Genomic DNA, 55980 nt, shown 5'->3' with positions numbered 1-55980 from the left:
GGCTGACCAGTGTCGGTTCCTTCACCACCAGCTTCACGCGCGTGTACGGGCTGTCGCCCACCGCCTACCGGGCCGCGCATCCGCCGGCTGCTGACTTCGCGCTGGTGCCGGGGTGTGTGCGGCGGGAGTACGGGCGGCGGAGGAACCGGACGTTTCGAGAAGACGGCGCGGAGGCCGGGCCCCTAGCGTGAGTTCATGATCTCGTTCAACAGCACCCAGATCTGGGTCCACGATCAGGACGTGGCCCTGGAGTTCTACACCAAGACGCTCGGCATGGTCGTGCGAGCCGATGTCTCGTTGCCGGAGATGGGCGGTTTCCGGTGGTTGAGTGTCGGGCCCGCGCATCAGCCGGACATCAGCATCGTGCTCATGAAGATCCCGGGCGAGCCGGTGATGGACGACGCCACCAAGGCCAAGGTCGAGGAGCTGATGGGCAAGGGGCTGGCCGGCTTCCTGTTCCTCACCACCGATGACGTCGACGCCACCTACGCCGAGCTCACGGCCAAGGGGGTGGAGTTCGTCGACAAGCCGACGGATGAGCCCTATGGCCGTGACTCCTCGTTCCGGGACCCGTCCGGGAACCACATCCGGCTGATGAAGCCCTACTCGATGGGGTGAACTTTGATCGCGACAGAGTGAACCCCGTCGACGGCGGCGAGGCTCACCGCGCGCTGCCGAGCCCCCGGTCCGCCTCTGCGCCGGCCAGCATCAGCGTGACCTCTTCGAGGCGGACGAAGCGTCCGTCGGGGGCGCGCTCGGCGAAGACGTAGACCTCGTGAGAGGTCGTCGAACCGTCGACCTTCACGACGTGGATCGTGTGGCGCTCGGCGTAGACGGGTTCCTCGGCGACCTCCTCGTGGACGTGGATCACGCCGTCGGCGACCACCGTGCGCAGGTGGGCGATGTGGGACGTGAACTCGGCCCGGTCGGCCCACACGCCGTCGGTGCGCTGGCGGTAGTCCGGGGCGAAGTGCCGGTCGATCGCCGTGGCGAGCGGCAGCTCCGGGGTGAGGAGCAGGTCGGTCAGGGCGGAGGCGATGGTCGTGGCCATGGTGGGCTCCCAGGAGAAGTGAGTTTGCGTGCGTCTTGCACGCATCTTGTCGGAGCGACCGTAGCAGATGCGTGCGCCGTGCACGCTATTCTGGGTCCATGACCTCCCTCACCGGCGGCGACGTCGCCGAAGCGATCGGCCTGCTCATCCAACGGAGCACCCGGACCGGCCTCTACGCGGCGCTGGTCGCCGACATCGCAGAAGGCCTCGACGAGAACGCGTACCCGGTCCTCAGCGGCCTGGCCAGGACCGGTCCGTGCAACGCCGCCGACCTGGCCGCCGTGGTCGGCATCGACCGCTCGGGGGTGAGCCGGCACGCGAGCCGGCTCGAAGCGGCCGGGCTGCTGCGCAGGCAGCCGGATCCGGCGGACAGACGCGCGGTGCTGCTCGTCCTCACCGAGGCCGGGGTCGCGGCGGTGGCGGAGATGCGGCGGCGGTTCGCCGAGCGGATCGAGGCGTGTCTGGCGACGTGGCCGCCGGGGGAGGCCGAGGCCTTCGCCCGCGGCCTGCGGCGCTTCGTCGAGGAAGGGCCGTTCTAGAAAAGCGAGAAGGGCGTCCGAGGGGGGACGCCCTTCTCGCTCAGGAACCTCTGGCGGGATCTGCTGCTACTGCCCGGTCGTCGACCCGACCCCCGCGTACAACGCCTCCACGTCCTCGGCGTTCTCCAGCATCACCACGTTGCGCTTCAGCTTCATCGACGGCGTCACCTGTCCGCCCTCGACGCTCCACTCCGAGCCCAGCACCGTGAACTTCTTGATCGCCTCGGCGTGGCTGACGGCGCGGTTGGCGTCGTCGACGGCCTTCTGGATCTCGGCGCGGACGTCCGGGTCGGCGGCGGCCTCGGCGATCGTCCAGTTCGCCGGCTTGCCGTGGGCCTCGGCCCAGATCGGGAGGCCCTCGGGGTCGAGGGTGACCAGGGCGGCGATGAAGGGCTGCTTGTCGCCGACCACCATCGACAGGTTCACCAGGGGGTGGGCGTTGATGCGGTCCTCCAGGACGGCCGGCGCCACGTTCTTGCCGCCCGCGGTGACCAGGATCTCCTTCTTGCGGCCGGTGATGGACAGGTAGCCGTCCTTGTCCAGCGAGCCCAGGTCGCCGGTGGCGAACCAGCCGTCCTTGACCGCGTCGGCGGTGGCGCCGTCGTTGTTGTAGTAGCCGGAGAACACCATCGGGCCCTTGACCAGGATCTCGCCGTCGTCGGCGATCTTCACCGAGGCCCCGGGCACCGGGACGCCGACGGTGCCGGGGCGGGGGGCGCCGATCGGGTTCAGGGTGATCGCCGCGCAGGTCTCGGTCAGGCCGTAGCCCTCCTGGACCGCCAGGCCGATGCCGTGGAAGAAGTGCACCAGCCGGGTGCCCAGCGGCGCGCCGCCGGAGACCGCGAGGGTGGCGTTGCCGCCCAGGGCGGCGCGCAGCTTGCCGTAGACCAGCTTGTCGAAGACCGCGTGCTTGACCTTCAGGCCCAGCGGGACCTTGCCCGCGTAGTCGGCGCGGGACCAGGCGATCGCGGTGGCCGCGGCCTTGTCGAAGATGGCGCCCTTGCCCTCGGCGTGCGCCTTCTGCGACGCGCCGTTGTAGACCTTCTCGAACACCCGCGGCACGGACAGGATGAAGGTCGGCTTGAAGGAGCCGAGCTCCTCCACGATCTTCTTGGTGTCCGAGCAGTGCCCGAGCTTGACCCGTGCGGTCAGCGCCGCGGTCTGGATCACCCGGGCCAGCACGTGCGCCAGCGGCAGGAACAGCAGCGTCGAGCCGGAGCTGTTGAACGCGGCCTCGGCCATGCGCGTCACGTTGTGGCACTCGGCCAGGAACTGGCCGTGGGTCAGCACGCAGCCCTTGGGCCGGCCGGTGGTGCCCGAGGTGTAGATCAGCGAGGCCGGCGACTCCGGCGTGGCGGCGGTGCGGCGCCGGTCCAGCTCCTCGTCGGTGATCTCGCCGCCGGCCGCGCTCAGCTGCTCGACGGCGCCGGTCCCGCTGTCCGGCGCGATGATCCAGACGTCCCGCACCGCCGGGGCGCCCCCGAGCCCGGAGTCGGTGGCGCCGGTGCGCGCGGTCTGCACGGTGGCGGCGTTGACCGAGGTCTCGGCGAACACCGCGATCGCGCCGGAGTCGGACAGGATCCACTCCACCTGCTCGGCGGAGGAGGTCTCGTAGATCGGCACCACGACGGCGCCGGCCTCGAACAGCGCGAAGTCCAGGAGCGTCCACTCGTACCGGGTCCGGGACATCAGCGCCACGCGGTCGCCGGGCGCCACCCCGGCCGCGGCGATGCCCTTGGCCAGGGCGCGCACCTCGGCCAGGAAGGCCTTGGCGGTCACGTCGTGCCAGGTGCCGCCGGCCTTGCGGCCCAGCAGCGCGGCGTCGGGAGTCTTCTCGGCCGCGTCGTGGACGACGTCGGTAAGGTTTCCGGCGGCACCGACTTCGTAGAGCGGCGGGACGCTGAACTCACGCACGTTGGTCTTGACTCCTCGTCTTCGAGGCCGGGGACGGCGCGGCGACCGAACGCCACCAGGCCGGGGTGCCCTGACGCTACTGCTTATTACCAACCAGTAGGTAGTACTTGATGCTGTTTTGTAACCTGCGCGACTCCTGGCCATGCCAAGGGAGTTTCGAGACCATCATGCCCTGTCGGGACCCTCGGCCGGTCGTCGGCCGTGGCCTACGCGATAGCCTTGGCCGCAACCACCGACGGCGAGGAGGCGGGCCATGTCCGAGCGCACGAAGTCCAGCATCGACATCGCGGCTCCGCCGGAGGCCGTGCTCGGGGTGATCACCGACTTCGAGGCCTATCCGCAGTGGACCGGCGAGGTGAAGGACGCGCGCATCGACGAGCGCGACGACGCCGGCCGCGCCACCCGCGTCTGGTTCCGGATGGACGCCGGGGCGCTGCGCGACGAGCACACTCTGGCATACGAGTACCCGAGCGGGACCGAGGTCCACTGGACCCTCGTCTCCTCGAACATGATGCGCGCGCTCGACGGCTCCTATGTGGTCGAGGCGACCGACTCCGGCAGCCACGTCACCTACCAGCTCGCCGTGGACGTGAAGCTGCCGATGGTCGGCCTGCTCAAGCGCAAGGTCGAGAAGCTGATCATCGACCGCGCCCTGTCCGGTCTGAAGAAGCGTGTCGAGGCGATCGCGGCGTGACCCGTCTGCTCTTCCTGACCGGCCCGGGCGGCGCCGGCACCACGACGCTGGCCGCGGCCACGGCGCTGCGCGCGGCCGCGGCCGGGCACCGGGTGCTGCTGCTCGGCGTGGCCGACGCCGGGGAGCTGGCGCAGGTGCTCGGGGCGTCCGGGGTGTCGGGCGACGGCAACGTGCTCGACATCGATGACCTCGACGCATTCGACGAGGCCGACGATTCGGGTGGTTCCGGCGGTTCAGGCGGTTCGGGCCGTTCCGGCCGCGCGCGCCGCGCCGGCCGGCACGGCTTCCTGGCCAACCTCACCGTCCGCCGCTTCGATCCGGCGGCCGCCACCGAGAACGCCCTCGTCGACCTGGCCAAGCTGCTCTCCGGGCCGCTGGCCGCCGCCGGCCTGTCCACCCCGGACGCCACCGAGCTCGGCCCGGTCCCGGGCCTGCCGGACATCCTCGCGCTGCGGGAGATCGCCGGCGCGGTCGCGTCGGCCGAATGGGACACCGTCGTGGTCGACGGGCCGCCGCTGAAGGCCGCGCTGGCGATGCTGGCCTGGCCGGAGACCGCCGCGGCCGCCCTGCGCCGCCTGAAGCCGGTCGAGGGCCAGGCCGCCCGCGCGCTGCGCCCGCTGCTGGCCGGGCTGGTCGGCCTGCCGTCGCCGTTCGCCATGGTCACGCAGTGGACCGAGGAGGCGACCGCGCAGATCGGCCAGGTGCGGATGGCGCTGGCCCATCCCGGCAGCGTGGTGCGGATCGTCGGCTCGCCCGCGGCCGCCGCCCAGCCGCTGCTCCAGGCCGCGCCGACCCTGCTCGCGCTGCACGGTCTGCGCGCCGACACCGAGACGCTGGCCGACGTCCCGCGCGCGCCGGCCGAGCCGCTGGGCGTCACCGCCCTGTCGGCCCTCGGCACCGCCGTCCACGGCGACGCCGACCCCACCCCCGGGCTCGCCGACCCGCCGGAGCCCGCGGTCGTCGCGGACGGCGACGACTACCGCTACGACCTGCCGCTGCCCGGCGTCGAACGGGACCAGCTGGGGCTGGTCCGCTCCGGCGACGAGCTGGTCGTGACCGTCGACGTCCCCGGCGTCACCGCGCACCGCCGCGCGTTCCCGCTGCCGGCCGCGCTGCGCCGCTGCCGCATCGCCTCGGCCCGGATCGCCGACGGCGTGCTGCGGGTCGGCTTCCAACCGGACGAGGACCTGTGGCCCGAGCGGTTCCTGACGGACGATAGTGAAGACGCACAAACCGGCGACAGTTGACGGGAGGGACGCGAGCCGTGAGTGACGCGACTGGCAGGACGGGTGAGCCCGAGGAACAGGACATCCCCTTCGCGGACGAGCCGAGGTCCGCGAACGGCGGCGAGGGTGAGGGCGAGGCCACGGACCGTGCCGAGCCTTCCAAGGACCGGACACCGCCCGGCTCCGGCTCGACAGGGCCCACCACCGTGCGCGAGGATCTCGGGACGCTCGCCGAGGAGGCGCGCAAGCTCTGGTCGACCATAGAGGCGCGCGTCGTCGCGCCGGCCGTCGAGTCGTACCCTGAGGTGGCGCGCCACCTGGGCGCGGCGGGCCGCGAGGTCGCCAAGGCGTTCCGGTCGGCCGTGCGCGGCTCGGAACAGAACTGGCGGGACGGAGGCGCCGGGCACAAGTCCGATGGGGCGCGGCAGCAGGAGAAGATCACCGTCGAGCGGGTGGACCGGATCGATCCGCCCGAACAGAAGAACAGGGACTAATGACTCTCACCATCGGCGTAGACATCGGCGGCACCAAGATCCTGGCCGGCGTGGTCGACGAGAAGGGGAAGATCCTCGACTCGGTCAAGGTCTCCACCCCGGAGGACTCCGACCAGACCGCCGACGCCATCGCCGAGGCGGTCCGCAAGGTCCGCGGGGACCACGAGATCGGCGCGGTCGGGCTGGGTGCCGCCGGCTTCATCGACGCCGACCGCGCCACCGTGCTGTTCGCCCCCAACGTGTCCTGGGTGAACGAGCCGCTCAAGACCCGCATCGAGGAGCGCGTCGGCCTGCCGGTCGTGGTGGAGAACGACGCCAACGCCGCGGCCTGGGGCGAGGCCAAGTTCGGCGCCGCGGCCGGCCACGACGACGTGATCGTGCTGACCGTCGGCACCGGCATCGGCGGCGGCCTGATCCTCGGCGGCGCGCTGTACCGGGGCCGGTTCGGCATCGGCGGCGAGCCCGGCCACTACCGCGTCGTGCCCGACGGCCGGCCCTGCGGCTGCGGCAACCGCGGCTGCTTCGAGCAGTACGCCTCCGGCAGCGCCCTGGTCCGCGCCGCCCGGGAGCGCGCCGCCGCGGCCCCCGGCAAGGCCAAGGACCTCCTCGCCCTGGGCGACGGCTCGGTCGAGGGCATCCAGGGCTCGCACATCACCGAGGCCGCCCGCGCCGGCGACACGATCGCGCTGGCCGCGTTCCACGAGATCGCCGACTGGCTGGGCCAGGGGATGTCGGACATGGCGGCGCTGCTCGACCCGAGCGCGTTCGTGCTCGCCGGCGGCGTCTCCGAGGCCGGCGACCTGCTCCGGGCCCCGGCCGCCGAGGCCTACCGCCGCAAGCTGGCCGGCGCCGGCCACCGCCCGTACGCGCAGGTGCTCACCGCGACCCTGGGCCCCGACGCCGGCCTCATCGGCGCCGCGGACCTCGCGCGGCTCTAGCTGTACTGCCCAGGCCAGGAGGTCTTCGCTTCCACATCCAGCAGGCCGGAAGCGATCACCGCTTTCCCCCATGGCGATCACCGCTTACCGTGGTGATCGCCATGGCGGAGACAGTGCGAATCCTCAGTTACAACGTGCGTTCCCTGCGGGACGACCGTGCGGCCCTCGCGCGCGTGGTGCGCGCCTGCGCCCCCGACGTGGTCTGCGTCCAGGAGTCCCCACGCTTCTTCGGCTGGCGGCGCGCGGCGCGGGCGATGGCCGCGGCCTTCGGCCTGGACGTGGTGATCGGCGGAGCCGACGCCTCCGGGAACCTGCTGCTGGCCGGTGGACGCGTGCGGATCACGGCGAAGGAGACGCTGTATCTGCGGCACCGCAGGGGTCTGCATCTGCGCGGCATGGCGATGGCGGCCGTCACGGTCGGCCAGAGCGCCTTCACCGTGGCCTCCACACACTTGAGCTTGGACGACGCGCAGCGCCGTGACCAGGCCGGGGAGGTGCTCGAGCGGCTCGACGCGTTCGCGGAGCGGGAGCGGACGCCGACGCGGGTGCTGTGCGGGGACTTCAACAGCCGTCCCGACAGCTCCGAATGGGTGACGCTGACCTCGCGGCTGGCCGATGCCTGGCAGGCGGCACCCGAGGGGGAGGAGTACACGTCCACTGCGAAGGACCCGTATCAACGGTTGGACGCGGTGTTCGTCTCGCGGGACGCGACGGTGATGCGGGCCGGAGTGCCGACGGACCTGGCCCGTCAGGCCGACATGGCGATCGCGAGCGACCACCGGCCGGTGCTGGCCGTGGTGACGATCTGAGGAACCTCAGTGGCGGGGTCTCAGCGGGGTCTCAGACGACCGCGCCGTTGTCCGGATCGTCGTACTCGTCCCGGTCCGGTTTCATCCGCATGACCAGCGTGATGATGCCGCCGAACACCCCGATGATCGCCAGCCAGCCCAGGTACTCCGGGGTCTGCCAGCCGAGCAGCGTGTGCAGGACCAGGAAGACGACGCCGCCGATCAGCATGGTCCACGACGCCAGTGTCGCGGCGCTGGCCTGCGGCAGCTCCGGGTCCGGCGGCTCGTAGTGCTCGACGTAGTCCAGCGGGTCGGCGGTGGTCTCGTCGGTGGGCTCGACGATGCTGCCTTCCCACTCCGGCCGGGGATCCAGGACGGGGTAGCGGATGATCTTGTGCGGCCGGCTCGGGCCCGGGACCGCGCCGCTCCCGGCCTCCGGGCGGCCTCCCTGCGGGTCGGGAGCCGACTCGCCGTGGAACGCGGCGACCAGCTTCTCGAACTCGACGCGCTCGCGGGCGATGCGCTCGTCCTCGGTCTCGGCGACCACGGTCTCGGTCTCGGTGGCCGGCTCGGCGCCGACGGCCGCGTCCGGGCCGGGCTCGGCGGCGCCCTCGGCGTGGTCGGGGAGCTCGGCGTGCTCGGCCGGCAGGTCCGACTCCACCGACTCCACCGGCTCCTCGGGCAGGCCGGGGCCGGGCTGTTCGTTGGCGGTGCTCACGTCAATTCCCCAACCCGGCGACCCGGCGGATGAATTCCACGGACCCCTCGTAGATCCGCTCCGCGTCGTGATCGAGCGTCGCCACGTGCGAACTCTTCTCCAGGACGTGCTCGGCCACGTCCGTGGACGAGATCCGGGCCAGGATCAGGGCGCTGTTCGACGGGTGCACCACCGGGTCGGTGACCGAGCGGTACAGCAGCGTCGGCTGCGTGACCTTGGGCAGGTCGGCCTGCACCGTGCGCCAGCCGCCGGCGAAGGAGTCCAGGGCCTTGAGCGGCACCCGGTCGTACGCCAGTTCGCTGACGCCCTCCTTGTTGATCGCGTTCCCGATCCCCGCCACGCTGGGCACCAGGTGCTTGAGCACCGGCAGCAGTCTGATCGACGCCTTGTCCGGCTTCACCGAGGGGTTGACCAGCACGATCCCGGCGATCTCGGCGCCGTGCCGCTCGGCCAGCCGCAGGGTGAGCGTGCCGCCCATCGACAGGCCCATCACGAACACCCGGTCGTAGGCGGCCTTGAGCTCGTGGAACGCCCGGTCCACCTCGGCGTACCAGTCGTCCCAGGTGGTCACCTGCATGTCGCGCCAGTCCGTGCCGTGGCCGGGCAGCCGGGGCAGCCGGACGCCGAAACCGGCCGCCGCCAGGTGGTCGGCCCAGGGCCGCAGCGACTGCGGGGAGCCGGTGAAACCGTGGCAGAGCAGCACGCCGACGCGGGGCTCGGCCGCGGACGCGTCGTGGGCGAAGGGTTCGGCACCGGGGAGCACGGGCGCGGTCATGGTCACCATCGTTCCACGGCGGGCGGGGGGAGTACAGCGACGCCGCAAGCAGTAGGGTTCGCTACGGAAACCCAAAGGTAACGCCGTGCGTTGACGGAATGAAGTCACCGTGCGCCCACGTCCCACTCACCGAGAGGCAGACGGTTGTTCTACGGCTTGCTCAAGGTCGTGTTCCTCGGACCGCTGCTGCGGGTGCTGTTCCGGCCCTGGGCCAAGGGTCTGGAGCACATCCCGGCCGAGGGCCCGGTCATCCTGGCCAGCAACCACCTGTCGTTCTCCGACTCCTTCTTCATGCCGCTGATGGTGCCCCGGCCGGTCTACTTCCTGGCGAAGTCCGACTACTTCACCGGCAAGGGGATCAAGGGACGGCTGACCGCGGCCTTCTTCCGCGGGGTGCGCTCGGTGCCGATCGACCGCTCCAGCGGCCAGGCCGCCGACCCGGCGCTGAAGACCGCGCTGCGCATACTGAACGAGGGCAAGGCGCTGGGGCTGTACCCGGAGGGCACCCGTTCGGCCGACGGCCGGCTGTACAAGGGCCGCACCGGCATCGCGCGGATCGCCCTGGAGTCCGGCGTGCCGGTGGTCCCGTGCGCCATGGTCGGCACCTTCGAGATCCAGCCGTCCGGCCAGGTGGTGCCGAAGATCAAGCGGGTCGGCGTGAAGTTCGGCGAGCCGCTGGACTTCTCCCGCTACCGCGAGGTCCCCGGCGCCGCCGACGACCGCTACATCCTGCGCTCCATCACCGACGAGATCATGTACGCGCTCATGGACCTGTCCGGCCAGGAGTACGTCGACATGTACGCCACCGACGCCAAGAAGCTCATCGCCGCCGAGAAGGCCGCCGAGCGCGCCGCGCAGCGGGCCGAGGCCAAGCGCACCGCCGCCGAGGAGCGCCGCGCCGAGATCGAGGAGAAGCGGCAGCAGGAGTCCGACGAGGACGCTCAGCGGAAATGAGCGGATCGGGGGGTCCGGCGGGGGAGCAGGGGGCGCAGGGGGTGGCGTCAGCGTCGCGGCCGCCTCAGCGCAGGACTCAGCCGCAGCTCCAGGCTGCGCAGCCGCAGCCGCAGCCGCAGCCGCAGCCGCAGCCGCAGCCGCAGCCTCAGCCGGAGCCTCTGCCGCAGCCGCAGGTCCAGCCCCTGCCGCAGCTGGAGCCCCTGCCGCAGCCGCCGCCCCAGCCCCAGCAGCGTGGCGCCGTCGACACCGCTCTGTGGCGCGCCCTCGGCGCTTTCCGCGCCCTCGCCCTGGGCTACGCCGTAGCCCGCTTCGCCGCCTCCTACGGCCGCTACGCCCACATAGGTGCGGCGGTCGCGATCCTGCTCAGCATGGGCGCCTGGACCGCGTGGACGACCATCGTCTACCACCGCACCTCCACGACCCGCCGGGCGCTGCTGGCCTTCATCGTCACCGACCTCGCGGTCGGGGCGGCCAGTGTGCTCAGCACCGTCCTGGTCGACACTCCCGAGCGCGTGCACCAGGGCGCGATGACCCTGCCCACGGTCTGGTCCGCGGCCCCGGTGATCGCCGCGGCGATCACCCTGGGCTGGCGCGGCGGCCTGGCCGGCGCCGCCTTCATCGGCACCGCCGACCTCGCCGAGCGCGGCGCGCTGACCCAGGACGCGTTCCACAACATCGTGCTGATGGGCCTGCTCGGCACCGCCATCGGCTACGTCACCGAGCTCGGCCGCAACGCCGAGCTGACCCTGGTCCGGGCCCAGCGCCTGGAGGCCGCCACCCGCGAGCGGCAGCGCCTGGCCCGCGACATCCACGACGGCGTGCTGCAGGTCCTGGCGCTGGTCCAGCGGCGCGGGGCGGAGATCGGCGGCGCCGGGGCGGACCTGGGCCGGATGGCCGGGGAGCAGGAGCGCGCGCTGCGCTCGCTGGTCAACTCCTGGCACGAGGTGGAGGACGGCGGCGGCGACCCGGTGGACCTGGACCTGTCGGCGCTGCTGGGCCGGCTGGCCGGGCCGCGGGTGACGCTGTCCGGCCCCGGTGAGCCGGTGACGCTGCCCGGCCCGGTGGCCCGGGAGGTGGCCGCGGCGGTGGCGGCCGCCCTGGACAACGTCCGGGTGCACGGCGGCCCCGGCACCGACGGTCTCGGGGCGCGCGCCTGGATCCTGGTCGAGGACGACGTCGACGGCGTCGTGGTCACCGTCCGGGACGACGGCCCCGGCATCCCCGAGGGCCGCCTGGAGGAGGCCCGCCGCGCCGGGCGCCTCGGCGTCGCACACTCCATCGAGAGCCGGCTGCGCGACGTCGGCGGCCGCGTCGACGTGGTCTCCGTCCCAGGCCAGGGCGCTGAGATCGAGATGCGGGTGCCGCGGGTGCCGCCGCCGCGGACCGGGGCGTCCTCGGTGTCCGCGCTGCGCAAGGCCCTGCGATGAGCCGGCGCGCGCGCCGTGCGCGGGGCGCACCGGACCGGCCGCGCGCCGACCACCGGCCGGAACGGGGCGTGCGGTGAGTGGGCGCGGCTTTGTAGAGTCGAGTCCCGTGAACACTCAGGTCCGGGTCATGGTCGCCGACGACCACCCCATGTGGCGGGACGCGGTGGCCCGCGACCTCGCCGAGGCCGGGTACGACGTGGTGGCCACGGCGGGGGACGGCGAGGAGGCGGTGCGGCGCGGCACGGCCGCGCGCCCGCAGGTCGTCGTGCTGGACATGCAGATGCCGCGGCTGTCCGGGGCGGAGGTGACGGCCCGGCTGGTGGCCGCCGACCCGGACGTCAAGGTGCTGGTGCTCTCGGCCTCCGGCGAGCAGCACGACGTGCTGCAGGCGGTGAAGGCCGGCGCCATCGGCTACCTGGTGAAGTCGGCCAGCCGTGAGGAACTGCTGGCCGCCGTGGAGCGGATCGCGATCGGCGACCCGGTGTTCACGCCGGGCCTGGCCGGACTGGTGCTCGGGGAGTTCCGGAAGCTGGCGATGCTGCCGCCGGGGACCGGCGCCGGAACCGCCGCCGACACACCCCGGCTCACGGAGCGCGAGACCGAGGTGCTGCGCCTGGTGGCCAAGGGCTTGTCCTACAAGCAGATCGCCGACCGGCTGGTGCTGTCGCACCGGACGGTGCAGAACCATGTCCAGAACACACTGAACAAGCTCCAGTTGCACAACCGCGTCGAGCTCGTACGCTACGCGATCGCCCAGGGGCTGGACGAGGACGACGAGGAATGACCCCGGACGACCCGGCTTTGAACGACCCGGCGGCTCGGCTGACCACCGGCGGCGCCGACCCGGAACTGGCCGCCGTGCTCGACGCCGGCCTGGATGAGTACAACTTCGCCGCGACCGGCACCACCAAGGAGGACCAGGACCGGTTCTCGGTGAAGGTCGTGGACGACGCCGGTGAGATCATCGGCGGATTGACCGCGTGGACCTGGGCCGGACTGTGCGGGATCAGCATGCTGTGGGTGCGGCCCGACGCTCGCGCGGACGGCTGGGGCTCGAAGATCCTGCTCGCCGCCGAGCAGGAGGCGCGCCGCCGCGGCTGCGACCGTGTCGCGGTGTCCTCGTTCACGTTCCAGGCACCGGGGTTCTACCAGCGGCACGGCTACGTCGAGACCGGCCGCACGCTGGGGATCCCCGGCGGCGCGGAGGACGTCCACCTGTTCAAGCGGCTCGACGGGTAACTTTCTGCCCCGTGGCTGAACTGAACTTCCTCGCCCTGCTGCGCTCCGAACTGGACGCCTACGCCGCACTCCTCGACGGCCTGACGCCGGAGGACCTGAAGCGCCCGGTGCCCACCTGCGCGCCGTGGAACCTGTACGAGCTGACTGACCACCTCGGCAACGGCAACCTGTGGGTCACCACCGCGGTGCGCGCGGGGCACGGCCGCAACGACCAGGAGCGGACCGCCCCGCACGATCCGGCGTCGCTGCACACCTGGTTCCAGAGCACGGCCGGAGAGATCCTGTCCGTGCTGGACGTGCACCCGGAGACCGAGGCGTGGACCTTCAGCAGCCTGATGCCCCGCACCGTCGGCTTCTGGCAGCGACGGCGCGCGCACGAGACGCGCATGCACCGCTGGGACGCCGAACACGCGCTGGGCGAGGCGGAACCGTTCGCCCCGGACCTGGCCGCCGACGCGGTGAGCGAGGTGTTCGAGCTGTTCGCACCCCGGATGGTCCAGCGGGGGATCGCGACGGAACCGACGGCGGCGTTCCGGGTGCGGGCCGTCGACCTCGGGCTGACCTGGACGTACGGCCCCGGCACGCCGGTCGCGGAGCTCGCGGGCACGGCGTCGGACCTGGCGCTGCGGTTGTGGAACCGGCTCGGGGCGGATGATCCGGCGCTGGTGTGGAGCGGTGATCGGGCTGTGGGGGAGCGGTTGCTGGCGGCGCCGCTCGTGCCCTGATCCGGCAGCAGCGGGATCCCTCAGTGCGAGGGCGGTCCGTGCCGTTGTTTCGTCAGCAGCCTGACCGGGGCGTGGATGTGTGCGGCGCAGCCACAGTGTGGCCGGTGTCGGTTCGGGTTCCCTCGGTCGCGGCGGCAGGCTTGTCCAAACACGCCGGGCCGGGGGTGTCAAGGAGGGGCGTTTCCGCAGGTTGCGGACCTGCTGCAAGGTTCCCTCCTTGACACCTCCGGACCGGTGTGTTTCCGCTTGCGGTGACGACGCGGGCGAGGGGGCACGGACCGTGGCGACCCGACAACAAACCGCCGCCCGGTCGAAAACCCGGCCCACAGCGCTGAGCCGCCGGGTTCCCGAGGGAAGCGGGTCGGGCCCGCCGCCATGGGTTTGACTTTCTCGTCGAGGCCTTCGACACCTCGCGAAGGCTTCGCCAGGCTCTACCGCAGCCACTGAACAAAGGTGCCGTGGGGCCGGCACGTGTGGGTGGGAACATGAGGTACCAAACCGTGGCGGGCCCGACCCGCTTCCCTCGGGAACCAGCCCGGCTTCGCGCTGTGGGTCGCTTTTGGCAACGGCCGTTGCGGATACTTCTGGTCGCCACGGTCCGTGCCCCCTCGCCCGCGTCGTCACCGCAAGCGGAAACACACCGATCCGGAGGTGTCAAGGAGGGAACCTTGCAGCAGGTCCGCAACCTGCGGAAACGCCCCTCCTTGACACCCCCGGCCCGGCGTGTTTGGACAAGCCTGCCGCCGCGACCGAGGGAACCCGAACCGAACACCGGCCACACTGTGGCTGCGCCGCACACATCCTCGCTGCGGTCCCGCACCCCCGGATCGGGATACCGCGGCGGCGCTGTGTCAGGGCAGGAACTTCACGTCCGGGAACGCCGGCGACGGTCCGTCCAGCAGATGGCTGCGGCGCCCGCGCAGATGCAGATCGAAGAAAGCACGCGGATACGCCTGCTGCATGTGCACCCCCTCGGCCGGGTCGAGCGTCCCGACGTAGCTCTCCACGTCCTGCTGACTCATGCCGAGGATCCTCGCGACCTGCGGGATCAGCGACTCGGCGTCGCTGTAGCACGAGTGGGCGGCGCCGTCGGCCTGGACGTTGAGCCGCCAGCCCTTCAGGTGCGACCAGAACAGGGCGACGTCCGGGTCGTCCGCGCGGGTGAAGACCGCGGTCATGTCCATGAACGGCCTGTTCAGGTCGGTCGTGATCTGCGGGGCCATCGGGCCGTCGAAGCTCAGGCCGGCGCGGACCCGGTCGTCGGTGAGCATGGTGTAGGCGGTGGCGGTGCCGCCCTTGGACCAGCCGAACATGCCGATGCGGCGTGGGTCGAGGGCGTGGGCGAGGCCGTCGGGGAGCTGTCGGCCGTCGGCGTCCGGGTTGCGGCCGGCCGCCAGGTCCTCGATGGCGTCCAGGACCGAGCGGGCGTCGGCCGCGAAGTCCTTCGGGGTCATCGGGACCGTGAAGGACGGTGAGAGGACTCGGCCGTCCGGGAACGCGACCCAGGCGTCGTAGGTGTGGTCGATGGTGACGACGGCGTAGCCGTGGCTCGCGAGCTCCTGCGCCACGACGGTGTTGTCGGAGCGGTGGCTGTGGGCGCCGTGCGAGTACACGACCACGGGCAGGCGGCGCTCCGTGCGCAGGACCGGCGCGCCGGTGTGGCCGGAGGTCAGCGGCGGTTGGAAGACGCCGGGGTCGAAGCCCTGGTCGGTGACATAAGGGCCCCAGGAAGCGGGAGGCATCCACGGCGCGAGCTGGTACCGCGCCGTCTCGCGGGCCGGGTACCAGACGCTCGTCATCAGCTCGCGGAAGTGGCCGGGGCCGGCCACCGGGTCGGGGCGGGACTTGTCGACGATGCGCAGGTCGACGACGCCGACGCGGTATGGGCCGGTGGGGGCGGGGAGGGTGAGCTTCGCTGATGCCACTGATGTCGCTGACGCCATTGATGCCGACGCCGCCGCCGCTGACGCACGCGTCGCCACGCCGACGACCGGGACGGTCGCGCCGAGGGCCACGGCGCCGCCGAGGACGCGGCGCCGGGTCGGACGGGGATACGGTGAAGGTGAAGTGGTCATGATCGGACGCTTTCACGCGGGCCCGGGCCGCACATCAGGCTGCTGATGGCAATGCGCGTCCCGGCATGCACCCCGGGGATTACGCCCGGCGGTGACAACACGGGTGCTGACCAGGGGCGTTTGAAGATCACCTGATGTGATCGCCGTGTCTCGTCTGGTGATCGGCGTCTTCTGGTTACCGCCTCGTAGCCGTTACGGTGATCGGAGTCCGTGAGGTGACGGAGATCACATGCGAACATCAGGAGTGTGGCCATGCGTATCGGAGTGCTGACCGGCGGCGGCGACTGCCCGGGCCTGAACGCGGTGATCCGCGCCGCGGTCCGTAAAGGCGTGCAGTACTACGGTTTCGAGTTCGTGGGCTTCCGGGACGGCTGGAAGGGGCCGTTGGAGCGGATGACCAAACCGCTGGACGTGGCGGCGGTGCGCGGGATCCTGCCGCGTGGCGGCACCATCCTGGGGTCGTCCCGGACCAACCCGCTGAAGGTCGAGGGCGGCATCGAGCGGATCAAGGAGAACCTGGCGGCCGAAGGCGTGGACGCGCTGATCGCGATCGGCGGCGAGGACACCCTCGGCGTGGCGACCGCGCTGGGCGGCCACGGGGTGCGGGTGGTGGGTGTGCCGAAGACCATCGACAACGACCTGAACGCCACCGACTACACCTTCGGCTTCGACACCGCGGTCCATGTCGCCACCGAGGCCATCGACCGTCTCCACACCACCGCCGAGTCCCACTCCCGCGCCCTCATCGTCGAGGTCATGGGCCGTCACGCGGGCTGGATCGCCCTGCACTCCGGTCTGGCCGGCGGCGCCAACGTGATCCTCATCCCCGAGGTGACCTTCGACATCGAGGAGGTCTGCGGCTGGATCGAGTCCCGCTTCGACCGCGGCTACGCCCCCATCGTCGTCGTCGCCGAAGGGGCGCACCCCAAGGACGGCCAGATGGAGGTGCAGACCGGCGAACTCGACGCCTTCGGCCACGTCCGCCTCGGCGGCATCGGGGAGCGCCTCGCCGCCGAGATCGAGCGCCGCACGAAGAAGGAGGCCCGCACCACCGTCCTGGGTCACACCCAGCGCGGCGGCACCCCCTCGCCCTTCGACCGCTGGCTCGCCACCCGCTTCGGCCTGCACGCCATCGACGCCGTCCACGACCAGGACTGGGGCAAGATGGTCGCCCTCCGCGGCACGGACATCATCCGCGTGCCGCTGGCCGACGCCACGGCGACGCTGAAGACGGTGCCGATGGCGATGTACGAGGAGGCGAAGGTTTTCTTCGGCTGAGCCGAGGACTACTCTCCCCACCCACGGACCGGATCCGTCTCCGGTCCGTGGGACGAGGGGGTCGGCCATGGCTCAGCGCACGAAGATGTCCGCGGTCCGCTGGACCCCGCCCGCGAACCCCCAGCCGGTCCGTCCCCGCGGTGACGTGCGGACGCTGCCCGAGCTGCGGCGGATCGAGCTGCCGGGGGCCGGGCCGGAGCACATCGCGGTCGATGCGTGGGGGACGCTCTTCACGGGGTTGGCCGACGGCCGGATCGTGCGGGTCACGCCCGAGGGGGAGGTGCGGACGGTCACCAACACGGGTGGGCGGCCGCTGGGGATGGAGCTGCACGGGAACGACCGCCTGCTGGTGTGCGACGCGCTGCGCGGGCTGTTGGAGGTGCAGCTCGCGAAGGGGACGGTCGCGGTCCTCGCGGCGAAGGTCGACGACGAGCCGCTGATCTTCTGCAGCAATGTCGCGGTGGGGGCCGACGACGTCGTCTACTTCACCCAGTCCTCGCGGCGTTACAACCTCGACGAGTACCGTGGCGACCTGCTGGAGCACTCCTCGACCGGGCGCCTGCTGCGGCTGCGTGACGGAGTCGTCGAGACGGTGGCCGACGGCTTCGCCTTCGCCAACGGTCTGGTGCTGGTCGACGACGACGACGGTGCCGCGGCCATCGTGGCCGAGACCGGCGGCTACTGTCTGACCAGGGTCGCGCTGAACGGCCCCGGCGCCGGGGCCAAAACGCCCTTCGGCGCGCCGCTCGCCGGGTTCCCCGACAACCTCACCCACGACGCCCGGGGCCTGATCTGGGTGGCACTGCCGAATCCGCGTGACCCCCTGCTGGACTGGCTCCTGCCCCGGAACCCGCGCCTGCGTCACGCTGTGTGGGCCACGCCCGAGAAGCTCCAGCCCGGAGAGAAGGACCTCTCGTGGATGGTCGCCGTCGACGACAGCGGCACCGTCGTGCGTGAGCTGCGCGGCTGGGATGTCGACTACCGGATGGTGACCTGCGTCCGCCGCCGTGGCAACACGCTCTATCTGGGGAGCCTCACCGAGCGTGCCATCGCCGTGGTGGAGCTCGACACCGAGGCGTGAAGAACGTGTGATCATCCTTCCGCCTCCGCGTCGGGGAGTACGGACTGTGTCCTACCGTCTCCCCGTGGACAGTGACCAACGGCTCCACCGCATCCGCCTCTGGCTGGCCCTCTTCGTCACCGGTCTCGTCCTCAGCGGAGTCACCGCTTTCCCGCTGGAGACCGAGACCGGCTGGCTCAGCACCTGGCTGCACCACCTCCCGGCGCCCTCCGGCCTCACCGGCTGGATCGATCGCTGCCACGAGGCCCTGAAGCAGACGAACGCCGCCTACCCCTTCCTCGCCTACGGCACCGACTGGCTCGCCTTCGGCCACCTCACCATCGCCGTCGCCTTCTACGGACCGTGGCGGGACCCGGTGCGCAACAAGTGGGTGATCCAGTTCGGGATGATCGCCTGTGCCGGAGTCATCCCGCTGGCCCTCATCTGCGGCCCGATCCGCGGGATCCCGTTCTGGTGGTCGGTGGTCGACATGTCGTTCGGCGTGTTCGGCGTGCTGCCCCTGATCCCGGTGTGGCGGCACACCACCGCGCTGGAAAGAGCGCTGGAAGGAGCGCTGGAAAGAGCGCTGGAGAGATCGACTACTCCCGCCGGAGTACCCGCTGCCGCGGCACAGCCTCCGCCGGACGGATGCCCCCGGGCCGTGATCTGATCTAGCGTTCAGCCATGACCGATCAGCCGACGCCGTCCACGCGGTCCTCCCTGCCGTGGACGGCTTGGCTGTGGATGGAGCGCTCCACGGTCGCGGTGCCGCTGGCGCTGCTGCTCTTCGACGTCGCCGGGACGATCGGCGCCTACAGCGGCGGGAACTGGCACGGCGACAACAACGTCGGGATCCGGCCGCTGGACTGGTTCGCGTGGGTCCTCGTCGCCGCGGGGCCGATCGCGCTGCACCATCGGTGGCGCGCGCCGCGGACCACCCTTTTCGTGTCCCTGTCCAGCACTCTCGTCTACCTGCTCATGGGCTACGCCTACGGCCCGATCTACCTCAACGCCCTGTTCGCGGTGGTGCTCATCGGCGGCGCCGGCTACCGGCGCGAGGTGTGGACGGGCTCGGTGCTGTTCGCGATCGGGATGCTGTGGGTGCCCACGCATTCCCAGAAGGGCCAGACCCGCACCAGCGCCATCGACGTGCTGTCCACCATCGGCTGGTTGCTGGCGCTGCTGATCCTCGCCGAACTGTTCCGGGTGCTGCGTCAGCGCGCGCTGGAGTCGGCCCGGGCGCGGGAGCAGGAGGTGCGGGCCCGGGAGCAGGAGGCCCGGCGGCAGGCCAGCGAGGAGCGGCTGGAGATCGCCCGGGAGCTGCATGACGTGCTCGCGCACTCGATCTCGCTGATCGCGGTGCAGGCCAACGTGGCGCTGGAGGTCATGGACCGGCGCCCGGAGCAGGCCCGGATCGCGCTGTCGGCGATCAAGGACGCCAGCCGCTCGGCGCTGGGCGAGGTGCGCTCGGTGCTGACCGTGCTGCGCGGCGACCGGGCCGCTCCGCGCGACCCGGCACCGGACCTGGGGCGGCTGGGGCACCTGGTGGAGATGGCCGAGGCGGCCGGGCTGAGGGTGGCGCTGAGCGTCGTCGGCGACCTGGAGGCCGCGCCGCTCGCGGTCAGCCAGGCCGGGTACCGGATCGTGCAGGAGTCGCTGACCAACGTGGTCCGGCACGCCGGGGCGGCCCGGGCCTGGATCCTCGTCGAGAGCGCGGCCGGCCTGCGGCTGCGGATCACCGACGACGGCCGCGGCGCCCCGCTCGGCGTGGGCGTCGGCGCCGACGGCACCGGCCACGGCACCGGCAACGGCCTGCCCGGCATGCGGGAGCGGGCCGCGGCGCTGGGCGGCTCGCTCACCGCCCGCCCGGTGCCGGGCGCCGGGTTCCGGGTCGACGCGTTCATCCCCTATCCCGAGGAGACGTCATGATCAGGGTCCTGCTGGCCGACGACCAGGCGCTGGTGCGGGCCGGCTTCCGCGCGCTCCTGGAGGTCCAGGACGGCATCGAGGTGGCCGGCGAGGCCACCGACGGCGACCAGGCCTGCCGGCTGGCCGCCGAGCTGAAGCCGGACGTGATCCTGATGGACATCCGCATGCCCGGCACCGACGGCCTGGAGGCCACCCGCCGGATCACCGCCGACGAGCGGTTGTCCGGCGTGCGGATCCTCATCCTCACCACCTTCGAGCTCGACGAGTACGTCTTCGAGGCGATCCGGGCCGGCGCCAGCGGCTTCCTGCTGAAGGACACCGAGCCCGCGGACCTGCTGCGCGGCCTGCGCGCGGTGGCCGCCGGGGAGGCGCTGCTGGCGCCGAGCGTGACCCGCCGCCTGATCGAGGAGTTCGCGGTGCGCAGCAAGCGCACCGGCCCGAACCCGGCCGCCGAGCAGATCAAGGCCCTGACCGACCGCGAACGCGAGGTGCTGGCGCTGGTGGCGGCCGGGCTGAGCAACGAGGAGATCGCCGACCGGCTGGTGCTCAGCCCGCTCACGGCCAAGACGCACGTCAGCCGGAGCATGGTCAAGCTCGGCGTGCGGGACCGGGCGCAGCTGGTGGTGCTGGCGTACGAGTCGGGGCTGGCGCGGCCGGGATGGCTGGACTGATCACGCACCGCCCGGCCACCAGATCCGTTCGCCGAGGTCCAGAGCCAGAGCGGGCACGAGGACCGACCGGACCACGAGCGTGTCGAGCAGCACCCCGAACGCCACCGTGAAGCCGATCTCGACCAGCGCGACCAGCGGCAGCGTGGCCAGCACGGCGAACGTCGCGGCCAGCACGACGCCCGCCGACGTGATGACGCCGCCGGTGACGGTCAGGCCGCGCACCGTGCCCTCCCGGGTGCCGAGGCGTCGCGCCTCCTCCTGGATCCGCGTCACCAGGAAGATGTTGTAGTCGATGCCCAGCGCCACCAGGAACACGAACGCGAACAGCGGATAGCCGACGTCGGTCCCGCGGAACCCGAAGCCGTACCGGAACACCAGCCAGCTCGCGCCGAGGGCCGCCCCGAACGACAGGACCACCGTCGCCACCAGCAGCAGCGGCGCGAGCAGCGATCGCAGCAGCCCGACCAGGACCAGCAGCACGACGCCGAGCACCGCCGGGATGACGGCGTCGCGGTCGTGGCGCGAGGCGTCGGCGATGTCGAGGCCGACGGCGGCCAGCCCGCCGACGCGGGCACCGGCGCCGGGGACCGCGGCCAGCGCGGCGCGGAGGCGTTCGACAGCATGCTGCGAGGCCGGATCCTCCGGCGCGCCGGGGAGCGGGAGGTCGAAGCGGGCGTACCGGCCGACGATGCGAGGGGCGGCCACGCTGCCGCCGAAGTGCCCGGCGAGGACGTCCTCCATCGCGGGCGCGGCGGCGGCTTTCCCGATCACCACCGCGACGTCGCCGGGTTCGGTGGGGAAGTGCCGCGTGAGGACGTCCTGGGCGCGCAGCGAGTCCGGCTTGGCCGGGAACTGGCCGGCGGCGCTGAGCCCCGACGACCGCAGTCCCGTCAGACCCGCCGCCATCGCGACCAGCAGCAACGTCGTCGCGATCCACGTGGCGCGCGGACGCGCGGCTACGGCGCGCGCGACCGTCCCCCACAGCGACTTCCTCGCCTCCGGCTCCCCGCAGAAGTGCGGCATCTGCGGCCAGAAGATCGCGCGGGGGAGTGCCACGAGCAGCGAGGGCAGCAGCGTCACCATCGCCGCGAACGCCCCGAGCACGCCCAGCGCCGCCACCGGACCGAGCCCGCGATCCGAGTTCAGCACCGAGAGCAGCAGGCACAGCAGACTCACCGCCACGGTTCCGGCGCTGGCCACGATCGCCGGTCCGGCCTTGCCCAACGCCACGGCCATCGCGTCGTGCTTGTCGCGGAACCGGCCCAGCTCCTCGCGGTAGCGCGAGACGAGCAGCAGCGCGTAGTCCACCCCGGCCCCGACCGCCAGCACCAGCATGATGCTCTGACTCAGGCCGTTGACGGTCAGTCCGGCATGGCGTGCCAGCAGGAACGCCGCCTCCTGCGCCACCGTGAGTCCCGCGACCGCCGCCACCAGCGGCACCAGCCACAGCACCGGCGACCGGTAGGTCGCCAGCAACAACACCATCACCACGCCGAGTGCCAGCCACAGCAGCGGGCCGTCGATCGTGTCGAAGACGCTGTAGGAGTCGGCGGACCGGCCGGCCGGTCCGCCGACGTGGGCGACCAGGCCGAGATCGGTGAGATCCGCCACGTCGGCGTCCGCGCCGGCGTGGGTGCCAGTGCCGGTGCCGACACGGTCCGGAGCAGTAGCAGCAGTCGCACCAGTCGCACCGGTCGCAGCAGCCGCGGCAGCCGCGGCAGCACCCCGAGGCCCAGCCGCGACCACCGCCTCCCGCAGCCGCTTCACCCCCGCGACCAGGTGCGGATCGTTCCCGTCGAATCCCACCTCGAACCGCGCCGCCCGCCCGTCGGCCGCGAAGCGCACCGGTTCCGGCGCCTCCGCCGCGCCCAGCCGCCCGGCCCGCTCCTCCACCGCCGCCCGCTGCACCGCCGTCAGCACACCCCCGCCGACCTGCTCGAACGCCACAACTGCGGGCATCAGGTCGGCGTCGCCGTATAGTTTCGCCAGCCGGTACGCCTGCGTCGACTGCGCGTCGCGCGGCAAATAGGACAAGGTGTCGTCGTGGCGCGCCTTCGCCAGGCGCCCCGACGCCCCCGCGCACACCAGGAAGAGCACCAGCCACACGGCCAGCACCAGCCACTTCGTCCGGCGTCCGGCCGGGACGCGGGCCAGGCGCCCGCCGCGGTCCTGCGGCTCGGACGGCTCGGTCCCACGCTCTGGACGTGTTCGCGGAAGGCCGCAAAGGTTCGCGTACCCTGGCTCAATGAGCGAAGCTGTCAGGAATCCGGCCGGGACCGGATCCGTCGAGGACACGTGGTCCGCGCTCCCCGCGGGCCAGCAGCCGGAGTGGCCGGACGCCGACGCGTTGTCCGCCGTGGTCTCCGAGCTCCGCTCGTATCCTCCGCTGGTCTTCGCCGGAGAGGCGGATCTGCTCAAGGAGCGGATCGCGGCCGTGGCCCGGGGCGAGGCCTTCCTGCTCACCGGCGGCGACTGCGCCGAGACGTTCGCGGGCGTCACCGCCGACGCGATCCGCGCGAAACTCAAGACTCTGCTCCAGATGGCCGTGGTCCTCACCTACGCCGCCTCGGTGCCGGTGGTGAAGGTCGGGCGCATCGCCGGACAGTACTCGAAGCCCCGGTCCAAATCGACCGAAACGCGCGACGGGGTCACCCTTCCGGCCTACCGGGGCGATTCGGTCAACGGCTTCGACTTCACGCCCGAGGCCCGCATCCCGGACCCGCGCCGGCTGCTGCGCATGTACCAGGCCAGCGCCTCCACGCTGAACCTGGTGCGCGCGTTCACCACCGGCGGATACGCCGACATGCGCCAGGTGCACGCCTGGAACCAGGACTTCGTGGCCGGGTCGCCCTCCGGCGAGCGCTACGAGCTGCTGGCCAAGGAGATCGACCGGGCCCTGCAGTTCATGCGCGCGTGCGGCACCGACCCCGAGGAGTTCCGCACCGTCGAGTTCTACGCCGCGCACGAGGGCCTGGTCCTGCCGTACGAGTCGGCGCTGACCCGCGTGGACTCGCGCACCGGCCAGCCCTACGCCACCAGCGGCCACTACGTCTGGATCGGCGAGCGCACCCGCGACCTGGACGGCGCCCACGTCGAGTACTTCAGCAGGATCCGGAACCCGATCGGGATCAAGCTGGGCCCCTCGACCACGCCCGACGACGCCCTGGCCTACCTGGCCCGCCTCGACCCGGAGCGCGAGCCCGGCCGGCTGTCGTTCATCGTGCGGATGGGCGCCGGCATGGTCCGGGAGAAGCTGCCGGCCCTGGTGGAGAAGGTCCGCGGCGAGGGCCACGAGGTGGCGTGGATCTGCGACCCGATGCACGGCAACACCTTCGAGGCGCCGTCCGGCCACAAGACCCGCCGCTTCGACGACGTGCTCGACGAGGTCAAGGGCTTCTTCGAGGTGCACCACGGCCTCGGCTCGCACCCCGGCGGCATCCACGTCGAGCTCACCGGCGAGGACGTCACCGAGTGCGTCGGCGGCGGCGAGGAGATCGCCTTCGGCGACCTGCACGACCGGTACGAGACGCTGTGCGACCCCCGGCTGAACCGCAGCCAGTCGCTGGACCTGGCGTTCTTGGTCGCGGAGATGCTGCGTAACCGCTGACCCGCGGTTCTGTTTCCGATCCCGGCTCCGGCTCCGGCTCAGACCCCGGCTCCGACTCAGACCCCGGCTCCGACTCCGACCCCGGCGTGATGACTTCACGCCGGGGTCTCCCGTCCCAGGACCGCCGCACCTGGAGCGCTATCTTCTCCAGCATGGCGACCTACCCGGACTCCCCGATCGATCTGCGCAGCGACACCGTCACCAAGCCCTCCGCCGGAATGCGGAGGGCGATGGCGGAAGCCGAGGTCGGCGACGACCAGTACGGCGAGGACCCCACGGTCCGCCGCCTGGAGGAGACCGTCGCCGGCCTGTTCGGCTTCGAGGACGCGGTGTTCACGCCCACGGGCATCATGGCCAACCACATCGGGATCCGGATGCTGGTGGGCCCCGGCGAGGAGCTCATCTGCGACGCCGACGCGCACATCGTCGCGCACGAGAACGGCGGGCTGGCCGCGCACGCCGGCATCCAGACCCGCACCCTGCCCTCGACGCGCGGGCTGATGGACGTGGCCGAGCTCGCGGCGCTGGTACGCGTCGGCGACCGCTACACGGTTGGTACCCGCGCGCTGGAGGTCGAGAACACGCACAATCGCGGGGGCGGCGCCGTGTATCCGATCGAGGTGTTGCGGGCCATCAGGGCCCTGGCGGACGGTTTCGGCATCGGTCTGCACCTGGACGGGGCCCGCATCTGGAACGCGCACGTCGCGACCGGCGTCCCGCTCGCCGAGTACGGTGCCGTCGCGGACACCATGGCGGTGTGCATGTCCAAGGGGCTGGGTGCGCCGGCCGGCTCGCTGGTGCTGCTGCCGCCCGGGCGGGCGGAGGAGGCGCGCGGGCTGCGCCGCCGGCTCGGCGGGTCCATGCGGCAGTCCGGGATCCTCGCCGCCGGCGCGCTGTTCGGGCTCACGAACAACCTCGGCCGGCTCTCGCAGGACCATGAGAACGCGCGCCGGATCGCAACGGCGTTGAGGTCCGCCGGGGCCGCCGTCCGCGAGCCGGAGACCAACATCGTCCTCGTCGACGTGGACGACGCCCCGGCCGTGGCCGCGGCCTGTGCCGCCGAGGGCGTGAAGATCTCGCCGTTCGGGCCGAAACTGCTGCGGATCGTGACGCATCTGGACGTGTCGGCGCAGGACTGTGACACCGCCGCCGACGTGGTTTCCACCGCCTTGATGCAATCCCCTGAGAGGGACTAGGGTCAGCCCCGGCTAGGCCGGTGTCTGAACGAGCAAGGTGGGGAGAAGCCCGATGGGCTGGATGAGCAAGCTGTTCGGTTCCGACGAGGAGGAGATAGGCCCGGAGGAGAAGCACCGCCGGGCTGCCGAGGCGAAGAAGGAAGAGGAGGCGGAGCACCACCGCCCGGCGGCGAAGAAGACCGCCGCGAAGAAGACGGTGCCCTCGCAGTCCCGTGCCTCGCACTCGCACGACGACGACGAACCGAAGCGCACCAGCTCCCCGCTGCACCCCACGAAGTCGGCCGCGACCGGCAACACGCTGGCGCACGACCAGATGATGACGGTGCACATCCTCACCCACGTGCCCGAGCACGCGCCGCGGGAGGACGACCCGCACTACCACCTGTTCGAGCAGGCCAAGGCGCGCCTGAAGCGGCAGGGCATGTGGAAGTGCATCATCAACGACGACCTCTGCGAGGGCGATCCCGAACTGCACCACACGCACGTGGAGTTCTCGCAGATCAACCAGGTCGACGAGAAGAAGATCGAGCAGGCGCTCGGGCTGCACTTCGAGACCGACGAGGACTTCCAGAAGTGGGCCGAGTCGCCCGGCAACCTGGAAGTGCTGTGCGCGAACCACCACCGCGCGCACTACGGGATCCACGTCATCCCCGGCCCGCTGTGGGAGGCGCTGCGCTTCCACAAGACGGGCACCGGTCCGGCCGCCGAGTTCGTCCCGGCCGACCAGGTCGACGACGTGAAGAACGACGATGACGACGACAAGAAGCCCGCGAGCCGGGCGAAGGCGTCGAAGTAGGGTCTTCGGATCTTGATACGTGCCGCCCGGCCGCCTTTCGCGCGGCCGGGCGGCACGCCGTCGTCGGCGTGTCCTGGACCGCTGAAAACCAGTCGCTTGGGGGACGCGGGCGCTGCTATCCGTTGACGCCCATGACTACCTCTGGTGCACCCCCGAAGCTCGGTACCGGCTCCACGCTCGACTTCCACGGCCCGATGTCGCCTGCCCGCGCCTCCCGCCTGGTCGCCGGTCTCGCGGCCCGCGAACCCGCGACCGTCGTGGACTACGGCTGCGGCTGGGGCGAACTCCTGCTCCGCCTCCTGGCGGCCGTTCCCGAGGCTCACGGCACCGGCATCGACATCCACGGCCCCGACATCGCCCGTGCCCGGGCCGCCGCGGCCGACCGCGGCCTGACCGGCCGCGCCACCTTCATCGAGGGCCCGGCCAGGGATCACGCCCGACCCGCGGACGTGGTCCTGAGCCTCGGCGCGTACCACGCCTTCGGCACCATCCCCGAAGCCCTGGCCGAGCTGCGCACGCTCGTGAACCCCGGCGGCCGCCTGCTTTTCGGTGCCGAGATCTGGGACCGCACCCCCACGGAGGCCGAACTGGCCGCGATGTGGCCGGGCACGACGGCCGACGAGTGCTTGTACCTGCCCGACCTGGTCGAAGTCGCCACCGCCGCCGGCCTGCGCCCGCTGCGGATCGAGACCTCCACCCGCGCCGAATGGGAGGAATTCGAGTCGGGTTACGCGGCCGACACCGAGGAGTGGCTGCTCGCCAACCCCGGCCACCCCGACGCCCCCGAGACCCGGGAGAAGCTGGACGCGCACCTGGGGATCTGGCTGCGGGGACTGCACCAGGTGTTCTCGTACGCGTTCCTGACGCTCGGGGTGCCGGGGTAGTTCAGGAGTCCTGCGGGCGACGCGCGTACGCGGTGAACATGGCCCCGAAGAACCTGACGCTGGAGTCGACCCGCTGGAACGCCTCGTCCCAGCGGGCGATGTCCTCGGGAGTGGCCAGCCCCTCGGCGACCAGGGCGTCGCGGGCGGCCCAGGCGGGGCCGCGCATGCCGGGCGGCGGGGTGACGACGTCGACGCGGCCCTGGAAGTGGACGAGCTCGAGCCCGGCCGCGATGAGCAGCTCGTCCAGGCGGGTGCCGACCCGGAGATCGTTGCCCCGGCGGCGGTGCATCTCCTCGTAGCGCTCCGTCATCCCGGTCAGCACCGGGTCGAGGCCGCGGAAGCGGGTCATGGCGATGTCGACGTCGGCGAGGAAGACCGAGCCGCCGGGCCGGGCGAGGGAGCCGAGATGATCGACGATCGCCTGCTCGGAGCCGCCGTTGTGAGCCAGGACGTGCCGGAGCATCACGAGGTCGAACGTCCCGGCGGGCAGCCCGGTGGCGTCGGCGTCGCCGAGGCCGGCCGTCACGGCGGCGCCCGCCCGATCGGCGAGCGCCCGAGCCACGGCCAGCGCCTCGGGGTCGCGGTCGACGGCCCAGACCCCGCCGCCGGGCGCGGCCAGAGCCGCGAGCCGCACCGAGACCGCGCCCGGACCGCACCCGACGTCGGCGATCCGGGCCCCGGGTACGGCGCCGGCGGCGATCCACAGGTCGCGTTCGGCCCTCTCGGCGGCCTCGGCCATGTGCAGGTAGCGCGCGACCTCGGCGTCGCTGATCCGCAGGGCGTAGTCGGCCATCAGGTGCGTCCTCGGTTCGAGCGTGTCCCGGCTGCTACTGCTACTGCTCGCTACTGCTACGACTCCGGCTGCTCCACCAGCTGCGCGATGTACAGCGGCTCGCCCAGCTGGCCGATCAGGTCCAGCTGCGTCTCCAGGTAGTCGATGTGGTGTTCCTCGTCGGCGAGGATCTCCTCGAAGAGGTTCGCGGAGGTGATGTCGCTGCGCTCGCGCATGAGGACGATGCCGCGGCGGAGACGGTCGACGGCGGCGAGTTCGACCTTCATGTCGGCCTGGAACATCTCGGTCACGGTCTGGCCGATCTCCAGGGGGAGGAGCTTCTGGAAGTTCGGCAGGGCCTCAAGGAAGATGATGCGCTCGGCCAGCTTGTCGGCGTGCTTCATCTCGTCCATGGACTCGTGGCGGGTGTACTCCGCGAGTTTCTTCCAGCCGCGGTTCTCCTGCAGCTTGTAGTGCAGCCAGTACTGGTTGACGGCCGTCAGTTCGGCGGTGAGCTGCTCGTTCAGGAACGCGATGATGTCCTTGTCACCCTGCATGCCGCCAGATCCTGCCAGAGTGGCGGTCGCGGACGGTAACGACGTCGTGGCGGATTGCGCCGAACGGGGGCCGGCGGGGCGTGCCGGATCAGCCCAGGGCGGGGAGCGCGGCCGGGCAGTCCGGAGCGTGCACGGTGACCTGGGACGGGAGCACGTCCCCCGCGGGGACCGCCGGCAGCCGCTCCGCCTCGGGTACGGCCTCCGCCGGCGCCGAGTCCGCGACCCGGGCGGCGGCCAGCAGGCAGCTCAGCCGCTTCACGCAGGTCCCGCACGACGCGCCCGCCCCGGTGGCCTGGCGGACCTGCTTGACGGTCTGGGCGCCCAGCGCGACCGCGGCGTCGACCTCGGCGGTGGTCACCGCGTGGCATATGCAGGCGTACAAAGCGTGGCTCCGGGGGCTCGTCGATCGGCGCGTCCGGCCTGATCACTGGGGACTTAGGCGAGCCTAAGCTACTTATCCGGCACTGCCAAGTCCCCGGCGCACGTGCCGTGCACCACATCTGGAAACATGGACCGCATGGGGCAGCCGGGATCAGGGGTGGACATCGAAGCCGAGGAGCAGACGGCGGGCCGGCTTCCACCCGGTCAGCGCATGCAGCGCGGCGAGTGGCCGGTGCTGCACTACGGCCCCGTGCCCCGCTTCAAGCCGGACAGCTGGGACTTCCGGGTGACCGGCGCCACCGCCGACGGCGAGGAGGCGGTCTGGTTCCACGACGAGTTCTCGGCGCTGCCGGCGATCGACGTCGTGGCCGACTTCCACTGCGTCACCAAGTTCACGATGCTGGACGCCGCCTGGCGCGGCGTCGCCGCCCGCACCGTCCTCGACCTGGCCCCGCCGGCCCCGGACGTGGCCCACGTGACCGTCTGGGCCGAGTACGGCTACAGCACCAACCTCCGCCTGGAGGACCTGCTCCACGAGAACGTGGTGTTCGCCACCCACCACAACGGTGAGCCGCTCACCCCCGATCACGGCTTCCCGCTCCGCCTGATCGTGCCGCACCTGTACGCCTGGAAGGGCCCGAAGTGGGTGCGCGGCATCGAGTACCTCACCGAGGACCGCCGCGGCTTCTGGGAGGAGCGCGGCTACCACAACATCGGCGACCCGTGGCGGGAACAGCGGTACTCCTACCAAGAAGACCCGGGCGACGGGCCGCCGCTGTAGGTCGGAGACCGTAGGGCCCGGATCATCACCGCATGTGGATCCGGCGCAATACGGCCTGCCACAGCGTTCCGGAGCGGCTCAGCGCGCGGCGGCGGCGTTCGGATCCCGCAGAGGCGTGCGACCCCGACGATCCGGGCGACCCCGCCGATCCGGGCGACCCGTGTGATCCCGCCGGCTGTCCCTTCCCGCCCTTCCCGCCCGCTGCGCGCGTGTCGCGTTGCTCACCCCGCCCCGCACCCGCCGCCGGTCCGAAGGCACCGCCCTCCAACTCGTATTCGCCCAGGACGCGCGGTCCGCGCTTTCGCTCGATCACCTTCCCATTGACAGACACATCCGGACATCCCGCCACCGGGCGCCGGACGAGCGCGCCCAGGCGCCCCGGCGCGCCCGGCCGGTCGCGGTTTGACGCCCGATGATCGCTGCGGGATGCTGCAACGCAGGATGGTCGGCAGGAATCCCGGTGTGAATCCGGAACGGTCCCGCCACTGTGATCAGGGAGCACCTCTTCGTGGGATGCCACTGGAACGTCAACGTTCTGGGAAGGCGGGAGAGGCGCTGCGATCTGAGAGTCAGGAGACTCCGACCGTCCCCGGCACGCCGCCCCCGCGGCGTGCTTGTGCTACCTGACCTGTCGGGCGTGGACACCCGTGAGGAGCTGATTCGGCGTGCCGCCGTACCCCTTCGCCGCAGTGGTCGGACTCGACGATCTGCGGCTGGCCCTGTTGCTCAACGCCGTCTCCCCGGCCGTCGGCGGGGTGCTGGTCCGCGGTGAGAAAGGCACCGCCAAATCCACGATCGTGCGCGCCCTGTCCGCGGTGCTGCCGGAGATCGACGTCGTCCGGGGCTGCCGCTTCTCCTGCGACCCCGAGGTCCCCGACGTCGGCTGTCCGGACGGCCCGCACTTCGGCGCCGTGGTGGTCGACTCCCGCCCGGCCCGCCTGGTGGAGCTCCCGGTCGGCGCCACCGAGGACCGCCTCGTCGGATCGCTGGACCTGGAGAAGGTGCTCGCCTCCGGCATAGCGGCCTACGAACCCGGACTGCTGGCGGCGGCCCACCGCGGCCTCCTCTACGTGGACGAGGTCAACCTCCTCCACGACCACCTCGTCGACCTCCTGCTGGACGCCGCCGCGATGGGCGTCGCCCACGTCGAACGCGAAGGCGTCTCCGTCCGGCACTCCGCCCGCTTCCTCCTCGTCGGCACCATGAACCCGGAGGAGGGCGAACTCCGCCCGCAGCTGCTCGACCGCTTCGGCCTGACCGTCGAGGTCCGCGCCAGCCGCGACCCGGCCGAACGCGCCGAGGTGGTGCGCCGCCGCCTCGCCTACGAAGCCGACCCCGAGGCGTTCGCCACCGCCTGGGAGGCCGCCGACAAGGAGACCGCCGCGCGCATCGCCGCCGCCCGCGAACTGCTCCCTTCCGTGGTGCTCCCGGACGGGGAACTGCTGCGGATCACCCGGATCTGCGCCGCCTTCGAAGTCGACGGCATGCGCGCGGACCTGGTGACGGCGCGCGCCGCCACGGCGCTGGCGGCCTGGGCCGGCCGGACCGTGGTGATCGCCGAGGACGTGCGGCGGGCGGCGACGCTCGCGCTGCCGCACCGGCGGCGCCGGCACCCGTTCGACGCGCCGGGGCTGGACGAGGAGCGACTGGACGAGGCGATGCGGGACGGGGACGAGGATCCTGATCCCGGTCCTGACGGGCCCGGTGGCGGCGGCCCGCTCGACGATCAGCCCGGCGGCGGTGCTCCGGATGCGCGGAACACCGAGCCGGAGCGGCCGGAGAAATCTGATCAGCGGTCGCACGACGAGGCGGAGAAGGAGCCGGTCGGCCAGGCGGTGGCCGATTCCGGCTCCTCGGCGGGCGGGCAGGAGCCGTCCGGCGCGGCGCGGGAGCAGAGCCCTGCGATGCCGGGCGAGCCGTTCAAGGCGCGCCTGCTGAAGGTGGAGGGCGTGGGCGGCGGTGCCGAAGGCCGCCGCTCCAAGGCGCGGACCAGCTCGGGCCGGGCGATCGGCGCGCGCCCCGGGACACGCGGGCTGCACCTCGTGGCGACGGTTCGAGCGGCCGCACCTGAGCAGGTGTCCCGAGGCCGCGACGAAGGCGCCCTGATCCTCCGGCCCGCGGACCTCCGCGAGCCGATCCGCGAGGGCCGCGAGGGCAACCTCGTCCTCTTCGTCGTCGACGCCTCCGGCTCCATGGCCGCGCGCCAGCGCATGTCCGCGGTCAAGGGCGCGATCCTGTCGCTGCTCATGGACGCGTACCAGCGCCGCGACAAGGTCGGCCTGGTCACCTTCCGCGGGCGTGAGGCCGACGTCGTCCTCCCGCCCACCTGGTCCGTCGACGCCGGCGCCGCGCGCCTGACCACCCTGCCCACCGGAGGCCGCACTCCGCTCGCGGCCGGGCTCCTCCAGGCCGCCGGCGTCCTGCGCGTCGAGCGGATGCGCGATCCGCAGCGCCGCCCGCTCGTGGTCGTCGTCACCGACGGCCGCGCGACCCAGGCCTCGCGCGCGAAGGACCCGCTGGCCGACGCCCGCCGTGCCGCCGGTCACCTCGCGACCACCGTCGCGTCCGTCGGCGGCACCGCGGTCGTCGTGGACTGCGAAGCCGGCCCGGTCCGCCTGGGCCTGGCCGCCCGGCTGGCCGGCGACCTCGGGGGCGAGTGCCTCCGGCTCGCCGATCTGGCCGCGGACACGCTGACCGCGGCGGTGCAGAGCAACCGCCCCCACTCCGACCGGAGGGCCGCCTGATGCCCCAGGGCCAACCCGCATACGTGCCCGACGACGGCTTGACCACCCGGCAGCGGCGCAACCGGCCGCTGACGATCGTCCACACCGGTCCCGGCAAGGGGAAGTCCACAGCCGCCTTCGGGCTGGCGCTGCGTGGGTGGAACCAGGGCTGGCCGATCGGGGTGTTCCAGTTCGTGAAGTCGGCGAAGTGGCGCATCGGCGAGGAGAACGCCCTCAAGGCGCTCGGCGAGCTGCACGAGTCCACCGGCCGGGGCGGTCCGGTGGATTGGCACAAGATGGGCGAGGGCTGGTCCTGGATCCAGCGCGATCTGCACAGCGACCCGGAGCTGCAGGCCGAGAACGCCCGCGCCGGCTGGGAGCGGATCAAGCATGACTTCGCCGCCGAGACCTATCGGCTCTACGTCCTCGACGAGTTCACCTATCCGATGAAGTGGGGCTGGGTCGACGTCGACGAGGTGGTCGAGACCCTGGCCGAGCGGCCCGGGACGCAGCACGTCGTCATCACCGGACGCGACGCGGCGCCGGCTCTGCTCGCCGCCGCCGACCTGGTCACCGAGATGACCAAGGTGAAGCACCCGATGGACGCCGGGCAGAAGGGCCAGAAGGGCATCGAGTGGTGAGCCCGGTTCCGGGGACTGCGCCGACCGGACCGGGCGGGGCACCGACCGGCTCGATCAGCCCGGCCGCTCCCGCCAGCCTGACCATCCCCCGCCTCGTCGTCGCGGCCCCGGCCTCCGGCCACGGCAAGACCACCGTGGCCACCGGCATCATCAAAGCCCTGACCGAGCGCGGTTTCACCGTCGCCCCGTTCAAGGTCGGCCCGGACTACATCGACCCCGGCTACCACGCCCTGGCCGCTGGCCGCCCGGGCCGCAACCTCGACCCCTACATGGTCGGCACCGACCGCGTCGCGCCGCTGTTCGCGCACGGCGCCGAGGGTGCCGACCTGGCCGTCGTCGAGGGTGTCATGGGCCTCTACGACGGCGCCACCGGCGAGGGCGAGCTCGCCTCCACCGCGCAGGTCGCCAAGCTGCTCGACGCGCCGGTGCTGTTCGTCGTCGACGCCGCCGCGCAGGGCCGCTCCATCGCCGCCCTGGTGCACGGGTTCCGCTCCTACGATCCCGAGGTGCGGCTGGCCGGGGTCGTCCTGAACCGGGTCGGCTCCGAGACGCACCACCGGATCCTGAGCGAGGCGCTCGACGAGATCGGCGTGCCGGTTCTGGGCGCGCTGCGGCGCGACGCCGAGGTCTCGGCTCCCTCGCGCCACCTCGGCCTGGTCCCGGTCGCCGAACGCCGCACCGAGGCGCTGGACGCCGTCGCCGCCCTCGGCGCCCTCGTCGACACGAGCATCCGCCTCGACGAGGTCTACGGCCTCGCCCGCACCGCGCCGCCGCTGCGGGCCGCACCCTGGGACCCGGCCGTCGAGGTCGGGCCCCGGCGCGGCGCCAAGGCCCGGATCGCGATCGCGTCGGGGCCCGCGTTCACCTTCTCCTACGCCGAGAACGCCGAACTGCTCACCGCCGCCGGCGCCGAGCTGTGCCCGTTCGACCCGCTGCGCGACGAGGCGTTGCCGGCCGGCGTCGGCGGCGTCGTGATCGGCGGCGGCTTCCCGGAGGTCCACGCCCCCGAACTGGCCGCGAACGAGGCGCTGCGCGAGGCGATGTTCCGCTTCGCGCGCTACGGCGGCGCCGTCGCCGCCGAGTGCGCCGGACTGCTCTATCTCGGCAAGAGCCTCGACGGGCTGCCGATGTGCGGGATCGTGGACGCGGAGGCCGTGATGACCGACCGGCTCACGCTCGGCTACCGGCATGCGGTCGCCGCCTCCGAGTCCGTGCTCGCCGCGGCCGGCACCCGTGTGTCGGGGCACGAGTTCCACCGCACGGCGGTCAGCCCCTCGGCCGGTTCGCCCCCGGCCTGGCACTGGCGCCGCGACGGCGGACCGGTCACCGAGGGCTTCGCCGGGGCCCGGATCCACGCCTCCTACCTGCACCTGCACTGGGCCGGGACGCCGTCGATCGCCCGGCGGCTGGTCGAGAGCTGCGGGGTGCGGCCATGAGGCTGCTCACGGGCGTCGGCGTCGGGCCGGGCGATCCGGACCTGGTGACGGTCAAGGCCGTGCGTGTGCTGCGCGAGGCGGACGTCGTGTTCGTGCCCGTCCTCGCCGACGGTCCCGAAGGACCGGGACGTGCCGAGGCCACCGTGCGCGCGCACGTCGACGGCGCCACGGTCCGCGCTGTGCCCTTCGCGCTCTCGGACCGAGGAGGGCGCACCGCGCAGCGGCTCAACGCCTGGGATGAGGCCGCCCGCGAGGTCGTCGCGGCGTTCGAGGACGGCGCCGAGCGCATCGCCTTCGCCACCATCGGCGATCCGAACATCTACTCGACGTTCAGCTACCTGGCGCAGACGGTGCGAACCCTGATGCCTTCGGCGGACGTGGAGACGGTCCCCGGCATCACCGCGATGCAGGACCTCGCCTCCCGATCCGGAACCGTGCTGGCCGAGGGCCGCGAGGTGCTGGCGCTGTTCCCGATGACCGCCGGCCTCGAAGCCTACGAACAGGCTCTGGCGTCGTTCGACACGGTCGTCGCCTACAAGGGCGGCCGGTTCCTGCCCGAGATGCTCGCGGCCGTCGCCGAGGCCGACCGCACCGGGCAGACCGTCTTCGGCGCCGCCCTCGGCCTGCCGGAGGAAGTCGTCGGCCCGGTCGCGGAGCTGGCCCCCGAAACGGTCGCCGGCGCGCCGTATCTGTCCACTGTCATCACCACCGCGCGGCGACGCGAACGAGGGGGAGCGCTGTGACCGCGAAAGTGACCTTCATCGGAGCCGGACCGGGGGCCGCCGACCTGATCACCCTGCGCGGCGCGAAGGCGATCGCCGAGGCGGACGTGGTGATCTGGGCCTCCAGCCTGGTGCAGGAAGAGGTGCTGGAACACGCCCGGCCGGACGCCGAGATCGTGGACTCCGCGGCGCTGCCGATGGAAGGCGCCGTCGCCGTCTACGAGCGGGCCGCCGCCGAGGGCCTGCGCGTGGCCCGCGTCCACTCCGGCGACCCGTCGCTGTGGGGTGCGGTCCAGGAACAGCTCGACCGCTGCCGCGATCTGGGTCTCGCCACCGAGATCGTCCCCGGCGTCTCGGCCTTCTCGGCCGTGGCCGCCATCGCCCAGCGCGAGCTGACGATCCCCGAGGTCGCCCAGTCGGTGATCCTCACGCGGCTCGGCGGCGGCAAGACGCCGATGCCCGAGAAGGAGTCCATCCGCGAGTTCGCCCGCCACGGCACCACCATGGCGGTGTTCCTGTCCGCCGCCCGCTCCGGCCAGCTCGCCGCCGAGCTCCTCGAAGGCGGCTACGCTCCCGACACGCCGGTCATCGTCGCCTACCGCGCGACGTGGGAGGACGAAGAGCTCGCGTACTGCACCATCGCAGACCTCGAAGAGACCGTGAAGTCCCGCAAGCTCTGGAAGCACACGCTCTTCCTCGTCGGACCGGCGCTCGGTTCCCACGGCACCCGCTCGCACCTCTACCACCCCGGCCACTTCCACGGTTTCCGGCGCGCGGACAAGGCGGCCCGCAGAGCGTTGCTGGAAAGCGTCGCAGATGTCTGATCCAGACGTCCCCGACCTCCGGGAGCCCGATCTCCCGCGCACCATGAAGGTCAGGCAGAAGGCGCTGCGCCCCGGGTGGACGACGGGGGCCTGCGCGGCCGCCGCCGCGAAGGCCGCCACCGTCGCGCTCGTCACCGGCGAACCGCAGACGTGGACCGAGATCGCGCTGCCCTCGGGGCGCCGCGTCACGTTCGCCACCGCGCGCTGTGAACTGCCCCGGCCCGGCCGGGCGGAGGCGGTCGTGGTCAAGGACGCCGGCGACGACCCCGACGTCACCCACGGCGCGCACCTCACCGCCACCGTGTCCTGGCTGCCCGCCGGGAGCGGGCTGCACCTCGACGGCGGGGTCGGCGTCGGCGTCGTCACGAAGCCGGGCCTGGGCCTGGAGGTCGGCGGCCCGGCGATCAACCCCGTGCCGCGCGGCATGATCGAGGACTCCGTCGCCGAGGCGCTCGCCTCCGCGCCGGAGTCTGCGCGCGGGCGCGGGCTGAGCGTGGTCATCTCCGTGCCCGAAGGCGAGGTGATGGCGCGCAAGACGACCAACGCCCGGCTGGGCATCCTCGGCGGGATCTCGATCCTCGGGACCACGGGCATCGTCCGGCCGTTCTCCACCGCCGCGTGGCGGGCCAGCGTCGAGCAGGCGGTGTCGGTGCTCGCCGCGCAGGCCGCGGAGACGTCGCAGGACCCGGTCCTCGTCCTGTGCACCGGCGGGCGCACCGAGAAGGGCGCGATGGCGCTGTTCCCGGAGCTGCCCGAGGTCAGCTTCGTCGAGGTCGGCGACTTCACCGGCGCGGCGATCCGCCGCTGCGTCGAGCACGGTGTGCGGCGCGTGGTCTTCGTCGGCATGGCCGGGAAGCTGACCAAACTCGGCGCGGGCGTCCTGATGACCCACTACACGCGGTCGAAGGTGGACTGTTCGCTGCTCGGCGACATCACCTCGGCCGTCGGCGGCTCCGCCGCCCTGGCCGCCGAGGTCGCCGTCGCCAACACCGCCCGTCACGGATACGAGCTCTGGGACGCGGCCGGACTGCTCGGCGTGGCCGGCGGCGAACTGTGCCGCCGGGTCGCCGCCGTCCTGGAACGCTTCGCCGCCGACGAGTGCGGCGGCGCGATCCGCGCCGAGGTCGTCATGGTCGACTTCAGCGGCCGCGAAGTGGTGGCCCGCTCGTGATCACCGTGATCGGCTTCGACGGCACCCCGCTGTCCGAAGGCGCCCGCGCCGCGGTCGACGCCGCCGAACTCGTCGTCGGCACCGCACGCATCCTGGACGAGGTGGGCGTGCCGCCGACGGCGAAGAGGCACCATCTCGTGCGCCTGGACGAGATGCTCGACGAGATCGCGCCGTACGACCGGGTGTGCGTCCTGGCCAGCGGCGACCCCGGCTTCTTCGGGATCGTCAGGACCCTGCGCGAGCGCGGGCTCGACCTCACCGTGCTGCCGGCCGCCTCGTCCGTGGCCGCCGCCTTCGCCGCGATCGGCATGTCCTGGGACGACGCGGTGGTGGTCAGCGCGCACGGCCGGGACCTGCGCCCGGTCGCCAACGTCTGCCGCGCGTTCCCGAAGGTGGCGGTGCTGACCGGCCCGGGCGCCGGGGCGCGGGAGCTCGGGACCGCCCTGCCGGACCGGACGTTCGTCGTCGCCCAGCGACTCGGGCACGCCGATCAGCGGGTGGAGATCCTCAGCTCGCACGCCGCCGCGCACGCGGAGTTCGAAGACCCGCACGTTCTGCTGTGCCTGGACGAGTCGCGGCTGACGTCCGAGCGCGGCTGGCTGGCCGGCTTCCAGGGCGTCCCCGGCGCGTGGGCGCTGGGGGAGTCGGCGTTCGCCCACCGCGACTCGATGATCACCAAGTCCGAGGTCCGCGCGCTGGCCCTGGCCAAGCTCGGCCCGCGCCCCGGCCGCCTGGTCTGGGACATCGGCGCCGGTTCGGGCTCCGTGGGCGTCGAGTGCGCCCGCTTCGGCGCCGCCGTCGTCGCCGTCGACCACGACGCCGCGTCCGGCGACCGGATCCGGGCCAACGCCGCCGCACACGCCGTGGCTGTGGAAGTCGTCGTCGCGGACGCCCCGAGCGCCCTGGACAGCCTTCCGCAGCCGGACGCCGTGTTCGTCGGCGGAGGCGGCGCCGAAGTGATCGCCGCGTGCGCCGACACCCCGGCCGAGACGGTGGTCGTGGCCCTGGCCGCCATCGAGCGCGTCCCGGAGACGATCAGTGTTCTGACGAAGGCCGGCCGCACCGTGGACGGCGTGCTGCTCCAGTCCTCCCGCCTGTCCGCCCTGCCCGGCGACACCCACCGCTTCGCCGCCGCCAATCCCGTGTTCCTGCTATGGGGAGAACGACGTTGAACCAGAAGCTGATCGGCGTGGTCGCCGCCACCGCCGCCGGCCGCCGCGCGGCGCGGACGCTGGCCGCCGCCTGGCCGGACGAGGTGCGGCAGTACGGCGGCGCGGGAGAGCTCCGGACGGCGTTCGAGGACTGCGACGCCGTGGTCGCCTTCCTGGCGGTGGGCGCCGCCGTGCGATCGCTGGCGCCGTCGCTCGGCCGCAAGAGCACTGATGCGGCGGTGGTCTGCGTCGACGAGGCGCTGCGTCACGCGGTCGCGGTCCTGGGCGGCCACCATGGCGCCAACGAACTGGCCGAGCGCGTGTCGGCCGTGCTGGGCTGCACGCCGGTGATCACGACGGCGTCGGACGCCGCGGGCGCCCAAGCGCTCGACGGTTACGGAGCGGATCTGGGCTTCCGAGTCGAGAACCCGGAGCTGCTCGCCCCAGTCGGGGTGAAACTGCTCTCCGGCGCACCGGTCGGCGTGGTCGGCGCCGAGGACTGGCCCCTGCCCGCTCTCGACATCCGCGAAGGCGAGACCGAAGCGCTCATCTCGATCAGCGACGCGACGGAAGCCGAAGGTCTCGTCTACCGGCCGCCGTCCCTGGTCGTGGGAGTGGGCGCCGCGCGCGGTGTGACGGCCGAAGAAGTCCTGGACGCGGTCGACCGTGCGCTCGCCGCCGGCGGACTCTCCGCAGCATCGGTGGCCCGCCTGGCATCGGTCGAGGCCAAGGCCGGGGAAGCCGGGATCCTGGAAGCCGCTCGGCGCCGTGACTGGCCCGTGGTCTTCCACCCCGCCCCCGAACTCGCCGCCGTCGACGTCCCGAATCCGAGCTCTGTCGTGCTCGCCGAAGTCGGTACGCCCTCGGTCTCCGAGGCCGCCGCCCGCTACGACGGCCCGAACCGCCCGCTCGCCGAACTGATCGTGCCCAAGACCAAGAGCGTGCCGGACACCGGGCGGGCCGCCATGGCCACGGCAGCCGTCGCCCGGCTCGCTGTCCGCGGTCGCCTCGCCCTCATCGGCCTCGGCCCGGGCGCGCGCGATCTGGTCTCCCCCCGCGCGGTGGCCGAGTTGCGCCGCGCTTCCGTCGTCATCGGCCTCGACCAGTACCTCGACCAGATCCGCGACCTCCTGCGCCCCGGCGCCGAAGTCCGCGCGACCGGCCTGGGCAGCGAGGAGGAGCGGGCCAAGGACGCGGTCGAGACCGCGCGGTCCGGCCGAGCCGTCGCCCTCGTCGGATCGGGCGACGCCGGGGTCTACGCCATGGCCAGTCCCGCCCTCGACCTGTTCGCCGACCTCGACGACGTCGACGTGGTCGGCGTCCCCGGCATCACCGCCTCGCTCGCCGCCTCGAACATCCTCGGCGCCCCGCTGGGCCACGACCACGCCGTGATCTCCCTGTCCGACCTGCACACGCCGTGGCCCGCGATCGTGCGCCGCGTCACCGCCGCCGCCGAGGGCGACTTCGTCACCGTCTTCTACAACCCGCGCAGCCGGGGCCGGGACTGGCAGCTCGGCCACGCCCTCGACATCTTCCGGCGGCACCGTCCGCCGAACACGCCGATCGGCTGCGTCCGCGACGCCTCGCGGCCCGGTGAACGCGCGTGGATCAGCACCCTGAGCGAATTCGACCCGGCAGACGTCGACATGTACACGGTGGTCCTCGTCGGCAGCTCCCACACCCGCGTCGCCGCCGGCCGCATGGTCACGCCGCGCGGCTACACCTGGAGCGAGACCTCATGAGCATCCTGATCGCCGAGGTGGGGGCCTGCCAGGGCTGTGGCGCGTGCCTGCTCACGTGTCCCGAACACGCCATCCGCCCCGACGGCGGCACCCTGCTGGTCCGTCCCGACCGGTGCACCGGCTGCGGCGAGTGTGTCGAGGTGTGCCCGGTCGACGCCATCACGCTCGTGGAGACAGCCTCATGACCGCCCGCAGCGTCCACCCCATCGAGGCCGAGTCCTACCGGATCCTGCGCTCACAACTGGACACCTCCGGCCTGCCTCCGTACACGAGGGCTGTCACCGAGCGCGTCATCCACGCCAGTGCCGACTTCGACTACGCGTCCGACCTCGTCACCGACGAAGCCGCGTTGCGGCAGGCCGCCGCGGCGCTGGCGGCCGGTGCTCCGATCGTGGCCGACGTCGAGATGGTCGCCGCCGGGATCACCCGCCGCGACACGCTGTGCGCGATCAAGGACCCGGCCGCGCCGCGGCTGGCGGCCGACCTCGGCATCACCCGCTCGGCCGCCGCCCTCCGGCTCGCCGCCGAGCGGGCCGGACCGGGGGCCGTCTACGTCGTCGGCTGCGCGCCGACCGCGCTGTTCGAGCTGATCGCGATCGCCGCCGAAGCCCGCCCGGCGCTGGTCGTCGGCCTGCCGGTGGGGTTCGTCGGCGCGGCGGAGTCGAAGGCGGCGCTGCGCGAGTCCGGCCTGCCGGCCGTGTCGAACGTCTCCGGCAAGGGCGGCTCGGCCGTCGCCGCCGCCGCGCTCAACGCCCTGATCTACGAAGACCTGGTGAAAGAAGGCAACCCGCGATGACCGCCCTGCTGATCGTCGGCCACGGCACCCGCGACCCCGAGGGCGCGGCCGACTTCCGGGCCTTCGTGGAACGCGTGGCCCGCCGCGCCGTCGGCGCCCCGACGGGTGCCGCGACTCCGCTGCGGGCCTCGGCCGAGGCGGTAGACGGCGGCTTCATCGAGCTGTCCGCCCCGCCGGTCGGCGAAGCCGTGACCCGCCTGGTCGCCGCCGGGCACCGCCGCTTGGCGGCCGTGCCCCTGGTCCTGGTCGCGGCCGGCCACGCCAAGGGTGACATCCCCGGTTCCCTCAACCGGGAGCGGCTCCGCCACCCCGGACTGTCCTTCGCCTACGGACGTCCGCTCGGCGTGCATCCGACGATCCTGACGCTGCTGGAAGCCCGCCTCGACGCCGTGCTGCCGCGCGAGGAGCGCGCCGACGCCGCCGTGCTCCTCGTCGGCCGCGGCTCCACCGATCCCGACGCCAACGCCGAGGTCTACCGGGCCGCCCGGCTGCTGTGGGAGGGACGGGGCATCGGGATGGTCGAGACGGCCTTCGTCTCGCTCGCGCGTCCTTCGGTCGCCGAGGGACTGGAGCGCTGCCGCCGGCTCGGTGCGAAGCGCATCGTGGTGCTGCCCTACTTCCTGTTCCGGGGCGTGTTGCCGGACCGGATCGTGGAGCAGGCGGCGGGCTACGCCGTCGCGCCGGTCATCGGGGACTGCGACGAGCTCGCGGACCTGGTTCTGGAGCGCTACGCGGAGGCGGTCGCCGGGGACATCCGCATGAACTGCGACACCTGCGTCTACCGCATCACCATGCCGGGTTTCGAAGACAAGGTGGGAGCGATGCAGGCGCCGCACCACCACCCCGACGAGGACGGCCACCACCACTCCCACTCCCATGGGTGAGCGCACGGCTCCCGGCCTCCGGCATCACGGCGACGCCGAGCTCCGCGACGCCGCCGTGCCGGTCCGCCACGACTTCGCGGTCAACGTCCGCCTCTCCGAACCGCCGCGCTGGCTCCGTGACCGGCTGGCCGCGGGCCTCGACACTTTGGCGGCGTACCCGGACGCCCGCGCCGCGACCGGGACGATCGCGGCGCGCCATGGCCGCACGGTCGACGAGGTGCTGCTCACCTCGGGCGCCGCGGAGGCCTTCGTCCTGCTGGCCAGGGTTCTGCGACCCCGCCGCGCGGTCGTCGTGCACCCGCAGTTCACCGAGCCCGAGGCGGCGCTGCTGGCCGCCGGACACCGTGTCGATCGGCACGTGCTCGCGGGCGGCTTCACCCTCGACCCGGAAGCCGTTCCCGCCGACGCCGACCTCGTCATGCTCGGGAACCCGACCAACCCGACCTCCGTCCTGCATCCGGCCGAGACCGTCACCCGGCTGCTCCGGCCCGGCCGGACGGTGGTCGTCGACGAGGCGTTCATGGACGCCGTCCCCGGCGAGCCGGAGACGCTGGCCGGACACCCGGACGTCGTCGTCATCAGGAGCCTGACCAAGACCTGGGGGCTGGCCGGACTCCGCGTCGGCTACGTCCTGGGCCCGGCCGCGATCATCAGGGCTCTGCACGAGGCGCAGCCGCTCTGGTCCGTCTCGTCGCTCGGCCTCATCGCCGCGCGGGCCACCTGCGAACCGGACGCCGTCGCCGAGGCCGAGACCCTCGCCAAGCAGGCCGACCAGGATCGCGACCACCTCCTGGCGCGCCTGGCCGAACTGCCGGACGTCACGGTCCCGGCCGTCTCGCGCGCCCCGTTCGTGCTCGTCCACACGCCCCGGGCCGCGGCCCTGCGCGACCGGCTCCGCGCCGAGGGCGTCGCGCTCCGGCGCGGGGACACCTTCCCGGGCCTCGGCCCCGACTGGCTCCGCATCGCGGTGCGTGACCGCGCCGCCACCGACACGCTGATCGACCTCTGGAAGCGCCAGACCGCGACGCGGCGGTAATGCCCGGGATAGGGTCGAGCCCATGAGCAGCTACCTCGATGCGGCCGACGCGGCCGTGGAGCACGCGCTCGCGCTGGGGGCCCGCTACGCCGACGCCCGCGTCATGCACCGCCGCACCGAGTCCATGTCCGCCCGCAACGGTGCCGTGGAGGCGCTGGACCAGGGCGAGACGGTCGGGGTGGGCGTACGGGCGCTGGTCGGTTCCAGCTGGGGCTTCTTCGCGACACCGCATCTGGACCCCGCCGCCGCCCGCGAGGCCGGCCGGCGCGCCGTCGAGATCGCGCGGGCCTCGGCCCGCGTTCCCGGCCCGGCGGCGATGATCCCCGCCGACCCCGAGGTCGGCACCTGGGCCAGCGAGTGCCACGTCGATCCGTTGGCGGTGCCGCTGTCGGACAAGGGCGACCTGCTGACCGCGGCCACGGCCGAGATGCGTAAGCAGGGCGCTGATGTCGCCACCGGCCTGTACCAGATCTGGGACACCCGCAAGTGGTTCGTCTCCTCCGAGGGCCACCGCATCGACCAGCACATCCGGGAGTGCGGCGGCGGCATCTCGGCCACCGCGGTCGGCGAGCGCGAGACGCAGGTCCGTTCCTACCCCTCCCGCCGCGGCCAGTACGGCACCCGCGGCTGGGAACTGGTCACCGAACTCGACCTGGCCGCCCACGCCGCCCAGGTCGCCGACGAGGCCCAGGCCCTGCTGCGGGCTCCGCAGTGTCCTTCCGGCGAGACCACGCTCATCCTCGGCGGCGAGCAGCTGGCGCTGCAGATCCACGAGTCCGTGGGCCACGCCATCGAGCTGGACCGCATCCTCGGCTGGGAGGCCGCCTACGCCGGCACCTCGTGGCTGGACCTCGCCGAACTCGGCAAGCTCCGGTATGGCAGCGAACTGATGAACATCGTCGTGGACGCCACCTATCCCGGGGCACTGGGCTCGTTCGGTTACGACGACGAGGGCACCAAGGCCGGCAAGCGCGACGCCGTCCGGAACGGGATCTGGACCGGGGTGCTGGCGGGGCGGGAGAGCGCGGCGGTGGCCGGGCTCGACTACGCGGGCAGCGTGCGGTCGATGGACTGGGCGTCCCTGCCGATGGTGCGGATGACGAACGTGGGTCTGGAGCCCGGGCCGCACACGCTGGACGAGATCATCGCCGAGACGGACGACGGCGTGTTCATGGATCTGAACCGGTCCTGGAGCATCGACGACAAACGCCTCAATTTTCAGTTCGGATGCGAGGTCGGTTACGAGGTCAAGAACGGCAAGCTCGGCCGCATGCTGAAGAACCCGACCTACACCGGCATCGGCCCGAAGTTCTGGCAGAGCATGGACATGCTCTCCAGCGAGATCGTCGCGTGGGGCACGCCCAACTGCGGCAAGGGCCAGCCCGGGCAGATCGGCCACACCGGGCATCCGGCGGCGCCGGCCCGGTTCCGGAACGTGCGAGTGGGGGTGCGCGGATGAGCATCGCCGAGCAGGTGCTGGAGGCGGCGCGGCGAGCCGCCGGCGGGTCCGCGGAGGTGGATGTGAACGTCGCGCGCGAGCACCTGGCGCTGACGCGCTTCGCGAACTCGTACATCCACCAGAACATCGCCCGCGAAGCCGACACCGTCACGCTGCGGATCCACGTCGACGGGCGCACCGCGGTGAACTCCACCACGGTGACGGACGACGCCGGTCTGGCGGCCCTGGTCGAGCGCACGGTGGCGGCGGCGCGGGTCTCGCCGGCCGATCCGGGCTGGGCCGGGTTGTCGGGGCCCGCGGAGCTTCCGAAGCTCCTGGCCGAACCCGATCCCGCCACTGGTGAAGCGGCGCCGGAGGTGCGCGCCGAGCAGGTGAGGGCCTACATCGAAGCGGCCGGCGGGCTCACCGCGGCCGGGTTCGCGCGCAACCGCAAGGTCGTGACGACGTATGTGAACTCCGAGGGGCAGGCGGCGTCCGGGACGGTCGTCGAGGCCGTCCTCGACGGCATCGCCAAGACCCCGACGTCCGACGGCGCCTCGCGGCAGGCGTCGCGGCTGATCGCCGATCTGGACGGCGCGGCGCTCGGGGCCCGGGCCCGGGCCAAGGCCCTGGCGTCGCAGGACCCGGTCGAGATCGAGCCGGGCGAGTACGAGGTCGTCCTGGAGCCGACCGCGGTGAGCGACGTGCTGTGGGTGCTCGGCGGGTACGGGTTCAACGGCAAGGCGTTCAACGAGGGCACGACGTTCGTGCGGCTGGGCGAGCCGCAGTTCGACCCGGCGGTGACGCTCGTCGACGATCCGCTGTCGGGCCCCGCCGCCGGAGCGGTCTTCGACGTCGAGGGCACGCCGCGGGACCGGCTGGTGCTGGTGCGGGACGGCGAGACGACGGCCGTCGTGCACGACCGGCGGTCGGCGCTGGAGGCCGGCGTCGCGAGCACCGGGCACGCGGACGCCGAGAGCGCGGTGAACGGCGCGGAGCCGATCAACCTGCGGCTGGAGCCGAGTGCCGGTGCCCCGCCGGCCGAGGTCGACGGCCCGGCGGCGGACTCGGCGGTCATGGCGCTGGTCGCGGGCGTGCGGCGGGGACTGCTGGTGACCGACCACTGGTACACCCGGTGCCTGGACCCGAGGCGGCTGGTGATGACCGGCCTCACGCGCAACGGGGTCTGGCTGATCGAGGACGGCGAGATCACGCGGCCGGTGAAGAACCTGCGGTTCACGCAGTCCTATCCGGAGGCCCTGGCGCCGGGACGGGTGCTGGGCATCGGCAGCCACGCTCCGGCGTTCGCGTCGAAGTACGGCGTGCAGTCGGCGATGGCGCCGGCGCTGCGGCTGGCCGGCTGGAACTTCACCGGGGGCGCCAGCGGGTGATCAGCCCGTGGTGACGACGGCGATGACGCGAGTGCCGGGAGCGAACCTCCCGGCCTCGATCATCGCCGTGAGGCCGGAGAGCATCTTGGCGACGTAGACGCGGTCGACCTCGAAACCGTGCTCGGCGCCGAAGCGGGCCGCGAACTCGTCCAGCTCCCGGGGGATCTTCGCGTAGCCGCCGAAGTGGAAGCCGTCTTCGACGTGCCAGTTGTCGAAGACCTTCCCGTACGTCTGCCGCTGGAGCTTCTCGACTTCGCGCGTGAGGAAACCGCCCTTGAGCGCGGCGAACCCGATCGCGCGCTGTCCCGGGCCGAGTCCCGCGGCGATCCCGGCGAGCGTGCCGCCGGTGCCGACCGGGCAGCAGATGACGTCGAAGGGTTCTGCGATCTCGCCGGGAAGCTCCGCACAGCCCTTCACGGCCCTGGGGTTGCTGCCCCCTTCCGGGATGAGGAAGAAGTCGCCGAACACGCTCTCCAGGAACCGGCGCGTGCCTTCCGAGTTCTTGGCGCGGTAGGCCCCGCGGTCCATGTAGAGCAGGCGCATTCCCTGGGACACCGCGAAGGCGAGCGAGTCGTTCAGCGGCAGGTGCTCCTCGCCGCGGATGACGCCGATCGTCTTGAAGCCCTCGGCGCGTCCGGCCGCCGCCACGGCGCGGATGTGGTTGGAGTACGCGCCGCCGAACGTGAGCAGCGTCGTGGCGCCGGCCTGGTGGGCGGCGGCGAGGTTGTACTTGAGCTTGCGCGGCTTGTTGCTGTCGAAGCGCAGAATCAGTTCGGGACCGGTCATCGAAGGCGGTGGTCCAGTCCCGTGAAGCGCTTGCCGGCGGACATGGTGCGGATCGCCTGCGCCAGCGCGCGTTTCGAGCCGACGATCACCACGAGTTTCTTCGCGCGGGTGACGGCGGTGTAGAGCAGGTTCCGTTGCAGCATCATCCAGGCGCTCATCGTCACCGGGACCACGACCACCGGATACTCCGAGCCCTGCGACCGGTGCACGGTCATGGCATAGGCGTGTTGCAACTCGTCGAGTTCGGTGAACTCGTACGAGACCTCCTCGTCCTCGTCGGTGCGCACGCTCAGGGTCTGATCCTCCACCGACAGCGCCGTGATGACACCGCCGGTCCCGTTGAAGACGCCGTTCTTGCCCTTGTCGTAGTTGTTGCGGATCTGGGTGACCTTGTCGCCGACGCGGAAGGTGCGGCCGCCGAAGCGCTTCTCGGGGCGCGAGGGCTCGGACGGCGTGAGGGCTTCCTGGAGCCGGCCGTTCAGCGTGCCCGCACCGGCCGGGCCGCGGTGCATCGGGGTGAGGACCTGGATGTCCCGGCGCGGGTCGTAGCCGAAGCGGCGGGGGATGCGCGTGGTCGCGAGTTCGACGGCGACCCGGGCCGCGTCCTCGGTCTCGTCCTCGACGAAGAGGAAGAAGTCGTTGAAACCGTCCAGTTCCAGGGGCTTGCCGGAGTTGATGCGGTGGGCGTTCACGACGACGCCGGACTGCTGGGCCTGGCGGAACACCTGCGTCAGCCGCACCCGGGGGACGCGCGGGGCGGCGAGCAGGTCGCGCAGCACCTCGCCGGCGCCGACCGAGGGGAGCTGGTCCACGTCGCCGACGAGCAGGAGGTGCGCGCCGGGCGCGACGGCTTTGGCGAGTTTGTTGGCGAGCAGCACGTCCAGCATCGAGGCCTCGTCGACGACCACGAGGTCGGCTTCCAGCGGCCGGTCGCGGTCGAAGGCGGCGTCCCCGCCCGGCTTGAGTTCCAGCAGGCGGTGCACGGTCATGGCGTCGGCGCCGGTGAGCTCGGTGAGGCGCTTGGCGGCCTTGCCGGTGGGCGCGGCCAGGACGACGCGGGCCCGCTTGGCGCGGGCGAGCTCGACGATGGAGCGGACGGCGAACGACTTGCCGCAGCCGGGGCCGCCGGTCAGGACGCTGACCTTGGAGGTGAGGGCCTGTTTGACCGCCTCGGTCTGTTCGGGGGCGAGGTCGGCGCCGGTGCGCTCGCGGAGCCAGGCCAGGGCCTTGTCCCAGTCGACGGCGGCGAAGGAGCCCAGACGGTCGTCGGGGGCTTCGAGGAGGCGGCGCAGCTGGGCGGCGAGCGAGACCTCCGCGCGGTGGAAGGGGACGAGGTAGACGGCGCGGATCGGCTCGTCCGGGTCGTAGCCGTCGGGGTCGGGGATGTCCTCGGCGACGACCCCTTCCGCGGCGATGAGCTCGTCCAGGCAGGTGGAGGCCAGTTCGGCGGGGACGGAGAGGATCTTGACGGACTCTTCAAGGAGCTTCTCGCGCGGCAGATAGCAGTGGCCGGCGTCGGAGCTCTGCGAGAGCGCGTACTGGATGCCGGCTTTGACCCGCTCGGGGGAGTCGTGCGGGATGCCGACCGCGACGGCGATCGCGTCGGCGGTCTTGAAACCGATGCCCCAGACGTCGGAGGCGAGTTTGTAGGGCTCTTGTTTGACGACGTCGACGGAGGCGTCGCCGTACTCCTTGTAGATGCGGACCGAGATCGAGGTCGTCACGCCGACGGACTGGAGGAAGACCATGACCTCCTTGATGGCCTTCTGCTCGATCCAGGCGGCGGCGATGAGCTTGGTGCGCTTCGGACCCAGGCCGGGGACCTCGACGAGCCGGGCCGCCGACTCCTCGATGACGGTCAGGGTGTCCACGCCGAAGTGCGCGACGATCTTCTCGGCGATCTTCGGGCCGATGCCCTTGATGAGGCCGGAGCCCAGGTACTTCTGGATGCCGGCGACGGTGGCCGGGAGGACGGTGGTGTAGTTCTCGACCGTGAACTGGCGGCCGTACTGGGGGTGCGAGCCCCAGCGGCCGCGCATCCGCAGCGATTCGCCGGGCTGGGCGCCGAGGAGGGCGCCGACGACGGTGAGGAGGTCGCCGGCGCCGCGGCCGGTGTCGACGCGGGCGACGGTGTAGCCGGTCTCCTCGTTGGCGAACGTGATGCGCTCCAGGACGCCTTCCAGGACCGCGAGGCCGGGGACGTGGGACTCGCTGAGGGTGTCGAGTGCGTCCAAGAAGTCCTCCTCGCGACGGTCCTAGGCGGCGGCTGCGGCGGTCTCCTCGACTTTAGCCGTGGGGAGGGACGGATTCGCGACGATCCCCAGGGCTTCCCGGCGCGGCCAGACGATCGCGACCAGACCGACGAGGACCACGGCGGCGCCGGCCAGTTCGAGGGCGTTCATCCGCTCGCCGGTCACGACCGCCGAGGCGAGCATGCCGATCGGCGGGACGCCGAGGGTGTAGGGCGCGACGGACGAGGCCGGGTACTTGCTGATCAGGACCACCCACGCGCCGAGGCCGACGAACGTCGACAGCCCGACGACGTAGAGCAGGCCGAGGACCGGGGCGAGGTGGACGTGGGTGAGGGCGTGGCCGATCTTGTGCGGCCCGTCGGCCATCAGGGAGGCCAGGGCCAATGGCGGCGCGGCGTAGAGGCTGGCCCAGACCATGAGGGCGAAGCCGTTCTCGGCCCCGGCCTTGCGGTTGCAGACCGAGCCGACGGCCCACGAGGCGCCCGCGCCGATCACGAGCAGGAGCGAGCCGAGCGGGACGGCGCCGCCGCGTCCGGCGCCGATGACGACCAGGCCGCCGATGGCCACCGTGATGCCGAGCAGCTGCCGGAGCCCGGTGCGCTCCCGGAGCAGCAGGGCCGCGGCGAGGACGGTGAAGGGCGCCTGGCACTGCAGGACGAGGGAGGACAGGCCCTCGGGCATGCCGTGTGCCATGCCCGTGAAGAGGAGGACGTACTGGCCGAAGAACATGAACGCGCTGATGCCCGCCGCCCAGTACCAGCGCACCTCCTTCGGCCGGGGTACGACGAGCGCGGCGAGGCCGGTGAGGGCGAAACGGAGGGCCGCCAGCAGGATCGGCGGGAAGCCTTCGAGGGCGTAGCCGATGGCCACGAAGTTGACGCCCCAGATGGCGACGATGGCGAGAGCCAGGGCGATGTGGCGGGGATTACGCATGACGCCAGTGTCCAGCCGCGCTATCGTTCAGGACCAGCGAATGATTTTGCGACACACCGTTAAGGCCGACTGAATGGTTGCGTGGTCAGAATGATCGATGTGCGGCAGCTGAGAACGTTGCGGGCGCTGGCCGACCACGGAACCGTGGTGGCGGCGGCCGAGGCGCTGTACCTGACCCCCTCGGCAGTGTCCCAGCAGTTGGCCGTCCTGAGTAAGAGTACCGGCTGTGAGCTGCTGGAACGACGAGGCCGGAACGTGGTGCTGACCGATGCGGCCCGGGTGCTGGTGGCGCACGCCGACGCCGTCTTCGCCCAGCTGGAGCGGGCCCAGTCGGATCTGCGGGCCCTGTCCCCGGCGCCGATGACGGTGCGGATCGCGGGCTTCCCGACGGCGGTGATGGCCGTCGTCGCGCCGGCGATGAAGGCGTTGCGGGGCAGGCATCCGGAGTGGGGCTTCGAGATCTCGGACACGGAGAGCGAGGAGTCGGTCGCGCGGCTGATCGAGGGGTCGATCGACATCGCCGTGGTGATGGCGGCCCCGAACCGGCCGCTGCTGGGCGACCCGCGGATCAAGATCATGCCGCTGCTGGAGGAGATCTACGTGGCGGCGCTGCCGGAGGACCATCCGTTCGCCGGCGCCGGGACGGTGTCGTTGACGGACCTCGTGGAGGACCCGTTCGTGCTGGCGGCCGAAGGGCTGTCGTGCCACGACCAGGTGTCGGCGATCTGTGCCGACGCGGGGTTCCAGCCGCGGGGACGCCACCGGGCCACGGACTTCAGCGCCGCACTGGCCTTGATCGCGAACGGTTTCGGGGTCTCGCTGCTGCCGACGCTGGGGGTTCCGGCGGAGGTTCCGGAGGGGGTCGTGCTGGTGCCCCTGAAGGAGGACTGGCCGCGCCGGGTCTCGTTGATCGCGATGCGGGCCGGGGCGGAGCACCCCGAGGTCGTGGCGGCTCTGAGCGAGGCCGCGGCTAGGCTGGTGCGATGATCGGCTCTCTGCTCGTCGCGGGTACCACGTCCGATGCCGGTAAGAGCCTGATCACCGCGGGGATCTGCCGGTGGCTGAAGCGGCAGGGCGTGTCCGTCGCGCCGTTCAAGGCCCAGAACATGTCGAACAACTCGATGGTGGTCGGGGCGGGCGGCGGGGCGGAGATCGGTCGCGCCCAGGTGATGCAGGCCCAGGCCGCCGGGGCCGAGCCCGAGGTGGCCATGAATCCGGTGCTGCTGAAGCCGGGCAGCGATCGGACCAGCCAGGTCGTGCTGATGGGCGAGGTCTTCGCCGAGGCCTCCGCCACGTCGTACCAGGACCTGAAGCCCGCTCTGCGGACCGCCGTCCTCGACGCGTATCAGGACCTGAAATCACGGTTCGACGTCGTGGTCTGCGAAGGCGCCGGATCGCCGGCCGAGATCAACCTGCGGGACGGCGACCTGGTCAACATGGGCCTGGCCCAGCCGCTGGGGATGCCGGTCATCGTCGTCGGCGACATCGACCGGGGCGGCGTGTTCGCCGCGTTCCACGGGACCGTCGCCCTGCTGGACGCGGCGGACCAGCGCCTGATCGCAGGGTTCGTCGTCAACAAGTTCCGGGGCGACCCGTCGCTGCTGACCCCGGGGTTGCGGCAGATCGAGGGATTCACCGGCCGCCCGGTGCTGGGCGTCGTCCCCTGGCTCCCGGGCCTCCGGCTCGACGCCGAGGACGCCCTGCCGATCGAGGCGTACCGGGACCACGGCTCCTCCAGCGGCCCGAAGCTCCGCGTCGCCGTGGTCCGGTTCCCGAGGATCTCGAACTTCACCGATGTCGACGCACTGGCCATCGAACCGGGCGTGGAGGTGGAGTTCACAGCCTCCGCCGCCGCCGTGGAGTCGGCGGACCTGGTGGTGCTGCCGGGCACGAAGTCCACCGTGGCGGATCTGGCGTGGTTTCGGGAGCGAGGGCTGGACGCGGCGCTGGCGAAGCGTGCCGCGAGCGGGATGCCGATTCTGGGGATCTGCGGCGGCTACCAGATGCTCGGTACGGAGATCGAGGACGAGGTGGAGTCACGCCGGGGGACCGTCGCAGGGCTCGGGCTTCTCCCGGTGCGGACGGTGTTCGATCCTGTCAAGACTCTGACCCGCTCCAGCGGCCATGGCCTCGGGCAACCGGTGGACGGCTACGAGATCCACAACGGACAGGTCGCCGTGACCGGCGGCGAGACCGTGTTCACGGACGCGTCGGGCGCGGCGCTCGAAGGCTGCCGCGAGGGCGCCGTGTGGGGAACGATCTGGCACGGCGCGCTGGAGAGCGACGGCTTCCGCCGGGCGTACCTGACCCACGTCGCCGAGGTCTGCGGCCTGCGGTTCGAGGCCGACCCGTCGGTCTCGTTCGCCGCGGAGCGTGAGAAGCAGCTCGACCGGCTGGGGGACGCGGTCGAGGAGCATCTCGACACCGACCGCTTGGCGCGGCTGATCGAAGGCGGTGCGCCGACGGGTCTGCCGTTGTTGGCTCCAGGCGCTGGGGGCTGACGGGAGGCCGACCGGTGGCGGTTGCGAGCAGCGATCACCATCCGGGCCGTATGCGCGCGATCAGCCTGTCTCCTGCACAACCTCGAACCTGTTCCCGTCCTCGTTCCTGAACGCGTACATGGCCGCGGCGCCGCGGGTCAGTGGCTCGTCCGCAGCAACTCCGCCCCCAGGGCCGTGCACTCGTGCCAGGCCGCCTTCCCCTCGCGCCGCGTGACGATCAGACCCGCCTCGCGCAGGGCCGACGCGTGCTGGGAGACGGAGGCGGCGCTGATGCCGAGGTCCTTGGCGAGGTGGCCGGTGGTGCGTTGTTCGCTGAGCGCTTCGAGCACATGGGCGCGGGTGCGGCCCAGGAGGGTGCCGAGGGGGTCGATGGCCTGCGGCTCCGGGAGCAGCGGGAGAGGAGTCAGCGCCGGGTAGATCAAGTACCTGGATCCGTCCGGGTACGGGCCCATCAGAGGCGCTCCGCTCCACAGCGAGGTGGGATACAGAGTCAGCCCGCTGCCGTCGAGATGGACGTCGACCTTCTTCTCCGGGGCGAGGTGCCAGACCGTGCCTTCGAAGCGGGAGCCCGGCCAGATGGACTCCAAGCCCGCCCCGATACCCAGCCGGCCCCAGCGACTGGTACGCCACGTGACCTCGGCGTGGAAGCCGGCTCGCAGACGCCGCCAGGAGTGGATCAGGACGCTGTTGTAGGCGATGTGGAGGGCGGTGAGGAAGTCGCGCCACGTCTCATGGTCCTGGGCGGCCAGGTTCCGTGTCCAGGTGGTGGTGGGACGACCGAAGCTGACGGCGCGAGCCACCTCCTTGCGCACCTGGCGCCGAGGCGAGTGGGCCACCTCGTCGAAGGCTTCGTGGACGTCGGGGATGACGGGGTCCAGGAACAGCGGGCCGCGTCCGCAGGGCGGGATGACGTCGAGCAGGGCCCGCGCCGGCGGGGCCAGCGCCCGGGCTTGTTCGCGGCGCCACCGGGTGAAGACCGGGTCGGCGTTGGGCCGGTGCAGCGAGGCCAGGGCCAGGCTCAGTTCGAGCAGCGGTGCGGGCTCCTCGGCGTACCGGATGCGCAGGAGGTCCTCGCCGGTGAAATGGATACGCATGTCGTCCTCACGTTTCAGCGGTGGCCGAACCGATGGCCCCGACGCGGCGGAGCTCCCAGAGTGGAAGACGAGATCCGCGGGTGTCAGGACGCGGATTCGACTGTCTCGAAGGGATAACGACGATGCGACTTCGCCTTCTCGGCACCGTCAGCGCGGCGGGCCTGCTGGTGGCGGGCCTTCCGGCGCTGGCCTCCGCCGACACCACGAGCGGATCGGACGGCTGGACACCGGTCACCTACGCGCCACGCGACTACGCCGCGGGTGACGTGTGCTCGTTCGAACTCAAGGTCGACTTCCCCACCCAGGGCGTCGAGGAGCGTGTCGCGGTGACCAACCCCGACGGCACCCCGCTGCGCACCGACTTCCGCGGGCCGCTGATCGCCCGCTTCACCAACGCCACGACCGGCGCCCACATGGACGGCGACCTGAGCGGAGCCGGAACTCTCTACAACCTGCCCACCGGCTGGAGCCTGTGGACCGTCCCGGACAACATCGGCGTCACCATCCATGCCGGCAACCCGTATCACGCCAAGGGCGAGTTCATCCTCAGCGGCGGCTCGGTCATCGCCGTGTCGCCGGCCAAACAGGACGCGATTCTGCACCAGACGCAGGTGACCGACGTCTGCGCGGCGGTGGCGTGACCCGTCAGCCCGCCCGGTACTCAGCCGCACGCTGCCGCAACAGGCCGTGCACGCCGTAGGCCGAGGTCCCGGCGGGCAGGTACTCCTTGCGGATCTTCGCGACCGACGTGTAGTTCGTGTCGCACACGTTCGCCAGGGGTGACTCCACCGCCTGCGTCACCAGCTGGTACGCGTCCAGCTCGCTGAGCCCGTAGTCGCGGGCGATCCACTGCACCAGGTCGAGCTGGGCGATGCGGAAGGCGTCCTCCAGGGGGCGTGCCGAGCCCGTGGTCATGATGTAGGAGTCGGACTCCAGGCGCGGCCACGGGGTGGGGACCCCTTTCACCAGCTCGATCGCGATCACCGAGTTCATCGCCGTCTCCACCGCCACACCGCACGTCTCGCCCTCGCCCTGCCGCGCGTGGCCGTCGCCGAGGCTGAACAGCGCCCCCTCGACGTTCACCCCCAGGTAGCAGGTGACGCCGGCGCGCATCTCCGGGGTGTCCATGTTGCCGCCGTGCGCGTCCGGGACGAGGGCGGAGCGGACCTCGAGGTTCGCGGGCGCGACGCCGACGGTGCCGTGCATCGGATCCATCGGGAGCTCGATCTCGACGTCGCTGTCCTTGGCGCGGAACAGGCAGGTGCGGCGCTCCCGGTCCAGCTGCCAGATCCAGACGCGCTCGGGCAGCGGCGGCTGGAGGGTCGCGGTGGTGTGGGTGGACGTCAGGGCGCCGAAGAGCGGCACGGTCGTCGACGCGGCCCAGTCCCGCGCCGGCTCGATGGCGATGAAGTGGATCGCGAGCGTGTCACCGGGCTCGGCGCCCTCGACGTAGAAGGGACCGGTCTGCGGGTTCAGGAAGGGGAACTCGCAGACCTCCGTCACGAGGTCCTTCTCCGACCGGACGCGGCCGGCGAAGCAGTCCTCCGTGAAGAGCTCCAGAACGTCTCCGGACGCTACCCGGGCCAGCGCCGGGGCGCCGCCGAACGTCCAGACGTATTCATCGGCGGTAGGGGTGAACGTACGGACCGAGAGCGAGTTCGCCATGACAGCACTCTGGCAGACGGACCCGCCCCCGGGGAATGACGCCTTTTCACGAGGCCGAGCCGAGTTCCTCGGCGAGGGCTTCGGCGTCGGTGTGGCCGGGTGGCCCGTGAAGACGGAGCTGACCGCGGTCGGGGCCAGAGTTAACAGGCCCGATGCCGCGGAGCTCTGATCGGCTCGACGCTCGACGCTCGACGCTCGACACCGCGCCGGCGCCGGAGTGGGCTGCGGGCCTCAGTCCCAGGGGGCGCCCTTGTCCACCAGGGTGCGGCCGTACTCGGCCATCTTGGCCGCGTACTCCTCGGTCCACCCCGTGAGCAGCGCCAGGTCCGCCACCGGCATCCGGTCGAAGCGCCGCGGGTCGGTGAGCCGGGCCGCCGCCACCGCCTGGTAGTTCTCGGCGCGGCGCGCCGAGGACCGGAACGCGTCGGCCAGCTCGGTGCTGCGCGAGAGCAGCTGCAGCGGGTCCTCGATGGATTCCAGGCCGAAGAACGAGTCGTTGTCCGCCGGCAGGGCCGCGGGCAGCTCGCCGATCAGGTGCAGCGGGCGTTTCTTGGGTTCGGGCTTGGAAGGCATGTCTTGATCGTAGGACCACTCACTTCTTCTGGAAGTCCGCAGCGCGCTGGGCTGCGGCTTCAGCCGCCGTGAGCGTGAGGTCCGTCTTCGACTGGCCGTTGATCCGGGCCTGGGCGATCAGCACCGCCAGATCGCCCTGCTGGACCAGCACGACGTTCATCTCCATCGACCCGAAGCCGTACTTGGCGCTGGTGTGCCACGCGTGCGAGGCGTCACCGATCTTCGGCAGATCCAGCGGTGTGGCGTGCAGGGTGACCGACAGCCCCTCCTCGACCACTTTCACCGACCCGCAGTCGTTCAGCGCCTTGGCCGCCTTGTCCACGAGGGCCGCCGCGGTCTCGCCCTTGGGCTGGATGATCGCCTCGTCGACGTAGTCGTCCAGGGCGCCCTTGGTCCACTCGGCCTGCGCCTGGTCGGCGATGTCGCCCTGCTGCAGGACCTCCAGTCCGGCGCAGCCCTTGATGAGCGAGGGCAGGTTGCGAGCGGTCAGCGGCTCGGAGCGGAAGCCGGAGGGGAGGTCTTCCAAGCGGAGCAGCGCGGGTGCGAGGCGCTCGCTCGACGTGGACGGGGCGTTGGAGGGCGCTGACGACGAGTGCGAAGGCGGGGGCGAAGCCGTGGTGGAGGCCGACGTCGAGGGGACGGGCGCCGCGCTCGTGGTGGCGGCCGCGGCGGCCGGTTCGGCGGAGCTGGAACCGCCGCACGCCGCCAGCGCCGACACCGCCAGCGGTGCCGCCGCCAGCGCCGTCGCCGCG

General features: G+C 72.3%; 55 protein-coding genes, 1 pseudogene and 1 riboswitch (1 of these 57 only partly in view). Of the genes and pseudogenes, 40 read left to right on the top strand and 16 right to left on the bottom strand.

Annotated elements, in window-relative coordinates:
* Together ABD466_RS18780 and ABD466_RS18775 are read left to right on the top strand one after the other, a co-directional pair.
* Positions 1-191: the 3' portion of a helix-turn-helix transcriptional regulator gene (locus tag ABD466_RS18780; RefSeq protein ID WP_344658378.1), read on the top strand. The gene continues 250 nt to the left of window position 1, outside the view; the window shows 191 of its 441 coding nt (coding positions 251-441); its start codon lies beyond the left edge, outside the window; its stop codon occupies positions 189-191.
* Positions 192-195: 4 nt separating this feature from the next.
* Positions 196-618, top strand: coding sequence for a VOC family protein (locus tag ABD466_RS18775; protein WP_344658377.1), 423 nt, complete (start codon positions 196-198; stop codon positions 616-618).
* Between the two features lie 43 nt (positions 619-661).
* On the opposite strand, the gene ABD466_RS18770 is transcribed toward ABD466_RS18775, so the two are convergent.
* On the bottom strand, positions 662-1051 hold the full coding sequence (locus ABD466_RS18770; protein ID WP_344658376.1) for an RNA-binding protein: 390 nt from the start codon (positions 1049-1051) through the stop codon (positions 662-664).
* 98 nt (positions 1052-1149) lie between these two features.
* Here ABD466_RS18770 and ABD466_RS18765 point away from each other — a divergent pair, with 98 nt between their 5' ends.
* The gene (locus ABD466_RS18765) at positions 1150-1590 is read left to right on the top strand and encodes a MarR family winged helix-turn-helix transcriptional regulator (protein ID WP_344658375.1); all 441 of its coding nucleotides are present in this window, start codon (positions 1150-1152) and stop codon (positions 1588-1590) included.
* A 66-nt stretch (positions 1591-1656) separates the two neighbouring features.
* Here ABD466_RS18765 and ABD466_RS18760 read toward each other — a convergent pair whose 3' ends face one another.
* Positions 1657-3504: an AMP-dependent synthetase/ligase gene (locus ABD466_RS18760; RefSeq protein ID WP_344658374.1), complete on the bottom strand. Its 1848-nt coding sequence runs from the start codon at positions 3502-3504 to the stop codon at positions 1657-1659.
* A gap of 253 nt (positions 3505-3757) precedes the next feature.
* Between ABD466_RS18760 and ABD466_RS18755 the strand changes: the two genes are divergently transcribed.
* From ABD466_RS18755 to ABD466_RS18735, 5 genes are all read left to right on the top strand, one after another.
* Positions 3758-4198 carry an SRPBCC family protein gene (locus tag ABD466_RS18755; RefSeq protein ID WP_344658373.1) on the top strand — a complete coding sequence of 147 codons (441 nt, stop codon included), beginning with the start codon at positions 3758-3760 and terminating at the stop codon, positions 4196-4198.
* Positions 4195-5445, top strand: coding sequence for an ArsA family ATPase (locus ABD466_RS18750; RefSeq protein ID WP_344658372.1), 1251 nt, complete (start codon positions 4195-4197; stop codon positions 5443-5445). The genes ABD466_RS18755 and ABD466_RS18750 overlap by 4 nt, the downstream gene beginning before the upstream one ends.
* 17 nt (positions 5446-5462) lie before the next feature.
* Positions 5463-5918, top strand: coding sequence for a DUF5304 family protein (locus ABD466_RS18745; protein WP_344658371.1), 456 nt, complete (start codon positions 5463-5465; stop codon positions 5916-5918).
* Positions 5918-6856 carry an ROK family glucokinase gene (locus ABD466_RS18740; RefSeq protein WP_344658370.1) on the top strand — a complete coding sequence of 313 codons (939 nt, stop codon included), beginning with the start codon at positions 5918-5920 and terminating at the stop codon, positions 6854-6856. The genes ABD466_RS18745 and ABD466_RS18740 overlap by 1 nt, the downstream gene beginning before the upstream one ends.
* Before the next feature lie 101 nt (positions 6857-6957).
* Positions 6958-7665 (top strand): endonuclease/exonuclease/phosphatase family protein, encoded by a 708-nt coding sequence (locus ABD466_RS18735; RefSeq protein WP_344658369.1) that lies wholly within the window; start codon positions 6958-6960, stop codon positions 7663-7665.
* A 31-nt stretch (positions 7666-7696) separates the two neighbouring features.
* Here the strand turns inward: ABD466_RS18735 and ABD466_RS18730 are convergent, their stop codons facing one another.
* Positions 7697-8362, bottom strand: a complete 666-nt coding sequence (locus ABD466_RS18730) for a hypothetical protein (RefSeq protein ID WP_344658368.1) — start codon at positions 8360-8362, stop codon at positions 7697-7699.
* A 1-nt stretch (position 8363) separates the two neighbouring features.
* On the bottom strand, positions 8364-9137 hold the full coding sequence (locus ABD466_RS18725) for an alpha/beta hydrolase (protein WP_344658367.1): 774 nt from the start codon (positions 9135-9137) through the stop codon (positions 8364-8366).
* A gap of 144 nt (positions 9138-9281) precedes the next feature.
* On the opposite strand from ABD466_RS18725, the gene ABD466_RS18720 reads away from it, so the two are divergent.
* The 5 genes from ABD466_RS18720 (at position 9282) to ABD466_RS18700 (ending at position 13482) form a co-directional block, all read left to right on the top strand.
* Entirely contained in the window at positions 9282-10091 is an 810-nt protein-coding gene (locus ABD466_RS18720; protein WP_344658366.1) for a lysophospholipid acyltransferase family protein, read from the top strand.
* The gene (gene macS / locus ABD466_RS18715) at positions 10088-11518 is read left to right on the top strand and encodes a MacS family sensor histidine kinase (RefSeq protein ID WP_344658365.1); all 1431 of its coding nucleotides are present in this window, start codon (positions 10088-10090) and stop codon (positions 11516-11518) included. The genes ABD466_RS18720 and macS overlap by 4 nt, the downstream gene beginning before the upstream one ends.
* A gap of 127 nt (positions 11519-11645) precedes the next feature.
* Positions 11646-12302: a response regulator gene (locus tag ABD466_RS18710; RefSeq protein WP_344658456.1), complete on the top strand. Its 657-nt coding sequence runs from the start codon at positions 11646-11648 to the stop codon at positions 12300-12302.
* On the top strand, positions 12299-12757 hold the full coding sequence (locus ABD466_RS18705) for a GNAT family N-acetyltransferase (protein ID WP_344658364.1): 459 nt from the start codon (positions 12299-12301) through the stop codon (positions 12755-12757). The genes ABD466_RS18710 and ABD466_RS18705 overlap by 4 nt, the downstream gene beginning before the upstream one ends.
* 11 nt (positions 12758-12768) lie before the next feature.
* Positions 12769-13482: a maleylpyruvate isomerase family mycothiol-dependent enzyme gene (locus tag ABD466_RS18700; protein WP_344658363.1), complete on the top strand. Its 714-nt coding sequence runs from the start codon at positions 12769-12771 to the stop codon at positions 13480-13482.
* Positions 13483-14333: 851 nt separating this feature from the next.
* On the opposite strand, the gene ABD466_RS18695 is transcribed toward ABD466_RS18700, so the two are convergent.
* Positions 14334-15557, bottom strand: a complete 1224-nt coding sequence (locus ABD466_RS18695) for an alpha/beta hydrolase family protein (RefSeq protein ID WP_344658362.1) — start codon at positions 15555-15557, stop codon at positions 14334-14336.
* A gap of 252 nt (positions 15558-15809) precedes the next feature.
* Here ABD466_RS18695 and ABD466_RS18690 point away from each other — a divergent pair, with 252 nt between their 5' ends.
* From ABD466_RS18690 to ABD466_RS18670, 5 genes are all read left to right on the top strand, one after another.
* Positions 15810-16835 carry a 6-phosphofructokinase gene (locus ABD466_RS18690; protein WP_344658361.1) on the top strand — a complete coding sequence of 342 codons (1026 nt, stop codon included), beginning with the start codon at positions 15810-15812 and terminating at the stop codon, positions 16833-16835.
* Between the two features lie 67 nt (positions 16836-16902).
* Positions 16903-17916: an SMP-30/gluconolactonase/LRE family protein gene (locus ABD466_RS18685; protein ID WP_344658360.1), complete on the top strand. Its 1014-nt coding sequence runs from the start codon at positions 16903-16905 to the stop codon at positions 17914-17916.
* Positions 17917-17980: 64 nt separating this feature from the next.
* The gene (locus ABD466_RS18680; protein WP_344658359.1) at positions 17981-18565 is read left to right on the top strand and encodes a hypothetical protein; all 585 of its coding nucleotides are present in this window, start codon (positions 17981-17983) and stop codon (positions 18563-18565) included.
* A gap of 14 nt (positions 18566-18579) precedes the next feature.
* Complete coding sequence (locus ABD466_RS18675; protein WP_344658358.1) at positions 18580-19824, top strand: sensor histidine kinase; 1245 nt, start codon at positions 18580-18582, stop codon at positions 19822-19824.
* Entirely contained in the window at positions 19821-20495 is a 675-nt protein-coding gene (locus tag ABD466_RS18670; RefSeq protein ID WP_344658357.1) for a response regulator, read from the top strand. Before ABD466_RS18675 ends, ABD466_RS18670 begins: the two co-directional genes overlap by 4 nt.
* Here ABD466_RS18670 and ABD466_RS18665 read toward each other — a convergent pair whose 3' ends face one another.
* Positions 20496-22610 carry an MMPL family transporter gene (locus ABD466_RS18665; protein WP_344658356.1) on the bottom strand — a complete coding sequence of 705 codons (2115 nt, stop codon included), beginning with the start codon at positions 22608-22610 and terminating at the stop codon, positions 20496-20498.
* 130 nt (positions 22611-22740) lie between these two features.
* Between ABD466_RS18665 and ABD466_RS18660 the strand changes: the two genes are divergently transcribed.
* The 4 genes from ABD466_RS18660 (at position 22741) to ABD466_RS18645 (ending at position 26978) form a co-directional block, all read left to right on the top strand.
* Complete coding sequence (locus tag ABD466_RS18660; RefSeq protein WP_344658355.1) at positions 22741-24102, top strand: class II 3-deoxy-7-phosphoheptulonate synthase; 1362 nt, start codon at positions 22741-22743, stop codon at positions 24100-24102.
* A gap of 152 nt (positions 24103-24254) precedes the next feature.
* Positions 24255-25298 (top strand): threonine aldolase family protein, encoded by a 1044-nt coding sequence (locus ABD466_RS18655; RefSeq protein WP_344658354.1) that lies wholly within the window; start codon positions 24255-24257, stop codon positions 25296-25298.
* 61 nt (positions 25299-25359) lie between these two features.
* Positions 25360-26094, top strand: a complete 735-nt coding sequence (locus tag ABD466_RS18650; protein ID WP_344658353.1) for a hypothetical protein — start codon at positions 25360-25362, stop codon at positions 26092-26094.
* Between the two features lie 131 nt (positions 26095-26225).
* Positions 26226-26978: an SAM-dependent methyltransferase gene (locus ABD466_RS18645; protein ID WP_344658352.1), complete on the top strand. Its 753-nt coding sequence runs from the start codon at positions 26226-26228 to the stop codon at positions 26976-26978.
* Position 26979: 1 nt separating this feature from the next.
* On the opposite strand, the gene ABD466_RS18640 is transcribed toward ABD466_RS18645, so the two are convergent.
* The 3 genes from ABD466_RS18640 to ABD466_RS18630 all read right to left on the bottom strand — a co-directional run bounded on the left by ABD466_RS18640 (position 26980) and on the right by ABD466_RS18630 (position 28689).
* The gene (locus tag ABD466_RS18640; protein ID WP_344658351.1) at positions 26980-27771 is read right to left on the bottom strand and encodes a class I SAM-dependent methyltransferase; all 792 of its coding nucleotides are present in this window, start codon (positions 27769-27771) and stop codon (positions 26980-26982) included.
* A 56-nt stretch (positions 27772-27827) separates the two neighbouring features.
* Positions 27828-28307, bottom strand: coding sequence for a bacterioferritin (gene bfr / locus ABD466_RS18635; protein WP_344658350.1), 480 nt, complete (start codon positions 28305-28307; stop codon positions 27828-27830).
* An 88-nt stretch (positions 28308-28395) separates the two neighbouring features.
* Positions 28396-28689 carry a (2Fe-2S)-binding protein gene (locus tag ABD466_RS18630; protein WP_344658349.1) on the bottom strand — a complete coding sequence of 98 codons (294 nt, stop codon included), beginning with the start codon at positions 28687-28689 and terminating at the stop codon, positions 28396-28398.
* Between the two features lie 135 nt (positions 28690-28824).
* Between ABD466_RS18630 and ABD466_RS18625 the strand changes: the two genes are divergently transcribed.
* The 15 genes from ABD466_RS18625 to ABD466_RS18555 all read left to right on the top strand — a co-directional run bounded on the left by ABD466_RS18625 (position 28825) and on the right by ABD466_RS18555 (position 45424).
* Positions 28825-29469 carry a sulfite oxidase-like oxidoreductase gene (locus ABD466_RS18625; RefSeq protein WP_344658455.1) on the top strand — a complete coding sequence of 215 codons (645 nt, stop codon included), beginning with the start codon at positions 28825-28827 and terminating at the stop codon, positions 29467-29469.
* Positions 29470-29920: 451 nt separating this feature from the next.
* A riboswitch (cobalamin riboswitch) is annotated at positions 29921-30047 on the top strand.
* An 87-nt stretch (positions 30048-30134) separates the two neighbouring features.
* Positions 30135-32213 carry a putative cobaltochelatase gene (locus ABD466_RS18620; RefSeq protein ID WP_344658348.1) on the top strand — a complete coding sequence of 693 codons (2079 nt, stop codon included), beginning with the start codon at positions 30135-30137 and terminating at the stop codon, positions 32211-32213.
* Positions 32213-32833, top strand: a complete 621-nt coding sequence (gene cobO, locus ABD466_RS18615; protein WP_344658347.1) for a cob(I)yrinic acid a,c-diamide adenosyltransferase — start codon at positions 32213-32215, stop codon at positions 32831-32833. Before ABD466_RS18620 ends, cobO begins: the two co-directional genes overlap by 1 nt.
* A gap of 77 nt (positions 32834-32910) precedes the next feature.
* Positions 32911-34269: a cobyrinic acid a,c-diamide synthase CobB gene (locus ABD466_RS18610; protein ID WP_344658454.1), complete on the top strand. Its 1359-nt coding sequence runs from the start codon at positions 32911-32913 to the stop codon at positions 34267-34269.
* On the top strand, positions 34266-35012 hold the full coding sequence (cobI, locus tag ABD466_RS18605; protein WP_344658346.1) for a precorrin-2 C(20)-methyltransferase: 747 nt from the start codon (positions 34266-34268) through the stop codon (positions 35010-35012). Before ABD466_RS18610 ends, cobI begins: the two co-directional genes overlap by 4 nt.
* Entirely contained in the window at positions 35009-35815 is an 807-nt protein-coding gene (gene cobM, locus ABD466_RS18600; RefSeq protein WP_344658345.1) for a precorrin-4 C(11)-methyltransferase, read from the top strand. The genes cobI and cobM overlap by 4 nt, the downstream gene beginning before the upstream one ends.
* On the top strand, positions 35808-36986 hold the full coding sequence (locus ABD466_RS18595; protein WP_344658344.1) for a cobalt-precorrin-5B (C(1))-methyltransferase: 1179 nt from the start codon (positions 35808-35810) through the stop codon (positions 36984-36986). The genes cobM and ABD466_RS18595 overlap by 8 nt, the downstream gene beginning before the upstream one ends.
* A complete protein-coding gene (gene cbiE, locus ABD466_RS18590; RefSeq protein WP_425558678.1) occupies positions 36983-38158 on the top strand; it encodes a precorrin-6y C5,15-methyltransferase (decarboxylating) subunit CbiE in 1176 nt (391 codons plus the stop codon). Before ABD466_RS18595 ends, cbiE begins: the two co-directional genes overlap by 4 nt.
* Entirely contained in the window at positions 38140-39879 is a 1740-nt protein-coding gene (gene cobJ / locus ABD466_RS18585) for a precorrin-3B C(17)-methyltransferase (RefSeq protein ID WP_425558677.1), read from the top strand. The genes cbiE and cobJ overlap by 19 nt, the downstream gene beginning before the upstream one ends.
* Entirely contained in the window at positions 39876-40064 is a 189-nt protein-coding gene (locus ABD466_RS18580; RefSeq protein ID WP_344658343.1) for an ATP-binding protein, read from the top strand. The genes cobJ and ABD466_RS18580 overlap by 4 nt, the downstream gene beginning before the upstream one ends.
* Positions 40061-40675 (top strand): precorrin-8X methylmutase, encoded by a 615-nt coding sequence (locus ABD466_RS18575; RefSeq protein ID WP_344658342.1) that lies wholly within the window; start codon positions 40061-40063, stop codon positions 40673-40675. The genes ABD466_RS18580 and ABD466_RS18575 overlap by 4 nt, the downstream gene beginning before the upstream one ends.
* Positions 40672-41559: a sirohydrochlorin chelatase gene (locus ABD466_RS18570; RefSeq protein ID WP_344658341.1), complete on the top strand. Its 888-nt coding sequence runs from the start codon at positions 40672-40674 to the stop codon at positions 41557-41559. The genes ABD466_RS18575 and ABD466_RS18570 overlap by 4 nt, the downstream gene beginning before the upstream one ends.
* On the top strand, positions 41552-42595 hold the full coding sequence (gene cobC / locus ABD466_RS18565; RefSeq protein ID WP_344658340.1) for an Rv2231c family histidinol phosphate aminotransferase CobC: 1044 nt from the start codon (positions 41552-41554) through the stop codon (positions 42593-42595). Before ABD466_RS18570 ends, cobC begins: the two co-directional genes overlap by 8 nt.
* 22 nt (positions 42596-42617) lie before the next feature.
* Positions 42618-44054, top strand: a complete 1437-nt coding sequence (locus tag ABD466_RS18560) for a TldD/PmbA family protein (RefSeq protein WP_344658339.1) — start codon at positions 42618-42620, stop codon at positions 44052-44054.
* A complete protein-coding gene (locus ABD466_RS18555) occupies positions 44051-45424 on the top strand; it encodes a TldD/PmbA family protein (RefSeq protein WP_344658338.1) in 1374 nt (457 codons plus the stop codon). The genes ABD466_RS18560 and ABD466_RS18555 overlap by 4 nt, the downstream gene beginning before the upstream one ends.
* Here the strand turns inward: ABD466_RS18555 and ABD466_RS18550 are convergent, their stop codons facing one another.
* Genes ABD466_RS18550 through ABD466_RS18540 form a run of 3 tightly spaced genes read right to left on the bottom strand, consistent with a single transcriptional unit; the run spans position 45425 to position 49395 of the window.
* Complete coding sequence (locus ABD466_RS18550) at positions 45425-46210, bottom strand: 1-aminocyclopropane-1-carboxylate deaminase/D-cysteine desulfhydrase (protein ID WP_344658337.1); 786 nt, start codon at positions 46208-46210, stop codon at positions 45425-45427.
* Complete coding sequence (gene recD2 / locus ABD466_RS18545; RefSeq protein WP_344658336.1) at positions 46207-48444, bottom strand: SF1B family DNA helicase RecD2; 2238 nt, start codon at positions 48442-48444, stop codon at positions 46207-46209. Before recD2 ends, ABD466_RS18550 begins: the two co-directional genes overlap by 4 nt.
* 21 nt (positions 48445-48465) lie before the next feature.
* Positions 48466-49395, bottom strand: coding sequence for an EamA family transporter (locus ABD466_RS18540; RefSeq protein WP_344658335.1), 930 nt, complete (start codon positions 49393-49395; stop codon positions 48466-48468).
* A 99-nt stretch (positions 49396-49494) separates the two neighbouring features.
* Between ABD466_RS18540 and ABD466_RS18535 the strand changes: the two genes are divergently transcribed.
* Together ABD466_RS18535 and ABD466_RS18530 are read left to right on the top strand one after the other, a co-directional pair.
* On the top strand, positions 49495-50382 hold the full coding sequence (locus tag ABD466_RS18535; protein ID WP_344658334.1) for a LysR family transcriptional regulator: 888 nt from the start codon (positions 49495-49497) through the stop codon (positions 50380-50382).
* Positions 50379-51896, top strand: coding sequence for a cobyric acid synthase (locus tag ABD466_RS18530; protein ID WP_344658333.1), 1518 nt, complete (start codon positions 50379-50381; stop codon positions 51894-51896). Before ABD466_RS18535 ends, ABD466_RS18530 begins: the two co-directional genes overlap by 4 nt.
* Positions 51897-52033: 137 nt before the next feature.
* Here ABD466_RS18530 and ABD466_RS18525 read toward each other — a convergent pair whose 3' ends face one another.
* Positions 52034-52990: an ArsR/SmtB family transcription factor gene (locus tag ABD466_RS18525; protein WP_344658332.1), complete on the bottom strand. Its 957-nt coding sequence runs from the start codon at positions 52988-52990 to the stop codon at positions 52034-52036.
* 122 nt (positions 52991-53112) lie between these two features.
* Between ABD466_RS18525 and ABD466_RS18520 the strand changes: the two genes are divergently transcribed.
* The gene (locus ABD466_RS18520) at positions 53113-53631 is read left to right on the top strand and encodes a hypothetical protein (protein WP_344658331.1); all 519 of its coding nucleotides are present in this window, start codon (positions 53113-53115) and stop codon (positions 53629-53631) included.
* Between the two features lie 4 nt (positions 53632-53635).
* Here the strand turns inward: ABD466_RS18520 and ABD466_RS18515 are convergent, their stop codons facing one another.
* The 3 genes and pseudogenes from ABD466_RS18515 to ABD466_RS18505 all read right to left on the bottom strand — a co-directional run.
* Entirely contained in the window at positions 53636-54655 is a 1020-nt protein-coding gene (locus tag ABD466_RS18515; protein WP_344658330.1) for an acetamidase/formamidase family protein, read from the bottom strand.
* Positions 54656-54886: 231 nt separating this feature from the next.
* The gene (locus ABD466_RS18510) at positions 54887-55228 is read right to left on the bottom strand and encodes a hypothetical protein (RefSeq protein WP_344658329.1); all 342 of its coding nucleotides are present in this window, start codon (positions 55226-55228) and stop codon (positions 54887-54889) included.
* Positions 55229-55247: 19 nt separating this feature from the next.
* A pseudogene (locus ABD466_RS18505) lies at positions 55248-55980 on the bottom strand (hypothetical protein); the annotation flags it as partial.

Source organism: Catenulispora subtropica (genome assembly GCF_039531675.1).
Taxonomy (GTDB): domain Bacteria; phylum Actinomycetota; class Actinomycetes; order Streptomycetales; family Catenulisporaceae; genus Catenulispora; species Catenulispora subtropica.
Note: the sequence above shows the minus strand (reverse complement) of the source record. Positions and strands in the feature narration are given on the sequence as shown.

Coding starts and splice junctions, on each gene's coding strand:
- ABD466_RS18685 (WP_344658360.1), top strand. CDS start 16,903: ATGGCTCAGCGCACGAAGATGTCCGCGGTCCGCTGGACCCCGCCCGCG.
- ABD466_RS18660 (WP_344658355.1), top strand. CDS start 22,741: ATGAGCGAAGCTGTCAGGAATCCGGCCGGGACCGGATCCGTCGAGGAC.
- ABD466_RS18515 (WP_344658330.1), bottom strand. CDS start 54,655: ATGGCGAACTCGCTCTCGGTCCGTACGTTCACCCCTACCGCCGATGAA.
- ABD466_RS18705 (WP_344658364.1), top strand. CDS start 12,299: ATGACCCCGGACGACCCGGCTTTGAACGACCCGGCGGCTCGGCTGACC.
- ABD466_RS18570 (WP_344658341.1), top strand. CDS start 40,672: ATGACCGCCCTGCTGATCGTCGGCCACGGCACCCGCGACCCCGAGGGC.
- bfr (WP_344658350.1), bottom strand. CDS start 28,307: ATGCAGGGTGACAAGGACATCATCGCGTTCCTGAACGAGCAGCTCACC.
- ABD466_RS18540 (WP_344658335.1), bottom strand. CDS start 49,395: ATGCGTAATCCCCGCCACATCGCCCTGGCTCTCGCCATCGTCGCCATC.
- ABD466_RS18655 (WP_344658354.1), top strand. CDS start 24,255: ATGGCGACCTACCCGGACTCCCCGATCGATCTGCGCAGCGACACCGTC.
- ABD466_RS18530 (WP_344658333.1), top strand. CDS start 50,379: ATGATCGGCTCTCTGCTCGTCGCGGGTACCACGTCCGATGCCGGTAAG.
- ABD466_RS18520 (WP_344658331.1), top strand. CDS start 53,113: ATGCGACTTCGCCTTCTCGGCACCGTCAGCGCGGCGGGCCTGCTGGTG.
- ABD466_RS18575 (WP_344658342.1), top strand. CDS start 40,061: ATGACCGCCCGCAGCGTCCACCCCATCGAGGCCGAGTCCTACCGGATC.
- ABD466_RS18735 (WP_344658369.1), top strand. CDS start 6,958: ATGGCGGAGACAGTGCGAATCCTCAGTTACAACGTGCGTTCCCTGCGG.
- ABD466_RS18580 (WP_344658343.1), top strand. CDS start 39,876: ATGAGCATCCTGATCGCCGAGGTGGGGGCCTGCCAGGGCTGTGGCGCG.
- ABD466_RS18550 (WP_344658337.1), bottom strand. CDS start 46,210: ATGACCGGTCCCGAACTGATTCTGCGCTTCGACAGCAACAAGCCGCGC.
- ABD466_RS18765 (WP_344658375.1), top strand. CDS start 1,150: ATGACCTCCCTCACCGGCGGCGACGTCGCCGAAGCGATCGGCCTGCTC.
- ABD466_RS18775 (WP_344658377.1), top strand. CDS start 196: ATGATCTCGTTCAACAGCACCCAGATCTGGGTCCACGATCAGGACGTG.
- ABD466_RS18650 (WP_344658353.1), top strand. CDS start 25,360: ATGAGCAAGCTGTTCGGTTCCGACGAGGAGGAGATAGGCCCGGAGGAG.
- ABD466_RS18740 (WP_344658370.1), top strand. CDS start 5,918: ATGACTCTCACCATCGGCGTAGACATCGGCGGCACCAAGATCCTGGCC.
- ABD466_RS18640 (WP_344658351.1), bottom strand. CDS start 27,771: ATGGCCGACTACGCCCTGCGGATCAGCGACGCCGAGGTCGCGCGCTAC.
- ABD466_RS18595 (WP_344658344.1), top strand. CDS start 35,808: ATGTCTGATCCAGACGTCCCCGACCTCCGGGAGCCCGATCTCCCGCGC.
- ABD466_RS18525 (WP_344658332.1), bottom strand. CDS start 52,990: ATGCGTATCCATTTCACCGGCGAGGACCTCCTGCGCATCCGGTACGCC.
- ABD466_RS18625 (WP_344658455.1), top strand. CDS start 28,825: ATGGGGCAGCCGGGATCAGGGGTGGACATCGAAGCCGAGGAGCAGACG.
- cobI (WP_344658346.1), top strand. CDS start 34,266: ATGAGGCTGCTCACGGGCGTCGGCGTCGGGCCGGGCGATCCGGACCTG.
- ABD466_RS18645 (WP_344658352.1), top strand. CDS start 26,226: ATGACTACCTCTGGTGCACCCCCGAAGCTCGGTACCGGCTCCACGCTC.
- ABD466_RS18725 (WP_344658367.1), bottom strand. CDS start 9,137: ATGACCGCGCCCGTGCTCCCCGGTGCCGAACCCTTCGCCCACGACGCG.
- ABD466_RS18670 (WP_344658357.1), top strand. CDS start 19,821: ATGATCAGGGTCCTGCTGGCCGACGACCAGGCGCTGGTGCGGGCCGGC.
- ABD466_RS18560 (WP_344658339.1), top strand. CDS start 42,618: ATGAGCAGCTACCTCGATGCGGCCGACGCGGCCGTGGAGCACGCGCTC.
- cobJ (WP_425558677.1), top strand. CDS start 38,140: ATGGGGAGAACGACGTTGAACCAGAAGCTGATCGGCGTGGTCGCCGCC.
- cobO (WP_344658347.1), top strand. CDS start 32,213: ATGCCCCAGGGCCAACCCGCATACGTGCCCGACGACGGCTTGACCACC.
- macS (WP_344658365.1), top strand. CDS start 10,088: ATGAGCGGATCGGGGGGTCCGGCGGGGGAGCAGGGGGCGCAGGGGGTG.
- ABD466_RS18510 (WP_344658329.1), bottom strand. CDS start 55,228: ATGCCTTCCAAGCCCGAACCCAAGAAACGCCCGCTGCACCTGATCGGC.
- ABD466_RS18695 (WP_344658362.1), bottom strand. CDS start 15,557: ATGACCACTTCACCTTCACCGTATCCCCGTCCGACCCGGCGCCGCGTC.
- cobC (WP_344658340.1), top strand. CDS start 41,552: ATGGGTGAGCGCACGGCTCCCGGCCTCCGGCATCACGGCGACGCCGAG.
- ABD466_RS18755 (WP_344658373.1), top strand. CDS start 3,758: ATGTCCGAGCGCACGAAGTCCAGCATCGACATCGCGGCTCCGCCGGAG.
- ABD466_RS18690 (WP_344658361.1), top strand. CDS start 15,810: ATGCGTATCGGAGTGCTGACCGGCGGCGGCGACTGCCCGGGCCTGAAC.
- ABD466_RS18710 (WP_344658456.1), top strand. CDS start 11,646: ATGGTCGCCGACGACCACCCCATGTGGCGGGACGCGGTGGCCCGCGAC.
- ABD466_RS18770 (WP_344658376.1), bottom strand. CDS start 1,051: ATGGCCACGACCATCGCCTCCGCCCTGACCGACCTGCTCCTCACCCCG.
- ABD466_RS18555 (WP_344658338.1), top strand. CDS start 44,051: ATGAGCATCGCCGAGCAGGTGCTGGAGGCGGCGCGGCGAGCCGCCGGC.
- ABD466_RS18675 (WP_344658358.1), top strand. CDS start 18,580: ATGACCGATCAGCCGACGCCGTCCACGCGGTCCTCCCTGCCGTGGACG.